The 54,122-nt window shown below is 64.4% G+C and carries 58 protein-coding genes, 1 tRNA gene and 1 other RNA gene (1 of these 60 running past the window's edge); 40 read left to right on the top strand and 20 right to left on the bottom strand.

The genetic code is table 11. The features are described from left to right. The first annotated feature begins 223 nt into the window (after positions 1-223). The 4 genes from BCCGELA001_RS03995 to BCCGELA001_RS03975 all read left to right on the top strand — a co-directional run bounded on the left by BCCGELA001_RS03995 (position 224) and on the right by BCCGELA001_RS03975 (position 6,270). A complete protein-coding gene (locus BCCGELA001_RS03995; RefSeq protein WP_008542812.1) occupies positions 224-2,452 on the top strand; it encodes a fused MFS/spermidine synthase in 2,229 nt (742 codons plus the stop codon). Positions 2,453-3,519: 1,067 nt separating this feature from the next. Beyond that, positions 3,520-4,122, top strand: coding sequence for a hypothetical protein (locus tag BCCGELA001_RS36735; RefSeq protein ID WP_144441127.1), 603 nt, complete (start codon positions 3,520-3,522; stop codon positions 4,120-4,122). A gap of 459 nt (positions 4,123-4,581) precedes the next feature. Further along, positions 4,582-5,061 (top strand): hypothetical protein, encoded by a 480-nt coding sequence (locus BCCGELA001_RS03980; RefSeq protein WP_060734671.1) that lies wholly within the window; start codon positions 4,582-4,584, stop codon positions 5,059-5,061. A gap of 186 nt (positions 5,062-5,247) precedes the next feature. Next, the gene (locus BCCGELA001_RS03975) at positions 5,248-6,270 is read left to right on the top strand and encodes an LLM class flavin-dependent oxidoreductase (RefSeq protein ID WP_008542807.1); all 1,023 of its coding nucleotides are present in this window, start codon (positions 5,248-5,250) and stop codon (positions 6,268-6,270) included. Positions 6,271-6,339: 69 nt separating this feature from the next. Here the strand turns inward: BCCGELA001_RS03975 and BCCGELA001_RS36730 are convergent, their stop codons facing one another. Beyond that, complete coding sequence (locus tag BCCGELA001_RS36730) at positions 6,340-6,564, bottom strand: hypothetical protein (RefSeq protein WP_144441126.1); 225 nt, start codon at positions 6,562-6,564, stop codon at positions 6,340-6,342. On the opposite strand from BCCGELA001_RS36730, the gene BCCGELA001_RS03970 reads away from it, so the two are divergent. The 5 genes from BCCGELA001_RS03970 to BCCGELA001_RS03950 all read left to right on the top strand — a co-directional run bounded on the left by BCCGELA001_RS03970 (position 6,551) and on the right by BCCGELA001_RS03950 (position 9,034). Continuing rightward, positions 6,551-6,895, top strand: coding sequence for a DUF1236 domain-containing protein (locus tag BCCGELA001_RS03970; RefSeq protein WP_060737472.1), 345 nt, complete (start codon positions 6,551-6,553; stop codon positions 6,893-6,895). The genes BCCGELA001_RS36730 and BCCGELA001_RS03970 overlap by 14 nt on opposite strands. A gap of 151 nt (positions 6,896-7,046) precedes the next feature. Further along, on the top strand, positions 7,047-7,415 hold the full coding sequence (locus tag BCCGELA001_RS03965) for a hypothetical protein (RefSeq protein ID WP_210183053.1): 369 nt from the start codon (positions 7,047-7,049) through the stop codon (positions 7,413-7,415). A 224-nt stretch (positions 7,416-7,639) separates the two neighbouring features. Then, positions 7,640-8,173 carry a hypothetical protein gene (locus BCCGELA001_RS03960; RefSeq protein WP_060734670.1) on the top strand — a complete coding sequence of 178 codons (534 nt, stop codon included), beginning with the start codon at positions 7,640-7,642 and terminating at the stop codon, positions 8,171-8,173. Positions 8,174-8,231: 58 nt separating this feature from the next. Then, complete coding sequence (locus tag BCCGELA001_RS03955; RefSeq protein ID WP_060734669.1) at positions 8,232-8,585, top strand: hypothetical protein; 354 nt, start codon at positions 8,232-8,234, stop codon at positions 8,583-8,585. A gap of 20 nt (positions 8,586-8,605) precedes the next feature. Further along, positions 8,606-9,034, top strand: a complete 429-nt coding sequence (locus BCCGELA001_RS03950; protein ID WP_008542791.1) for a hypothetical protein — start codon at positions 8,606-8,608, stop codon at positions 9,032-9,034. Positions 9,035-9,103: 69 nt separating this feature from the next. On the opposite strand, the gene BCCGELA001_RS03945 is transcribed toward BCCGELA001_RS03950, so the two are convergent. From BCCGELA001_RS03945 to BCCGELA001_RS38225, 3 genes are all read right to left on the bottom strand, one after another. Then, positions 9,104-9,562 (bottom strand): hypothetical protein, encoded by a 459-nt coding sequence (locus tag BCCGELA001_RS03945; RefSeq protein ID WP_008542789.1) that lies wholly within the window; start codon positions 9,560-9,562, stop codon positions 9,104-9,106. 10 nt (positions 9,563-9,572) lie between these two features. Beyond that, positions 9,573-9,791, bottom strand: a complete 219-nt coding sequence (locus BCCGELA001_RS03940; RefSeq protein WP_008542786.1) for a hypothetical protein — start codon at positions 9,789-9,791, stop codon at positions 9,573-9,575. Positions 9,792-9,888: 97 nt separating this feature from the next. Next, a complete protein-coding gene (locus BCCGELA001_RS38225; RefSeq protein WP_193409760.1) occupies positions 9,889-10,047 on the bottom strand; it encodes a hypothetical protein in 159 nt (52 codons plus the stop codon). Positions 10,048-10,258: 211 nt separating this feature from the next. Between BCCGELA001_RS38225 and BCCGELA001_RS03930 the strand changes: the two genes are divergently transcribed. The 6 genes from BCCGELA001_RS03930 to BCCGELA001_RS03900 all read left to right on the top strand — a co-directional run bounded on the left by BCCGELA001_RS03930 (position 10,259) and on the right by BCCGELA001_RS03900 (position 13,712). Then, positions 10,259-10,585, top strand: a complete 327-nt coding sequence (locus tag BCCGELA001_RS03930) for a hypothetical protein (protein WP_008542782.1) — start codon at positions 10,259-10,261, stop codon at positions 10,583-10,585. 232 nt (positions 10,586-10,817) lie between these two features. Next, positions 10,818-11,303 (top strand): GreA/GreB family elongation factor, encoded by a 486-nt coding sequence (locus tag BCCGELA001_RS03920; RefSeq protein ID WP_008542779.1) that lies wholly within the window; start codon positions 10,818-10,820, stop codon positions 11,301-11,303. A gap of 10 nt (positions 11,304-11,313) precedes the next feature. Next, complete coding sequence (gene rnk / locus BCCGELA001_RS03915) at positions 11,314-11,727, top strand: nucleoside diphosphate kinase regulator (RefSeq protein WP_008542775.1); 414 nt, start codon at positions 11,314-11,316, stop codon at positions 11,725-11,727. Between the two features lie 148 nt (positions 11,728-11,875). Then, complete coding sequence (locus BCCGELA001_RS03910) at positions 11,876-12,139, top strand: hypothetical protein (RefSeq protein WP_008542773.1); 264 nt, start codon at positions 11,876-11,878, stop codon at positions 12,137-12,139. A gap of 172 nt (positions 12,140-12,311) precedes the next feature. Further along, positions 12,312-12,686 carry a BA14K family protein gene (locus BCCGELA001_RS03905; protein WP_193409759.1) on the top strand — a complete coding sequence of 125 codons (375 nt, stop codon included), beginning with the start codon at positions 12,312-12,314 and terminating at the stop codon, positions 12,684-12,686. Between the two features lie 237 nt (positions 12,687-12,923). Beyond that, positions 12,924-13,712, top strand: coding sequence for a phytanoyl-CoA dioxygenase family protein (locus tag BCCGELA001_RS03900; RefSeq protein ID WP_060734666.1), 789 nt, complete (start codon positions 12,924-12,926; stop codon positions 13,710-13,712). Positions 13,713-14,037: 325 nt separating this feature from the next. On the opposite strand, the gene BCCGELA001_RS03890 is transcribed toward BCCGELA001_RS03900, so the two are convergent. The 3 genes from BCCGELA001_RS03890 to BCCGELA001_RS03880 form a co-directional block, all read right to left on the bottom strand. After that, positions 14,038-14,940, bottom strand: a complete 903-nt coding sequence (locus BCCGELA001_RS03890; RefSeq protein WP_008542752.1) for a hypothetical protein — start codon at positions 14,938-14,940, stop codon at positions 14,038-14,040. A gap of 22 nt (positions 14,941-14,962) precedes the next feature. Then, positions 14,963-15,039: transfer RNA gene (locus BCCGELA001_RS03885), tRNA-Arg, on the bottom strand. A gap of 207 nt (positions 15,040-15,246) precedes the next feature. Continuing rightward, complete coding sequence (locus BCCGELA001_RS03880; RefSeq protein ID WP_060734665.1) at positions 15,247-16,749, bottom strand: sensor histidine kinase; 1,503 nt, start codon at positions 16,747-16,749, stop codon at positions 15,247-15,249. 348 nt (positions 16,750-17,097) lie between these two features. Here BCCGELA001_RS03880 and rpmH point away from each other — a divergent pair, with 348 nt between their 5' ends. The 11 genes from rpmH to dapE all read left to right on the top strand — a co-directional run bounded on the left by rpmH (position 17,098) and on the right by dapE (position 26,631). After that, positions 17,098-17,232 (top strand): 50S ribosomal protein L34, encoded by a 135-nt coding sequence (gene rpmH, locus BCCGELA001_RS03875; RefSeq protein ID WP_008542748.1) that lies wholly within the window; start codon positions 17,098-17,100, stop codon positions 17,230-17,232. 28 nt (positions 17,233-17,260) lie between these two features. Continuing rightward, on the top strand, positions 17,261-17,674 hold the full coding sequence (rnpA, locus tag BCCGELA001_RS03870) for a ribonuclease P protein component (RefSeq protein WP_008542743.1): 414 nt from the start codon (positions 17,261-17,263) through the stop codon (positions 17,672-17,674). Positions 17,675-17,690: 16 nt separating this feature from the next. Continuing rightward, entirely contained in the window at positions 17,691-19,535 is a 1,845-nt protein-coding gene (gene yidC, locus BCCGELA001_RS03865) for a membrane protein insertase YidC (RefSeq protein WP_060734664.1), read from the top strand. A 125-nt stretch (positions 19,536-19,660) separates the two neighbouring features. Further along, a complete protein-coding gene (gene yihA, locus BCCGELA001_RS03860) occupies positions 19,661-20,314 on the top strand; it encodes a ribosome biogenesis GTP-binding protein YihA/YsxC (RefSeq protein WP_008542738.1) in 654 nt (217 codons plus the stop codon). Continuing rightward, on the top strand, positions 20,311-20,679 hold the full coding sequence (locus tag BCCGELA001_RS03855; protein ID WP_060734663.1) for a DUF423 domain-containing protein: 369 nt from the start codon (positions 20,311-20,313) through the stop codon (positions 20,677-20,679). Before yihA ends, BCCGELA001_RS03855 begins: the two co-directional genes overlap by 4 nt. Positions 20,680-20,898: 219 nt before the next feature. Next, on the top strand, positions 20,899-21,786 hold the full coding sequence (gene argB / locus BCCGELA001_RS03850; protein WP_060734662.1) for an acetylglutamate kinase: 888 nt from the start codon (positions 20,899-20,901) through the stop codon (positions 21,784-21,786). A gap of 155 nt (positions 21,787-21,941) precedes the next feature. Next, positions 21,942-22,928, top strand: coding sequence for a DUF1036 domain-containing protein (locus BCCGELA001_RS03845; RefSeq protein ID WP_060737471.1), 987 nt, complete (start codon positions 21,942-21,944; stop codon positions 22,926-22,928). 13 nt (positions 22,929-22,941) lie between these two features. After that, positions 22,942-23,634 (top strand): pyrimidine 5'-nucleotidase, encoded by a 693-nt coding sequence (locus BCCGELA001_RS03840; RefSeq protein ID WP_060734661.1) that lies wholly within the window; start codon positions 22,942-22,944, stop codon positions 23,632-23,634. A gap of 231 nt (positions 23,635-23,865) precedes the next feature. Beyond that, a complete protein-coding gene (gene dapD, locus BCCGELA001_RS03835) occupies positions 23,866-24,711 on the top strand; it encodes a 2,3,4,5-tetrahydropyridine-2,6-dicarboxylate N-succinyltransferase (protein WP_008542724.1) in 846 nt (281 codons plus the stop codon). Positions 24,712-24,850: 139 nt separating this feature from the next. Beyond that, positions 24,851-25,468 carry a DUF805 domain-containing protein gene (locus BCCGELA001_RS03830; RefSeq protein ID WP_008542723.1) on the top strand — a complete coding sequence of 206 codons (618 nt, stop codon included), beginning with the start codon at positions 24,851-24,853 and terminating at the stop codon, positions 25,466-25,468. Beyond that, positions 25,465-26,631, top strand: a complete 1,167-nt coding sequence (gene dapE, locus BCCGELA001_RS03825) for a succinyl-diaminopimelate desuccinylase (protein WP_060734660.1) — start codon at positions 25,465-25,467, stop codon at positions 26,629-26,631. The genes BCCGELA001_RS03830 and dapE overlap by 4 nt, the downstream gene beginning before the upstream one ends. 170 nt (positions 26,632-26,801) lie before the next feature. Here the strand turns inward: dapE and truA are convergent, their stop codons facing one another. The 3 genes from truA to def all read right to left on the bottom strand — a co-directional run bounded on the left by truA (position 26,802) and on the right by def (position 29,247). After that, positions 26,802-27,539, bottom strand: a complete 738-nt coding sequence (truA, locus tag BCCGELA001_RS03820) for a tRNA pseudouridine(38-40) synthase TruA (RefSeq protein WP_060734659.1) — start codon at positions 27,537-27,539, stop codon at positions 26,802-26,804. Positions 27,540-27,657: 118 nt separating this feature from the next. Further along, positions 27,658-28,581, bottom strand: coding sequence for a methionyl-tRNA formyltransferase (gene fmt, locus BCCGELA001_RS03815; protein ID WP_060734658.1), 924 nt, complete (start codon positions 28,579-28,581; stop codon positions 27,658-27,660). 138 nt (positions 28,582-28,719) lie between these two features. Further along, on the bottom strand, positions 28,720-29,247 hold the full coding sequence (gene def / locus BCCGELA001_RS03810; protein ID WP_008542718.1) for a peptide deformylase: 528 nt from the start codon (positions 29,245-29,247) through the stop codon (positions 28,720-28,722). A 171-nt stretch (positions 29,248-29,418) separates the two neighbouring features. On the opposite strand from def, the gene BCCGELA001_RS03805 reads away from it, so the two are divergent. Both BCCGELA001_RS03805 and BCCGELA001_RS03800 read left to right on the top strand, forming a co-directional pair. Next, on the top strand, positions 29,419-30,615 hold the full coding sequence (locus BCCGELA001_RS03805) for a DNA recombination protein RmuC (RefSeq protein ID WP_008542716.1): 1,197 nt from the start codon (positions 29,419-29,421) through the stop codon (positions 30,613-30,615). A gap of 181 nt (positions 30,616-30,796) precedes the next feature. Then, positions 30,797-32,158, top strand: coding sequence for an AmpG family muropeptide MFS transporter (locus BCCGELA001_RS03800; RefSeq protein WP_060734657.1), 1,362 nt, complete (start codon positions 30,797-30,799; stop codon positions 32,156-32,158). A gap of 168 nt (positions 32,159-32,326) precedes the next feature. On the opposite strand, the gene BCCGELA001_RS03795 is transcribed toward BCCGELA001_RS03800, so the two are convergent. The 6 genes from BCCGELA001_RS03795 to BCCGELA001_RS03770 form a co-directional block, all read right to left on the bottom strand. Continuing rightward, positions 32,327-32,758, bottom strand: a complete 432-nt coding sequence (locus BCCGELA001_RS03795) for a hypothetical protein (protein WP_008542698.1) — start codon at positions 32,756-32,758, stop codon at positions 32,327-32,329. An 88-nt stretch (positions 32,759-32,846) separates the two neighbouring features. After that, a complete protein-coding gene (gene recR / locus BCCGELA001_RS03790; protein WP_008542696.1) occupies positions 32,847-33,449 on the bottom strand; it encodes a recombination mediator RecR in 603 nt (200 codons plus the stop codon). Between the two features lies 1 nt (position 33,450). After that, positions 33,451-33,771 carry a YbaB/EbfC family nucleoid-associated protein gene (locus BCCGELA001_RS03785; RefSeq protein WP_008542694.1) on the bottom strand — a complete coding sequence of 107 codons (321 nt, stop codon included), beginning with the start codon at positions 33,769-33,771 and terminating at the stop codon, positions 33,451-33,453. A gap of 23 nt (positions 33,772-33,794) precedes the next feature. Next, entirely contained in the window at positions 33,795-35,630 is a 1,836-nt protein-coding gene (locus BCCGELA001_RS03780; protein ID WP_060734656.1) for a DNA polymerase III subunit gamma/tau, read from the bottom strand. Between the two features lie 94 nt (positions 35,631-35,724). Beyond that, positions 35,725-35,821, bottom strand: an RNA gene (gene ffs, locus BCCGELA001_RS03775) — signal recognition particle sRNA small type. 94 nt (positions 35,822-35,915) lie between these two features. After that, the gene (locus BCCGELA001_RS03770) at positions 35,916-36,887 is read right to left on the bottom strand and encodes a GlxA family transcriptional regulator (RefSeq protein ID WP_008542683.1); all 972 of its coding nucleotides are present in this window, start codon (positions 36,885-36,887) and stop codon (positions 35,916-35,918) included. 133 nt (positions 36,888-37,020) lie between these two features. Between BCCGELA001_RS03770 and BCCGELA001_RS03765 the strand changes: the two genes are divergently transcribed. The 11 genes from BCCGELA001_RS03765 (at position 37,021) to BCCGELA001_RS03715 (ending at position 47,142) form a co-directional block, all read left to right on the top strand. Continuing rightward, positions 37,021-37,662, top strand: coding sequence for an HD domain-containing protein (locus tag BCCGELA001_RS03765; RefSeq protein ID WP_008542681.1), 642 nt, complete (start codon positions 37,021-37,023; stop codon positions 37,660-37,662). A gap of 47 nt (positions 37,663-37,709) precedes the next feature. Continuing rightward, entirely contained in the window at positions 37,710-39,179 is a 1,470-nt protein-coding gene (locus BCCGELA001_RS03760; protein WP_060734654.1) for a catalase, read from the top strand. Between the two features lie 461 nt (positions 39,180-39,640). After that, positions 39,641-40,486, top strand: a complete 846-nt coding sequence (locus BCCGELA001_RS03755) for a transporter substrate-binding domain-containing protein (RefSeq protein WP_060734653.1) — start codon at positions 39,641-39,643, stop codon at positions 40,484-40,486. 153 nt (positions 40,487-40,639) lie between these two features. Next, the gene (locus tag BCCGELA001_RS03750) at positions 40,640-41,302 is read left to right on the top strand and encodes an amino acid ABC transporter permease (protein ID WP_008542676.1); all 663 of its coding nucleotides are present in this window, start codon (positions 40,640-40,642) and stop codon (positions 41,300-41,302) included. Beyond that, positions 41,299-42,093: an amino acid ABC transporter ATP-binding protein gene (locus BCCGELA001_RS03745; RefSeq protein WP_060734652.1), complete on the top strand. Its 795-nt coding sequence runs from the start codon at positions 41,299-41,301 to the stop codon at positions 42,091-42,093. The genes BCCGELA001_RS03750 and BCCGELA001_RS03745 overlap by 4 nt, the downstream gene beginning before the upstream one ends. Then, complete coding sequence (locus tag BCCGELA001_RS03740) at positions 42,093-42,848, top strand: SDR family NAD(P)-dependent oxidoreductase (RefSeq protein ID WP_060734651.1); 756 nt, start codon at positions 42,093-42,095, stop codon at positions 42,846-42,848. Before BCCGELA001_RS03745 ends, BCCGELA001_RS03740 begins: the two co-directional genes overlap by 1 nt. After that, complete coding sequence (locus BCCGELA001_RS03735) at positions 42,845-43,972, top strand: muconate cycloisomerase family protein (RefSeq protein WP_060734650.1); 1,128 nt, start codon at positions 42,845-42,847, stop codon at positions 43,970-43,972. Before BCCGELA001_RS03740 ends, BCCGELA001_RS03735 begins: the two co-directional genes overlap by 4 nt. A 264-nt stretch (positions 43,973-44,236) precedes the next feature. Then, a complete protein-coding gene (locus tag BCCGELA001_RS03730) occupies positions 44,237-44,656 on the top strand; it encodes an HIT domain-containing protein (protein WP_008542664.1) in 420 nt (139 codons plus the stop codon). Between the two features lie 10 nt (positions 44,657-44,666). Next, positions 44,667-45,605, top strand: a complete 939-nt coding sequence (gene nudC / locus BCCGELA001_RS03725) for an NAD(+) diphosphatase (protein WP_060734649.1) — start codon at positions 44,667-44,669, stop codon at positions 45,603-45,605. 6 nt (positions 45,606-45,611) lie between these two features. Continuing rightward, positions 45,612-46,535 (top strand): sugar kinase, encoded by a 924-nt coding sequence (locus tag BCCGELA001_RS03720; protein ID WP_008542652.1) that lies wholly within the window; start codon positions 45,612-45,614, stop codon positions 46,533-46,535. A 97-nt stretch (positions 46,536-46,632) separates the two neighbouring features. Then, positions 46,633-47,142, top strand: a complete 510-nt coding sequence (locus BCCGELA001_RS03715; RefSeq protein ID WP_008542650.1) for an Lrp/AsnC family transcriptional regulator — start codon at positions 46,633-46,635, stop codon at positions 47,140-47,142. A gap of 165 nt (positions 47,143-47,307) precedes the next feature. On the opposite strand, the gene BCCGELA001_RS03710 is transcribed toward BCCGELA001_RS03715, so the two are convergent. The 4 genes from BCCGELA001_RS03710 to BCCGELA001_RS03695 all read right to left on the bottom strand — a co-directional run bounded on the left by BCCGELA001_RS03710 (position 47,308) and on the right by BCCGELA001_RS03695 (position 53,572). Next, entirely contained in the window at positions 47,308-48,807 is a 1,500-nt protein-coding gene (locus tag BCCGELA001_RS03710) for a phosphomannomutase/phosphoglucomutase (protein ID WP_060734648.1), read from the bottom strand. A gap of 193 nt (positions 48,808-49,000) precedes the next feature. Continuing rightward, positions 49,001-49,513, bottom strand: a complete 513-nt coding sequence (locus BCCGELA001_RS03705) for a TIGR02281 family clan AA aspartic protease (protein ID WP_008542637.1) — start codon at positions 49,511-49,513, stop codon at positions 49,001-49,003. Between the two features lie 126 nt (positions 49,514-49,639). After that, a complete protein-coding gene (gene hrpB / locus BCCGELA001_RS03700; RefSeq protein WP_060734647.1) occupies positions 49,640-52,114 on the bottom strand; it encodes an ATP-dependent helicase HrpB in 2,475 nt (824 codons plus the stop codon). Positions 52,115-52,255: 141 nt separating this feature from the next. Continuing rightward, positions 52,256-53,572 (bottom strand): UDP-glucose dehydrogenase family protein, encoded by a 1,317-nt coding sequence (locus BCCGELA001_RS03695; protein ID WP_008542631.1) that lies wholly within the window; start codon positions 53,570-53,572, stop codon positions 52,256-52,258. Between the two features lie 203 nt (positions 53,573-53,775). On the opposite strand from BCCGELA001_RS03695, the gene BCCGELA001_RS03690 reads away from it, so the two are divergent. Continuing rightward, positions 53,776-54,122, top strand: partial view of an acyltransferase family protein gene (locus BCCGELA001_RS03690; protein ID WP_008542629.1) — the beginning only. 718 nt of this gene lie beyond the right edge of the window; the window shows 347 of its 1,065 coding nt (coding positions 1-347); its start codon is at positions 53,776-53,778; its stop codon lies off the right edge, out of view.

Here is a 54,122-nt window from a genome sequence, read left to right as displayed (position 1 = left end):
GGAACAACTTGCAACAGGAGGTGCCAGGTTTTCCCGGGCTCAGTCCGGAAAGGCGCCAGTGCACGTGGCGAAGCGGTCATTCTTGCCCGCTGTTCGCAACGGGTTAACCTCGCGCATCGCGTTGCCGGATTGAGCCGTCAATCCCAGCGCGGTTCAGCAACAAACCGCAACATATGATTACCTTTCTCCTCTAGGTTGCAACCACCTGGAGGAGGGTTCCATCATGACCGCCGTCGAATTGCCCGCGAATGCGCCGGCACAGACATCCGCTGCGCCCCATGTCCGCATTCTTTGCATCCTCTTCTTCTTCTCCGGCTTTCCGGCGCTGATCTATCAACTGACCTGGCAACGAAGCCTGTTCCGCATCTTCGGCGTCAATTCGGAATCGGTGACGATTATCGTGACCGCGTTCATGCTCGGACTCGGACTCGGCAGCTTGTGTGGCGGCTGGATATCCCGCCGCACCAACGTCAGGCCATTGTTGCTTCTAGGAGTGATCGAGCTTGCGACTGCTGCATTCGGATTGGCCTCACTTCAAATCTTCGAAAAGGTGGGCGCTCAGGTGGCTGACCTGCCGTTGCCCGCCCTTGCCGCCATCAACCTTGTCCTGGTGCTGGTGCCAACCCTTCTGATGGGCGCAACGCTGCCGATCCTGGTCGCCTATCTGGCACGACTTTCCGGACAGATCGGCGACGCCGTCGGCACTCTCTATTTCGTCAACACGCTCGGCGCCGGTGCCGCGTGCCTCGTATGCGCCATCCTGATTTTCCCCTTCCTCGGCATGCATGCGGCGATCACGATCGCGGCTGGAATCAATATTGCGGTCGGCGCCGGGGCAATCGCGGCGCACGTCCTGCCTGGCCGCAGCACGACGAATGATTCGCCGAAGTCGGCCAACGCATCAGGCACACCGCCAATTCTCGGCACGGGCTTGGTCGTGCTGCTCGCAATGGCGGGGGGATTCATCTCGCTGTCCTACGAGATCTACCTGTTCCGCGTGATGTCGTTTGCATCGGGATCGAGTTCGCTGGCTTTTGCGATCACGCTATATGCTTTTCTGACCGGGATCGCGGTCGGCGCCCGACAGGCCGGACAGTCCTGCAGGACACTTGCGCCGCAAGCTGCGCTCCGCAAAGCCGCGAGCGATCTCATCTGGGCCAACTTGTTCGGTGCGCTGTTTCTTCCCTTGATGACGCAATTGGCATGGACCGGCGCCGGCGCAATCAGCGTTACGGTCGTCATTACCTACCTGATAGCGCGGCAATGGGGCGCACTGCTCCCCTATCTCTCGCAATTTGGCATCGCTGCGGACGAACAGATTGGTCAGCGGACGGCGCTCCTGTATTTCGCCAACATCGTAGGCTGCGCCAGCGGGGCTATCCTCACCGGCTTCGTGCTGACGGACTACTTCGGACTCCGGCAAATCTCGGCAATCTTGCTTGTTGGTGGCACGATGTCCGCATTTGCATTGATTGCGGTCGGCGAAACAACCCGGCAGGAGCGGTATCTTCTTGGCCGACTTGCCGTTGCGGTTCTCGTGTTCGGCCTCGGCGCTAACTTCTTGTTGAGCCAGCGGCTATTGGAGAATCTGCAGGCGAAGACGCTCACTGACCGCGACTTCCTCCATGTCGTCGAGAACCATAGCGGCATCATCACCGTCGACAACGAGGGTACCGTCTTCGGCAACGGCATGTATGACGGCCGCTTCAACACAGACCTGAAGTCCGATCGCAACGGCATCGTCCGCCCCTACGCGCTGAGCCTCTTCCACCCTGCACCACGACAGGTGCTGATGATCGGTCTCTCCTCCGGTTCGTGGGCCCAAGTCATAGCCAACAATCCGGACGTGGAATCGCTCACGATCGTCGAGATCAATCGCGGATATGTCGAGTTGATCGCCAAACACGACAACGTCAAATCGATCCTGAACAATCCCAAGATCAGGATTATCGAGGATGACGGACGCCGTTGGCTGCGCCATCATCCCGACGCTCAATTCGATGCGGTCGTCTCCAACACGACGTGGCATTTTCGGGCCAACGCCGCCAATTTGCTCTCGTCTGAATTCCTGGGCCTCGTGCAGCAACACCTGAAGCCCGGTGGAGTCTACTTCTACAACACCACCAATTCGCGGCGGGCGCAGCGCACGGGCTGCACTGCATTTTCCCACGGCGCCCGGTTCTTGAATCATATGGTGCTGTCGCAGACGCCGATCGCTTGGGATCATGCTCGCTGGCGGCGAACGCTGGAAACCTACAGCATTGACGGAAAACCTGAGTTTGCTTCCGATGAGGCTGACCGCGCTCGGCTGGACGCGCTGATGGCCGACTTCCGTCAGGACGGCCCCACGATTGAGCCATGCCCGCAGCTGCTGGAGGCTACTGCCGGCCAAAAGCTCATTACGGACGACAATATGGGTACGGAGTGGCGCTACTTTCTCGGTTTGGAGTGACTTAGCCTCCCGATACCAGTATCCGCCAACGCAAGCCGCAAGATCGAGCACCTCTGTGCCTCAGCACGGGGCAAAATCTGCGACAACTTCCGCAAACGAGCTCCTACAAGCCTGTGGCTCTGGATCTGCGTCCGTCAGAGGATCCGTCATTTGAGCCGCCGAGTTTGGTGCTCGTTTGCATGCCGACAAACTTGGCTGACCGATATCGACTTTGCAGTGCGACGGCGGGCCGCGCGCCGCGCGTTCACGGGGCCGTCACCCTTGAGAAGGTTCTCTGCTCCAACATTACGGATTTATGACCGCGGCACTGAGGCGACCTTTATTTCGGGCCTTCTTCCTGCACCAACTCGGTCGCGAGTGCGCAAAGCACGTTTTCAGAGACGCGACAGGTGAAATATCTTTCCTGCCGCATGTGTGCCGTTTCACATCTTTTACGTGAAACAACGCTACCATCCAATCGAACGCCCTTTTACCGATGTCAGTGTTTTTCAGCAGTTGCAGCTATTGGGGCTCCTAATGAGTAGTGGTCGGATTTGCGACCGTATGGTCATTTTGAACCAACGGGTCTGGTTTCTCAACGCTCAACTTGCAGAACTTCGGAGCCTCCGCGCGCGGGTATCGAACACCGTCGAGAGAAGCAGCCGCAAACGATCGGAAGTCCGAGGTGTTTGGGCCAAGCGCCGCAGGCGACCGCTCTAACAAAGTTCTTGTCGTGTAGTGTCCCTTTAGGGACAATGACGACCCGCCGTCCCGTCACGGATTCCTCAGCAAGCGCCGATGGAGCGTTGCCGCATTGGGCTGCCTGGCAACCCACTCCAGGTTACGTTCGCCATCGATCTTCACTCAGAACGTACCGGTCGGCGCATCGCTGCCATCGAGCGAGTTGAAGGTGCATGAAGCCCTTTCTCGCATGGTGGCGCCGACGGAGTCCTGAGCTTGGTAGCCGATGAGTGCCACATACTGAACCGGCGGGTGGCGCGCTGATTGCATCATGAATGTTCTGGTAACTCTTGCAGGTTTTGCCAGATGTGCTTTGAACGTGGACCGTAGGGTGCACACTCTCAATCATGTATTTGCTGGCGCTGGCGGAAAAAAACGAAGCCCATCACGCCGTTCACGACGAGAACACCGTAGAAAACGACGGCTGCGTATTCGGCGGAAACTTGAAAGAACATCATCACGAAGAGCAGGACGATGGCCCATGCAACGTTAATCATGCTTCTTTTGAACAGCGCTCCATGGGTCGGGACAGCTGCGAACCAGTCACTCAAGAAGAACCAACAGACTCATACAGCCTCATCCTGGCGAGCCGCAACGGATGGGCCGACCGTAACTCGAACGAGACTAAGCGTGCATTAACCGGCCCGCACAACCCGTCACCCAAAATGTGCCACTTTGTCGCTGGAGGTCGTGACAACGGTTCGGCTCTGATTTTCGCGCGGGCCGATGACCGCTATGGGTTATGTCCGGGCATTCGCCGCGACTGGTTAGGAACGAGTGCCTCCGTCCCTGCCCCGAAAGAAGTAAAGCTTGGTCAAAAAGCAGAGCGCGGCAATCAGGAGGCTCTCGGTAAACAACAGCGTGGCCGTGAACAGGACCGGCTCTTCGGACGGAACAATCATTCTGACGAGGCCCAGATTTTCCCAGCCGATCGTCAGGCGTCCGAATAGATAGGGATACAGGGCAACCGAAATTGCGGCTGTTACAAGTCCTGCAATCGCCATGCACTGTTCCCAAAGCGGTCGAGCAGCCAAGCGGTCGAGAGTCTCTGCTCTCATCTTCTGGCGTTCGGCGTCGCTCATGAGCAAGACGCGGCGATCGAGAACACCGACCTTGGCAAGCCACCGTTTCCATCGCGGCCAATTTGCAATGCGTTGAGCCTGGCTCTCTTCGTATCGTGCTTTGTTCATAGCGGGCTTGCGAATATGCGCGTCGGTCCATGGCACTGACGACGTCGAGAGCACGACGCTATCTGTACGGGCTTAAGAGATTGTTGTCCGAACGCTAACGCCACGTGCGGGAGCAGCACCGACGTTAACCTTGTCGGCAAATGATTCCGCAGCCGCCGACAGATTGCCTCATTGGCGCGGAGAATTTTCAGCAGCACGAACCTCTATCAGAGGGGCATTATGCTGAGAATGGCGTTGTTGGGCCTCCTCATCCTGTTGAGTGCAGGAGTGCTGTCGGCGATGGAGCTGAGCGCGCCACCGCGTCGCGCGGCTGCGATCGTGCAACCGCCTGCCGGGCAAGATGCGGGGATGTCTAGTTCACACGACGCCCTGGCAAAAGCTGATCGCCTCGACCTTGCCGCTGTGAGCAGCGCGATGCCGGCACAGACTGCCCCGGTCGAAAGCAGCGTCGCTCCGGCGGAAGAGACCCAGGTCGGCTCGTCCGGACCGGAGCCAGCCGTTCGTCCTCGGCATACTCCGAAGAAGATCGCGGCCGCAGAACGTCCCAAGCCCAAGCCCAAGCCGAAGCCGACGGCAACCGTCGTCAAGCAAACCGCCGATGTCCGGCGCTCAAAGACCGCAGGAGATGCCGAGCCCTGCCGGCTGAAGGCGTTTGGCGGCTTGCTCAAGGCATTGAATTTCAACGGTTGCGAAATCTGAGCACGCGTCCCGGCGCGGCAGACCGAAGCCGAACGATCTGAGTTCGTGCTCAGCGGCGGAAGCATCAGCGGTCCAGCTGCGGCTCATCTTCCTTCCCCGAGGGGCGATTACGGGTGCATGCCCGTGTGCCATCTTTCCTCCGATCGACGCCTCGCAAACGCTTCCGATCATCCATATGTTGCCCTCATGAAAAAGATCGGATTCCTTTCCTTTGGGCACTGGACCCCCTCGCCGCAATCGCAGACCCGCTCTGCCAGCGACACACTGCTGCAATCGATCGAGCTTGCGGTTGCCGCAGAACAGTTAGGGGCCGACGGCGCCTATTTCCGCGTGCATCACTTTGCGCGCCAGCTCGCCTCGCCGTTTCCGCTGCTCGCCGCCGTCGGCGCGAAGACCGACAAGATCGAGATCGGCACGGCCGTGATCGACATGCGCTACGAGAACCCGCTCTACATGGTGGAGGACGCGGCCAGCGCCGACCTCATCGCCGGCGGCCGGCTGCAGCTCGGTATCAGCCGCGGCTCGCCCGAGCAGGTGATCGACGGCTGGCGCTATTTCGGCTATCGGCCGGCCGAGGACCAGAGCGATGCCGATATGGGGCGGCGCCACGCCGAGGTCTTCCTCGACCTGCTTCGCGGCGAAGGCTTTGCCGAGCCCAATCCGCAGCCGATGTTTCCCAATCCGCCTGGGCTCTTGCGGATCGAGCCGCATTCGCAGGGCCTGCGCGAGCGGATCTGGTGGGGCGCCGGCTCGAATGCGACGGCCGTGTGGGCGGCCAAGCTCGGCATGAATCTGCAGAGCTCGACGCTGAAGAACGACGAGACCGGCGAAGCCTTTCACGTGCAGCAGGCCGCGCAGATCCGTAGCTATCGCGCGGCATGGAAAGAGGCGGGACACAGCCGCGAGCCGCGCGTCTCCGTCAGCCGCAGCATCTTCGCGCTGATGGACGATCGCGACCGCGCCTATTTCGGCAGAGATGGCGAAGGCGAAGACCAGATCGGCTTCATCGACCCGCGCACGCGGGCGATCTTCGGGCGCTCTTATGCGGCGGAGCCGGACGCGCTGATCGAGCAGTTGCGGCAGGACGAGGCGATCGCGGAAGCCGATACCCTGCTGCTGACGATCCCGAACCAGCTCGGCGTCGATTTCTGCGCGCATGCGATCGAGGCGATCCTGAAGCATGTGGCGCCGGCGCTGGGGTGGCGATAGCGCTGTTCAAGCGACGGAATAGCAGAGAGCCCCGGTTTCCGCGTCGCCGAGAAACCGAGGCCCTTCGCATCAATGCATGTGGCCGATGAGATAAATGCCACCACCGACGACCAGGATCGCCGGCACGGCCCAAAGAATCAAAACAGGCATTTTTCCTCTCCTCCAATTCTGCCCCGTCAAATAACGGGAAAAAATGGCAAACGTTCCGCCCGCATGCCGGAACGGTCGCGCCAATGGCGAGTTCATCGCTGCGCCGCATGACGCGGCCAAGGAGAATGCGATGAAGAAGTTCATGCTGATGTCAGCCGCCGCCCTGCTTGTCTCGACGAGCGCGATGGCACAGTCCACTGTCGTCACGACGACCGGCGCCGGCCATGGCGCGGCCGTGCAGATCGAGCCGGAGTATCGCACCAGGATCCGCTCCTACGTCACCGAGCAAAAGATTCGTCCGATCGAGACGCGCGAGAAGATCGTCGTCGGCTCGCCGGTGCCGCGCGATGTCGAGCTCGTGGCCGTTCCGAGCGACTGGGGCCCTTCGCTCACCAAGTATCGCTACGTCTATTCGGGCAGCCGCGTGATGCTGGTCGATCCCGAGACCCGCATGGTCGTCCAAGCGGTGGACTAGCTGCGCGCCTGGCGGGCCGTCACACGGCGGCCCGCCCAATCGCCCTTGGTTCATTTCGCGGTAGCGCCTGATGCCCATCATTCGATATTTCCTCTTTGCAGGCGCATTCGTCGTGGCGCTGTTGTTCTTGCTCGATCGCAATCTGGCGCCGATGGCGACGGCATCCGCGGTGCCTGACGTCGACCGGACGACCATTCGCATCCGTTCCGCTCGCGCCTTGCCAGAGAAGATCATACTGGATACGTCCACCAGGATTGTTGCCGCGCCCGCGTCACCTCTGATCGCCGCCGAGGCCCCAAGCCACGCTGCGAGCGATGCATTGGCGATGGCCGACTCGCCGAAGCCGGAAACGAAAATCATCCCCGCACCTCGACGCAACGCGACGCGGGCAGCCGACCTCCGCCCAAATCGCGCGGCGCGCTCGGCGTCCTCGCGTCGGCTCTACGATCGCCAAGTGGTCGATCGCCAAGTGATGGATCGCCAAGTGATGGATCGCCAAGTGATGGTCGGCGCATTCTGAACGCCGTCGGCGTCGCGTGATTGCGAAGCAACAGACGCATGGCCCGAACAATCGACTTGGATGAACGGTGGATGAATGAACGGGCGTCGCGCATCCTGGAACTGCATGACGCAGCGATCATCGCATCAATGTTCTCGAGATGAGGAACGTTTGCGCGATTGCCAATTTATCCCGAGCCTGATTTGGCGCTTTGTTTTTTTGGAAACCACTGGAGGAAAACGGACATGAGGATCCTGAAGCTTTCTGCGGCTGCGGCCGCGCTGTTGGCGGGCACTGCGCTCGCCGTTGCGCAATCGAGCTCGACGGTCGGCACCGGCGGCTCGTCGGCCGGCGGCGGCACCAGCAACTCGACCGTCGGCACCGGCGGCTCTTCGGCTGGCGGCAGCGGCTCCGGCTCGGCCTCGACGCTCGGCACCGGCGGCTCCTCGGCGGGTGGCGGCACCAGCAGCTCGACCGTCGGCACCGGCGGCTCCGCGGCGGGTAGCGGCTCCGGCAGCGGCTCGGCTTCGACGCTCGGTACCGGTGGCTCATCGGCCGGCGGCGGCAAGAGCTCGTCCAGCGTCGGCACCGGCGGCTCCGCCGCAGGCTCCGGATCGAACTCCGCGTCGACGGTCGGCACTGGCGGTTCGTCAGCCGGTGACGGCAAGAGCGGCTCGACTGTCGGCGCCGCAGGCTCCTCTGCCGGTCATGCCAGCGACAAGGGCATGGAGAAGGGCAAGGGCCACAACAAGGACGAGTGGAAGAAGGACAAGAACTAGTCCGATCCCGGGAGCGGCTTCGTGCCGCTCCCTTTGTCCATGTTGAGGAGGACACGCAATGAACAGATCAATCGTTGCGATTACAGCAATGGCTCTGATGAGCAGCGCTGCATCGGCAGCAACCATGGAAAAGACCGGCAAGACGGCATCCGGCGAGACCTGCAAGGTCACGGTCGAAAAACATGCCGACGGCAGCATCACTGCAGCCGGCTCGTCGCATTCGGGCACGACAGGATCGACCTCGTCGAGCGGCTCGCTGTCGAGCTCGAGTTCGGCCGGCGGATCATCGGTGAACGTGCAGGCCGGTGGCGGCAGCGTTTCGAGCTCGTCGTCGACGGCGGGCGGGCCTGGCTCCAGCAGCGCCAGCACCATCACCGTCAACGGCTGCACGATCTCGACCTCGTCACCCTGAAATTCATCAAGGATGGAAACATGAGAACGCTCCTGACGACTTCGGCGGTCGCAATTCTGCTCGCCGCCGCGACACCAGTTCTTGCACAGACCAGCATGACGGGCGGAACGGGCGGCTCGGCCGCAGCGGGGGGCACCTCCGCCTCCACCGTCGGCACGGGTGGCACCTCAACCTCTGCGACCGGCCGCACCGGCTCGTCGATTGCGGCGGGCGGAAGCGCCGCCGCAGTGGACGGCAAGGCCAAGACCGGCGTCAGCATGAACAAGGGCAACGGTCCGGTGATGAACTCCAACGCGCGGGCGCAGGCCCATGAGGGTGGCACGTTCAGCCGCTCGCATACCCGCACCAAGGTCAAGGCCGGCGAACAGGTCGGCTCCACCACCAAGACCATGTCGCATGTGCCGGGCTCGAAGCCGACGATGTCGCGGACGACAACGACTGCGCGCTAGACGCAATTTCGTGCACTCATTCCGCAGCTGCTGCCCGACCTGTTCGGGCAGCTTTTTGTTTGTGACCTGTCAGCCGCCGTGCAGGCTGTGGCTGATCCGGGTCACCACGGCGTCCCAGCGCCGCTTCTCCGCGGCGGGATAATTGATCAGGACGCAGTGCACATAGCCCCGGGTGAAGTTACAGCGGTTGTACCAGATCTTGTCGCGCTTGATGCTGGAGACCACGAAGAAGTTCGACGTGACCCGTTTGTAGATGATGCCGGACGGCGGATTCTTCCGTGCCAGGAATTCAGCCGGCGAAACCCCTTGCTGATTCACGATGGCCTGAACGGTGAGGTCTGCGCTGCCGTCGGAGCTGCGGAAATGCTGGCCGTATCCGTCGGGCCTTCCGGCCGGCTCCGTGAAGATCGAGGCGGGGATGTCGACCGAAGTTCCCGATTCCGGGATGCGGTAGGTCGTCCAGTCGTTCGCGCAGGCGACAGATGATGTCGCACAGAGCGCGACGATCGCAGCAGCAAGTAGCTTCATGTCGGCCTCATCAATTGCGGGGCGCCAGTTGCAGCTCCATCAAGGCGATCCGCTGGAGCGCAGCGGGATTGCGCTCACCGGAGCCGGCGGTGCGCAGGATGGATTCGGCGAGCGCATTGACATGCGAGGACTGCACGGGCTCCGGCAGGGTGGCGACCGCAGCTTCCAGCGCGGCGGTCATCAGCTCGATCACCTCTGGGGAAAATTCGGCGTTGGAAAAGTTCTTCATCGTCCGGACCGGCCGCTCGTGGGGCCGATGTTCAACGCCGGGAAAAAATGGAAGTTCCTGGCACTGTGAAGCTCGGCGCGATGCGAGATCTACCCTCTCACAGCAAGGCTGCCTTCAAGGCCTGTCGGTAGATCATCGCGGCCGCGAAGGAGAGCAGCGCCGCCGCTCCCGCGAAGACCATGAGAATCTTCAGGGTTTCGGCGTCGATGTCGGTTCTCATCGCGCGGGATATTGCCCTTGCCAATGCGGCCATCATCGCCAGCTCCGAGCCAGGCCGCGCGGAGCGCGGTCCGGTTCGTGTAGCGCCATTGTGCACGCTTGCGTGTGAAGCAAATTACAGCTGAACTCGCGTGCTGCGCCTGGAATGGGCGAACGAGATCCTGGCGCGTGAAACGGCAAAGCGAAGCACCGGGTTATTGAGGCCAGCGAGTCTGGCCCGTGTTCCAGACGCCGCAAGGGAGTCCATCATGCCGACCAAACCGACCATCGCCCGCATCTGGCGCGGCCGCACCCGCCGCGATCGCGCCGACGCCTACCAGGCCTATCTGCAGGCGGAAGGCATTCCGCCGCTGCGAAAGACCGCGCTCGGCGTGCAGCAATTGCGCGAGGACCGCGACGATGAGACGTGGTTCACGACCATCTCCTATTGGGCGGACATCGCGGCCATGACGGCTTTCACCAAGGGCGAGCCGACCAAGGTCCATCATCTCGCGCGCGATGCGGAATTCCTGATCGAGCTGCCCGAGCGCATCGAAATCCATCGCATTCTAATCGATGAACAGGGCCTGCGGTGACGAGGAAGCGCGCATGCATGACACTCTGCTCGCGGCTGTGCGGTTTCGCCGCAATGTTTCCAGCGGGCTAAATCACTATAGTCAGTGCGTCATGGCATATGTCGTCGACATAGACGCGCGCACCGCGCGTTTCGCTCTGCACGCCGGCCGCCTCCAAGCAGGCGGTTAGCCGGACGGCTGCGCGCCGTCCGGGCTCTTTTCCAGCTTTCGTGACCTCCACCGAGATGTCGTATTGAAGCAGAAGGAGTGCGCCGTGGTGCCTCTTCCAAAAATCATGCTTAGCGCAGCGGACTATCCGCGGCTCGAACAGCTTGCCCGTCTTGCCGCACAGAAAGGCGATCTGAACGGGATCTTCCTCACAGGTGAAATCAACCGCGCCGAGATCGTGCCGGATGCGTGCGACGACGATCTAAGCTCAGTGGTAACCATGGGATCATGGGTCACGTATTGCACGAATTGGGGCGTCCCGCGTCGCACCGTGCAATTGGTCTGGCCCGAGGCGTGCTGGAATGCGGACAGCATTTCGGTCCTGACACCTTTGGGGGCGGCATTGATCGGACTGCGGGTCGGCGACCAGATGCCATATTTCGTGGCGGGCTGTCTGAACGTCGTCAGGGTTCAAAGCATCACCCAATCTCGCTCGAACGTCGTGCCGTTCTTCCGGCGGCCGCATCAAAGCAAGCCGTTCGATGACGATCCCGGACCAACTGCCGCATAGGAGACATCACATGCGCAAGCTCGAAGCAGAGAGTCAGCAAGGGCAGACGACCTTGCCTCCGATCAAGATCACAGAGGATGAATCGCGGCGCCTCAGCTCACTGGCGAATTCGACCATGGACCTGTTTCCTCGCGTCGCCCAGTTTCTGGCCCGGGAAGTGGAACGCGCAACCCTCGCGCAAGAGGACGATTTGCGCGGCGTGGTCAGGATGGGTTCCAAAGTGACCTACCGCGATGACGGATCCGGCGCGAGCCGGGAGATCGTGCTCGTCTATCCGCACGAAGCAAACATCGAGCTCAACCGGATCTCGATCCTGACGCCCGTCGGAGCGGCCCTGATCGGCCTTTCGGAGGGACAGCGCATCGAATTCGAGACGCCCGACAAGCGGACAAGAGGGCTCACCGTTCTCGCCGTCTCCGAGTGAGGCTGTACGGCAATCATTGCAGACAGGGGCGCGCCCGTCAGGCGCGTCCGCCTGCAGCCCAGACGGACCACGAAGCTCAGCCTCATAACAGGAACGCCTTCGCGCTCTCCACAATTGAGTCTCGTCAGGCACAACAACGGGAACCGCCATGAAGAACATCAGTGCCGGTCAGATTGCCCTGTTGGTCGCTCTCGGAGCCATGTTGATCCTCACGGCCGTTTGGGGTTTCTCGGTCTGGGGAGCCAGCAGCGGGGTTGAGATGGGCAAGCATGGCTGGATCGCGCTTGGCCTTGGAGCTTTCTTCTCCCTGCTCATCGGCTGCGGGCTGATGGCCCTGATGTTCTTCAGCAGCCGCAGCGGTCACGACGATGTCGCCGACCCCTTCCGCCAGCGGGATGGCGAAGATACTTAGCCGCGGGTCGCGCTTGCGGGCGACGCCTTCCGGTCCCGCGTGAAGTGCCCTGCTCGGCCACCATGTTACAAACAGTTCATTTTCTGCGGCGGTGTGACGCTCGCCTGCCGTTGGAGGAACGGAGCGGGCAACCCGACGTTGCTCCGGCATCCTCACCAACATGGAGCCAGACATGACAATGCGTAGAACTTTCGTCGTCCTCGCGGCCGCTGGAGCGATGCTTTCGACGGCCACTTCGCCGGTGCTCGCGGCGCCTCTGCCGATCGGCAATCCCGGTCCGGACTCAGGCGTGCAGCAGGTGCAGTACCGACACTGGCACGGACATGGGCATCGGCATGGCTATTACGGCCACAGGCACCACCACGGCTACGGCACCGGCGCAGCCGTCCTCGGCGGCCTCGCGGCAGGCGCGATCATCGGCGGCGCCATCGCCAACAGCCAGGCTCAAAGCAACGCCGCCTCCTACTGCGCGCAGCGTTTCCGCTCCTACGATCCCGGCTCCGGCACTTATCTCGGCCGCGACGGTCTCCGTCATCCTTGCCCGTGACGTAGCTGTGAAGCTGCGGCAGCCTTCTCGTTCCGCGAGAGGCTGCCGCTATGCGGCCTGCGCGCCAGGCGGCAAGCCTGTCTTGATTCCGCGCTCCGCAGCGCTATACGTTCACGCCATGATGTTCATCTCCACATTCTTTCCGCTGATCTGAACGGCAGAACGTCGTTCGGCGCGCCTGCGCCAATCAGATCAAACGGCGGCGCGCGATGCGCTGGCCGAGCGGAGAAATGTGCAATGCCCAAGACCAAACAAGCTGGCCTGACGCCTCGTCAGGTCCAGAGCTTCATCGACGACGGTTTCGTCAAACTCGAGAACGCCTTCAGCGCCGACATTGCCAATCAATGCAGGAACGAGCTGTGGGCAGATATCGGCCAGTCGCCGGACCAGCCCCAAGATTGGACCCAGCCCGTGATCCGGGTAGGCGCCAAAGCTTCGCCTCCCTTCGTTGACGCGGCGAACACACCGCTTCTGCACAGGGCCTACGATCAACTCGTCGGCGAAGGGCGCTGGCTTGCACCCACGGGCCTCGGAACCTTTCCGATCCGCTTTCCATCATCGCAATCGCCAGGCGACGATGGCTGGCATGTCGACATGAGCTTTGGCACCACCAATGCTGACTTCATGGAATGGCGCGCCAATGTGACGAGCAGCGGGCGTGCGCTGCTGATGCTGTTCCTGCTCTCGGATGTCTGCGACGACGATGCGCCCACGCGGATCCGCAAAGGCTCGCATGCGACCACCGCGCGCGAGCTGCTGCCCTATGGCGAGGCAGGCGCGACGCTGCGGCAGCTCGCGGCCGCGGACTGGACGTCGACGCAGGATTGCGAGGTTGAATTTGCGACCGGCACGGCAGGCAGCGTCTATCTGTGCCATCCGTTCCTGGTTCATGCCGCGCAACCCCATCGAGGGACACGGCCGCGCTTCATGGCACAGCCGCCACTGCGGCCGAAGGGCGAGCTCGATCCGGCGCTGCCGCCTTCGCCGGTCCAGATCGCGATCCGGCGGGCTTGTGGGTTGGTGTAGTCGGACATCCGGGGCGGCTGGCCGGTCCGGAATCGATGGACTTGCCGCCGCCGAACGCGACAGCCACCAGAACGTTTGCTTTGGATACGAAGCAAACGTTCGGGTTGAGGCGATGAGATGCATATGGCGTATTATGCCATATGGCATGGCAGGCCTTCGCACGCTTCACGTGGCGCGGCACGGCCGGCGTGGAAGCCACTTCCTGATGTACCGGGCCGCACTGGACAACACGATCGAAATCGTGCGTATCCTTCACGACAGAATGGACCTTCGGCGCCACGTCCCGCCCGACAGGGACGAAGGCACAGAGTAGCCAAACCCGCCGTTACAGTTTCCCATAGACGCGCCCGGCGACCGCCTTCAGACGCTCGACCGAGCCGGACTCCGGATGCGGCTTCACCGGGGCGAACACGATCGAAGCCTGCTTGCCGTTCTTCCAGACATAGATGGTGACGGCGTTGCCGTTGCCCTTGGTGCAGGAATGCTCGCCGAACGCTTCGCTGCCGAGCTCGGGGATCGACACATGCGTGCACGGGCCTGCGCGCTTCATCATCTGGACGGCGGTGTCGCGCGAGGTCGCGATCACCGCGGTGATCATCGTGTTGGCCTCGCGATCGAACATCATGCAGCTGCCCGCGCCGGTGCGTTGGACCGTCAGCGTGCTCGTGTCGAGAAAACCGTCGGCATCCGCAGCCGTGAGCCACTCGCAATTGCCGAACCGCTCGCTGCTCCTGCTCACGTTGGCGACGGCAACGCGTGCGGCTTCGGTGAGCGGTCCGAGCAGCGCATCGTCGGCACGCCGGCCGGTCGGATAGACGGTGATCTGCAAAATGTAATCGCCGGACAGAGCGACGACCGAGGCTTCCTGGCGCTCCGCGCCGGCGGCGCTCGTTCCGCGTTGGCCCTCCTCGCCGATCCCCGCCACCGCGCTCAGCGGCATGCGCTCGGCGAGCGTCTTGACGAAGGTCGCGTACAATTCCCTGGCGCGGTCCTTGTCGGGATTGCGGAACACGGTCAGCATCATCGTATCGCCGCGCCCGGCCTGATAGATGCAGCCGCGGCCGTCCTGATTTGAGATCAGCGACCATTTCAGCGCCGGCATCGCGCGGGCGAGCTCCTGGGCGCTGATGAACGGGCAGGTTTCGGCCGCACGCGCGGGAAGCGCCAGCGCGGCTGCGATTGCGAAGAAAAGAGCGAGGACGAAGAGCAGACGATCGATGGTACGCATGGGGACGTACTTACTACCGAAATGGCGCGCCCGGAACGATTCGAACGTCCGACCCTCAGATTCGTAGTCTGATGCTCTATCCAGCTGAGCTACGGGCGCGTTTTTCGCAAACAGCGCGGGCTTGAGCCCGCACGCAGCCCCCGGCGGGGCCGGAGGGGGTGCGAAGGAGCGCTCTGACTAACCGCTCTTGCCCCGATTGGCAAGCGTCGGGATGGGGAGATTTTCGCGTATTTGCACCGTCTCGCCGTCATTCCGGGGCGCGACGAAGGCGCGGGCCCGGACTGACGGCAGAGGGCCTTTGGCCGACTACGCCCGCTGCCGCTCATTGCGGATGGAGAGCAGTTCCACGGGGCGGTCGGGGATGACGATGCGGAAGGTGGCGCCGATGGTGCCTTCGACGAGGTGGATGTCGCCGCCATGGGCGCGGACCAGCTCGGCGGCGATGGCAAGGCCAAGGCCGCTGCCGCCGGGGCGACCGGAGGTCTGGAACGCCTCGAACAGGTGCTCCCGGGTCTTCTGGGGGACGCCGGGGCCGGTGTCGGAGACCTCGAGGATCGCGACCGCGCCCTCACGCTTTCCGGTGATCCGGATCTGCTGCACGCCGCCATCGCCGGACGAGGCATGGGTTTCCAGGGCCTGGGCGGCGTTGCGGACGAGGTTGAGCAGCACGCGGAACAGCTGGTCGGGGTCGGCATCGACGGCGAGCCCGCGCTCGATCGCGGCAACCCAGGCGATCGAGACGTCCGAGGCGAGGCCCGCGGTCTCGCGCACCTCCAGGACGACCGGCTCGATCAGGATCATGCGGCGGTCGGGCGCGGCCTCCTGGGCACGGCCGTAGGACAGCGTCGACTGGCAGAAGGCAATGGCACGCTCGAGCGAGCGCACCAGCTTTGGCGCGAAGCGTTGCACCCGCGGATCCGGCACGCTGGCGAGCTGGTCCGACAGAAGCTGGGCCGAGGCGAGCAGATTGCGCAGATCGTGGTTGATCTTGGAGACGGCAAGACCGAGGGCGGCGAGGCGGCTCTTCTGATTCAGCATCGACATCAGGTCGCGCTGCATGTCCGACAATTCGCGTTCGGCAACCCCGATCTCGTCGCTGCGCTGGCTCGGCACGATGATGCCGGCCGAGCTTTCGGGGTTCTCGTGGAAGCCGACCAGGCTCGCGGTCAGCCGCCGCATCGGGCGCACGAAGAGATAATGGAGCGCGAGATAGACGAGGCCCGCGGTCAGCACCGCGATGATCAGCGCGACCACGACGAGATTGCGGGAGAAGCGGTACATCTGCTTCCGCAGCGGCAATTCGTCGGTGACGATCTCGATGAACTGGGCATTGCCGACGCCGGGGCCGACGATGCGGATGGCCTGGTTGCCGGTCTCCAGCATCATCCGGAACGAGCCGGTGATCGCCTCCCAGGCCGTCATATCGCGCAGGTCGATGTCGTGCTCGATGGCGGCCGGAATGTTGTCGCTGGCAAGCAGCCGGCGCTGCTGGCCCATCTTGATGGCGACGGCGCGGGCATTGATGCTCTTCAGTATCTGCCGCGACAGCGAATCGGGGACCATGCCGAGCGGCGCCGCATCCAGCACCAGCGCCGCGGTGTTGGCCGCCGCTACGCGATCATTCAGCCGGTTGACCCAGAAATTCGCGATGGCCGGCACGTAGAGCAGCACCGCGGCGATCATCACCAAGGGAATGGTGAGCAGCAGCAGCTTGCCGGACAACCCAAGCCCGCGCGATCCACGCGGCCGTATCGCCGGCTGGTCCGGCTGATCCGTATCCTGGATCGGCTGGCGATCGGTGGCTGCCACGAGATTCGCCCCTGTTGGCTTGGCGGATGCAAGATGCGACCCGCCTGGGATACGGTCAAATTACGGATCGCTAATCTGCCGAGGTGGGATGTAGGCGCTAATAGCGCGAGTCGCCACCTCAAGGGTTAAAAACCCCGCGCAAACAGCGATATTCACGAAAATCGCGCGCTTGTGCGGCGTTGACGAAAACAAGGCGCTCCCTTATAAGCCGCGCGAATTGTCCGCGATGACCCGGTGTGACGCCGGGAGCGGCTCTCTTGGGGCCGAAAAGGGCCCGTTTTGGGCAGCATCTTCGGGACTTTACCATCAATTCTACAGGCAAATTGCCCGGTCAGCGGAGAAAAACCCGTGAAGCGGACTTATCAACCCAGCAAACTGGTGCGCAAGCGCCGTCACGGCTTCCGTGCCCGTCTCGCCACTGCCGGCGGCCGCAAGGTTCTCGCCGCCCGCCGCGCCCGCGGCCGCAAGCGTCTGAGCGCCTGAGCCGGACCCCCTTTTCCGGGATTTCATCATGGATCGGCTGAGGCAGCGGGCGGATTTCCTCGCCGTTGCCAATGGCGCGCGGGCGAATAGTCCCGCGTTCGTCCTGCAAAGCCTTGACCGAAAAAGCCTTGGCCGGGACGATTCCGGCCCGATCCGGATCGGCTTCACCGTCACCAAGAAGAACGGCAACGCCCCCGAGCGCAATCGTATCCGGCGCCGGCTTCGCGAACTGGTGAAGCGGCTCGATCCGGTGTCGATGCAACCCCATCATGATTACGTGCTGGTCGGCCGAAGGGACGCGCTCTCGCGCGACTTCGCGACCATGCTCGACGATCTGCGCATAGCATTCACGAAGCCCGCGCGGCATACGGCCAAAGCACCCGTCAAGGCGCGCGGCCAGAGGCCAGGTCACGCCACGGCGACCAGCCGCAAACCGGATTGATGACGAGACAATATCGATGACCGACAACCGCAATACGATCCTCGCCATCATTCTGTCCGGCCTCGTGCTGATCGCCTGGCAGTATTTCTACAATGTGCCGCAGATGGAGAAGCAGCGCGCCCAGCAGCAGGCGGCCGAGCTCCAGAAATCCAGCACGCCACAGCCGACCGCGTCCGCGACCCCGGGCACCGCGCCGCAACCCGGCGCGGCTCAGCCGTCGACGCCGGCCGCGAATCAAGCCCAGCCGACCGTTTCCCGCGAGGCCGCCCTTGCCGCGAGCCCGCGCGTGAAGATCGACACGCCGCGGATCGCCGGCAGCATCGCGCTGAAGGGCGGCCGCATCGACGACATCGCGCTGGTGCAATTCCGCGAAACCGTCGATCCGAAATCGCCGCCGATCATTCTCTATTCTCCCTCCGGCACCGTGGAGCCCTATTACGCCGAATTCGGCTGGGTGGCGGCAACCGGCGTGACCGCGAAGATGCCCGATGCCCAGACCGTCTGGCAGCAGGAAGGCAGCGGCAGCCTGACGCCGAAGTCGCCGGTGGTGCTGAAATGGGACAATGGCGACGGCCTCACCTTCCGCCGCACCATCGCGGTCGACGACCATTATCTCTTCACCATCAAGGACGAGGTGAGCAACGTCGGCAATGCGCCTGTCACGCTCTATCCGTTCGCGCTGATCTCGCGCCACGGCGCGCCGCAGGTCTCGGGCTACTACATCCTGCATGAAGGCCTGATCGGCTATCTCGGCGACCAGAAGCTGCAGGAATATTCCTACAAGCAGATCGACGAAGCCAAGCAGGTGAATTTCAAGGCCACGAACGGCTGGCTCGGCATCACCGACAAATACTGGGCCTCCGCGCTGCTGCCGGACACCGATGCGCAGCTGCAGGCGCGCTTCTCGTCCAATCCCGTCGGCAAGGTCCATACCTACCAAACCGACTATCTGCTCGACCCCGTCACCGTCGCGATCGGCGGCACCGCGACCGCGAACGCGCGGCTGTTCGCGGGCGCCAAGGAAGCCGGCGTCGTCGGCGTGTTCCCGTTCGCCGGTCTCGGCGGCTACAACAAGGAGCTCGGCCTCAATCATTTCGATCTGTTGATCGACTGGGGCTGGTTCTATTTCCTCACCAAGCCGATGTTCCTCGGCCTCGACTTCTTCTTCCGCTTCTTCGGCAATTTCGGCATCTCGATCCTGCTCGTGACGGTGATCGTGAAGCTGCTGTTCTTCCCGCTGGCGAACAAATCCTACGCCTCTATGGCGAAGATGAAGTCGATCCAGCCGCAGCTGATGGCGCTGAAGGAGCGCTATCCCGACGACAAGGTGAAGCAGCAGCAGGAGATGATGGAGATCTACCGCAAGGAGAAGATCAATCCGGTCGCCGGCTGTCTGCCCGTGCTGATCCAGATCCCGGTGTTCTTCTCGCTCTACAAGGTGCTGTTCGTCACCATCGAGATGCGGCACGCGCCGTTCTACGGCTGGATCAAGGACCTCTCGGCGCCTGACCCGACCAATCTGTTCAACCTGTTCGGGCTGCTCCCGTTCGATCCGACCACGATTCCGGTGTTCGGCCATTACCTCGCACTCGGCATCTGGCCGATCATCATGGGCATCACGATGTGGTTCCAGATGAAGCTGAACCCGACGCCGCCGGATCCGACGCAGCAGCTCATCTTCAACTGGATGCCGCTGATCTTCACCTTCATGCTGGCCGGCTTCCCGGCGGGCCTCGTGATCTACTGGGCCTGGAACAATTTGCTGTCGGTGATCCAGCAGAGCTACATCATGCGCCGCAACGGCGTGAAGGTGGAGCTGTTCGACAATCTCAAGGCGACCTTCGCAAGGAAGGCGACGTAAGCGCCGTCACTACGGGCCGTCATTGCGAGGAGCGAAGCGACCAAGCAATCCAGAATCCCTCCGCGGATGCATTTCTGGATTGCTTCGCTTCGCTCGCAATGACGTGGGGAAACAGCGAGCTTCGCATGACCGACGACAAAGATGCGAGGCTGATCGAAGCCGGGCGAAAGCTGTTCGCCCGCGACTGGCAGTTCATCTGGGCCTCGCCCTCGATCGCGACGCTGCCGCCGATGGCGGGGCTGGAGATCGCCTTTGCCGGCCGCTCCAATGTCGGCAAGTCGAGCCTCATCAACGCGCTCACGGGACGCAATGCGCTGGCGCGCACCTCGCACACGCCGGGGCGCACCCAGGAACTGATCTTCTTCGAGGTCCCCGGCAAAGGTGACCTGCGGCTCGTCGACATGCCGGGCTACGGCTATGCCAAGGCGCCCAAGAGCCAGGTGGCGTCCTGGACCGAGCTGATCCACAAATTCCTGCTGGGACGCGCCTCGCTCGCGCGCGTCTATGTGCTGATCGACGCGCGGCATGGGATCAAGGAAGTCGATCTCGAAGTGCTGAAGACGCTCGACCGTTCCGCCGTCAGCTATCAGATCGTGCTGACCAAGGCCGACCAGGTCAAGGCCGCCGAGTTGCAGGCGCGCATCGCCGAGACCGAGGCTGCGCTTGCCAAGCATCCCGCCGCGTTCCCGAACGTGCTCGCGACCTCCTCGCGCAGCTCCACCGGCATGGAGAGCTTGCGCGCCGCGATGGCGAAGCTGCTGGAAGAGCGGACCTCATGATGGCGGCGCAACGCGTGCTGATCGGGCTTGCCGGCCTGATGGGCGCTGCCGGCGTCGCGCTGGCGGCGGCCTCCGCACATGGCGGCGATGCGAGCCGGCTGGCATCGGCCAGCGCCATGCTGCTGTTTCATGCAACTGCCATACTCACGACCGTGGCATTGCTTGCGCGCGGCCTTCTGCACGGCGGAATTAGCCTTGCGGCCGCGTGCGGCTTTGCAGCTGGCGCCGCGCTGTTCGCGGGCGACCTCACCTTGCGGCAATATGCCGGGCACGCGCTGTTTCCGATGGCGGCGCCGACGGGCGGAATGGTGATGATCGCGAGCTGGCTGGCGGTGACGTTGGCGGCGGTGGTGGCGAGGAAGTGACGCTCTTTTCCTTCTCCCCTTGTGGGAGAAGGTGGCGCGAAGCGCCGGATGAGGGGGTCTCTCCACAGACGCGCTCGCGGACAGAACCCCTCACCCGTCTCGCCGCTACGCGGCGAGCCACCCTCTCCCACAAGGGGAGAGAGGAAGAACGCACACTTTGCGCCACGCCCGCCAATCGGATAGAACGCGCACCGACCGACCCGCCAGCGAGACCGTGACATGACCGACATCTCCCCGCTCGACCAGGCCCGCATCCTGTCGGAAGCGCTGCCGCACATGCAGCAGTATGACGAGGAAACCATCGTCATCAAATATGGCGGCCATGCCATGGGCGACGAGGAGACCGCGAAGAACTTCGCCCGCGACATCGTGCTGCTTGAGCAAACCGCGATCAATCCTGTCGTGGTGCATGGCGGCGGGCCGCAGATCGCGACCATGCTCAAGCGGCTCGGCATCGTCTCAGAATTCGCAGCCGGCTTGCGCATCACCGACGCCGCGACGATCGAGATCGTCGAGATGGTGCTCGCCGGCTCCGTCAACAAGCAGATCGTCGGCTACATCAACGAGGCCGGCGGCAAGGCCGTGGGCCTGTCCGGCAAGGACGGCAACATGGTGAAGGCGTCGAAGACGACGCGCACCATCATCGATCCGGACTCGCATATCGAGAAGGCGGTCGATCTCGGCTTCGTCGGCGACCCCGAGAAGGTCGACCTCACGCTGCTCAACCAGTTGATCGGCTACGAGCTGATCCCGGTGCTGGCGCCGCTCGCAACGTCCAAGGACGGCCAGACGCTGAATATCAACGCTGACACCTTTGCCGGTGCGGTGGCCGGCGCGCTCAAGGCCAAGCGCCTCTTGCTGCTCACCGACGTGCCCGGCGTGCTCGACAAGTCGAAGAAGCTGATCCCGCAACTCTCGGTGAAGGACGCGCGAAAGCTGATCGCCGACGGCACCATCTCCGGCGGCATGATCCCGAAGGTCGAGACCTGCATCTACGCGCTCGAGCAGGGCGTCGAGGGCGTCGTCATCATCGACGGCAAGATGCAGCACGCGGTGCTGCTCGAGCTCTTCACCAACCAGGGCACGGGCACGCTGATCCACAAGTGAGAGACGAGAAGACACGCGACGCCGTCATGGCCGGGCTTGACCCGGCCATCCACGGCTCTCCGCGCGCGCTGTCGCACGTGGATGGCCGGGTCAAGCCCGGGCATGACGAGCGGAAAGTTCAGCGCTCCCGCCGCTCTCCCCTCACCCGCTTCCTGATGACGCTGCCCGCCGCAGCCGTCTCATTCTTCTTCTCCTCTGCGCCTGCGCACGCCGACCTCAAGATCTGCAACCGCATGTCCTATGTCGTCGAGGCCGCGATCGGCATCGACGACAAGGCGGCGACCGCGACGCGCGGCTGGTTCAGGATCGATCCTGCGACCTGCCGCGTGGTGGTGCAGGGCACGCTGACGGCCGACCGCATCCTGCTCAATGCCCGCGCGCTCGGCGTCTATGGCGCCTCCCCGATTCCGCAGAACGGCCGCGACATGCTGTGCGTGGCGCAGGACAATTTCGTCATCGCGGCGGCACGGCAGTGCCGCAGCGGTCAGACGCAAGTCGCCTTCACGCAGGTGACGCCGACGCAAGCCGCGGACGGCAACCTCATTGCCTATCTCGCCGAGGATTCCGAATATGACGACGAGCAGGCGCGCCTCGCCGGCATCCAGCGGCTGCTGGTGATCGCGGGCTACGACGTCGGCGCGATCGACGGTGTCGACGGGCCGAAGACGCAAGCCGCGCTCACCGGCTTTCTCAAGAGCCGTGGACTCGCGTCCGACACCGTGTCGTCGCAAACCTTCTTCAAGACCATGGTCGATGCGGTGCAGACGCCGTCCACGAGCGGCCTCACCTGGTGCAACGACACGCCGCACAAGGTGATGGCGGCGGTCGCGACCGACGACGGCAAGTCGGTGACGAGCCGCGGCTGGTATCGCATCGATCCGAAGATGTGCCTGCATCCCGATGTGGCCGGCCAGCCCAAACAGATATTCAGCTTCGCCGAAGCGGTCGATGCCGACAACCGGGTCGTCAGGCTGAAGGACCGGCCGCTGAACTGGGGCGGCGACAAGCAGCTCTGCACGCGCGAGACCAAGTTCGAGACCAGCGAGCAGACCGATTGCGGCGCCCGCGGCTTCGCCGCCACGGGTTTTGGTGCGGTGGATATGTCGAGCGGCGGCAAGACGCTGCGGTTTGCGCTGCCGTGATCGAGAGGAGTCGATGAACTTGCCCCGCACTTTCGACCATGTGGACACCTGGGTGTTCGATCTCGACAACACGCTCTATCCGCATCACGTCAATCTGTGGCAGCAGGTCGATGCGCGGATCGGGGAGTTCGTCTGCAACTGGCTGAATGTCGGCCCGGAGGAAGCGCGCAAGATCCAGAAGGATTATTATCTGCGCTTCGGCACCACCATGCGCGGCATGATGACCCTCCACGGCGTCTCCGCCGACGACTACCTCGCCTATGTCCACGAGATCGACCATTCGCCGCTGGAGCCGAACCCGCAGCTCGGCGAGGCCATCGCAAAGCTGCCGGGACGAAAGCTGATCCTCACCAACGGCTCGGTCGACCATGTCGATGCCGTGCTGGCGCGGCTCGGCTTCGCCGGCCATTTCGACGGCGTGTTCGACATCATCGCCGCCGGCTTCGAGCCCAAGCCGGCGGAGCAGACCTACCGGAAATTTCTCGCGGACCATTCGGTCGATCCGACCCGCGCCGCCATGTTCGAGGATCTTGCGCGCAACCTCACCGTGCCCCACGCACTCGGCATGACCACGGTGCTGGTGGGGCCCGACGGCACCAAGGAGGTGGTGCGCGAGGACTGGGAACTGGAGGGCCGGGATGCCGCCCATGTCGACCACGTCACGGATGATCTGACGGGGTTTTTGGGCAAGCTGTTGCCACGATAACAGCTGTCGTCCCGGGGCGCGAAGCGAGCCCGGGACCCATAACCACAGGAAGCGCTTGTGGCGCGAGATCGATAACTCCGAGTCCTCGCCAAACACCTGCCTGTGGCTATGGGTCCCGGCTCGCGCTTCGCGCGCCCCGGGACGACGACCGAGTATGCCTTGACTCCGCCCGCTCAAATCCCGAAAAAGCGCCCAATCCTTCGAAATTCCCGCTTCCTAGAGGAAATCCCGATGTCCCTGTCCGCCCTCGAATCCACCATCAACAGCGCCTTCGACGCGCGTGACGGCATCTCGATTTCGACCAAGGGCGAGGTGCGCGAGGCCGTGGAGCAGGTGCTGGAGACCTTGGACAAGGGCGAGGCGCGCGTGGCCGAGCGCGACACTGATGGCAAGTGGAAGGTCAATCAATGGCTGAAGAAGGCGGTGCTGCTGTCGTTCCGCCTCAACGACATGGACGTCATTCCCGGCGGCCCCGGCAAGGCGAGCTGGTGGGACAAGGTGCCCTCGAAGTTCGAAGGCTGGGGCGAGAACCGCTTTCGCGACGCCGGCTTTCGCGCGGTGCCGGGCGCCGTCGTCCGCCGCTCGGCCTTCATCGCCAAGAACGTCGTGCTGATGCCGTCGTTCGTCAATCTCGGCGCCTATGTCGATGAGAGCACCATGGTCGATACCTGGGCCACCGTCGGCTCCTGCGCCCAGATCGGCAAGCGCGTGCACATCTCCGGCGGCGCCGGCATCGGCGGCGTGCTCGAGCCGCTCCAGGCCGAGCCCGTGATCATCGAGGACGATTGCTTCATCGGCGCGCGCAGCGAGGTCGCCGAGGGCGTGATCGTGCGCAAGGGCGCGGTGCTGGCGATGGGCGTGTTCCTGGGCGCCTCGACCAAGATCGTCGACCGCGAGACCGGCGAGGTCTTCATGGGCGAAGTCCCCGAGTATTCGGTGGTGGTTCCGGGCGCGCTGCCCGGCAAGCCGATGAAGAACGGCCAGATCGGCCCGAGCACCGCCTGCGCCGTCATCGTCAAGCGCGTCGACGAGCGCACGCGCTCCAAGACCAGCATCAACGAGCTGCTGCGGGATTGATGTCAGGCGAATAGCGAATGGCCAGAATGGGGCCTGGGCCCTACCCGCCATTCGCTATTCACCATTCGCCTCATCGAACCCGCTCTCCCTCCATCGCGACCAATTCTCCGGGCGCCGCCTCCCGCCCGGAGCCTCTCGCATGGACTGGACCTGGTACCTCTTCCGCTTCGACGGCCGGATTGGCCGCGCCGGGTTCTGGTGCAGCCTGATCCTTGTCTTTTGCGGCATGATCCTGCTGCTCTGCCTTTGCCTGGGCATCATGAACGCGTTGGGCAGCGAGGTCAGATCCTTCAATCTGAATGCCGACGACGTCTTTAGGATCGTCGATCCCACGTCCTATCGATGGGCGCTGCTGGACAATCTGCCGCTGCTGCTGCTCAAGCTGGCTGCGACCGCGCTGACGCTCTGGATCTCCCTCGCGATCACAGTGAAGCGCCTGCATGATCGCGACAAGTCCGCCTGGTGGCTGCTTGCGTATTTCATGCTGCCGGGCCTCACCAAGCAGTTCGAGGACCGCCTTCCGGACACCTATTTGATGCTGCCGATTGCGCTAGCGAGCTTCATCCTTTCCCTCGCCGCTTTTGTCGAGACCGGCTTCCTGCGCGGCACCGCAGGGCCCAATCGGTTCGGTCCCGCCCCGGAAGCCCGGGACGATTCCGCGCCCTCCGCAAAAGTATGGGACCAGAGCCGCGAGATCGAATTTGTTCCGCCCCGTGCTAGCCCACCCGGCGGCATGCATGTTAAGCGGGGCGCATGACCGATGCTCTCTCCATTGCCCGCGACCTGATCCGCTGCCCCTCGGTAACCCCGGCCGATGCCGGTGCGCTCGGGGTGCTCGAAAACATCCTCACCGCCGCCGGCTTCGTTTGCCACCGCGTGACGTTCAGCGAGGAAGGCACCGCCGACGTCGACAATCTCTATGCGCGGATCGGCAGCGAGGGCCCGCACATCACCTTTGCCGGACACACCGACGTTGTGCCGCCGGGTGACGAGAGCGCCTGGAGCGTCGGCGCGTTCTCCGGTGAGGTGAAGGACGGCGTGCTGCATGGCCGCGGCGCGGTCGACATGAAGGGCGGCATCGCCTGCTCGGTCGCCGCGGTGCTGCAGCATCTCGCTGCCAATGACGGCAAGCCGCGCACCGACGGAAAGGGCTCGATCTCGTTCCTGATCACCGGCGACGAGGAAGACGTCTCCATCAACGGCACCATCAAGCTGTTGAAATGGGCGGCCGAGCGCGGCGAAAAGTTCGACCATTGCGTGCTGGGCGAGCCCTCCAATGTCGAGACGCTGGGCGACACCATCAAGGTCGGCCGCCGCGGCTCGCAATCGGGCACGCTCTATGTCGACGGCGTGCAAGGCCATGTCGCCTATCCGCATCGCGCCTCCAATCCGGTGCCCGACATCTCCAGGCTGATCGTAGCGATCTCCGACGAGCCGCTCGATCATGGCAGCGCGCAATTCCAGGCTTCCAACCTCGAATTCACCTCGGTCGACGTCGGCAACAAGGCGAGCAACGTCATTCCCGGCGAGGCCCGCGCGAAATTCAACATCCGCTACAACGACAACCACACGCAAGCGAGCTTGCGCGAGCTGGTCGAGACGCGCCTCGCAAAAGCCTGCGGTAACCGCATCAAGGCCCGCATCGTCTGGGAGCCCTCGAACTCCAACGTGTTCGTGACCAAGCCCGGCCCGTTCACCGATCTCGCAGTGGCCGCAATCGAGGAGGTGACCGGCCGCAAGCCGGAGCTGTCGACTTCGGGCGGCACCTCGGACGCGCGCTTCATCTCCAGCTACTGCCCGGTGATCGAGTTCGGCCTGGTCGGCCAGACCATGCACCAGATCGACGAGCGCGTGCCGGTGGCTGATCTGGAGAAGCTAACCAAGGTGTATCGGGGGATTTTGGCGCGGTATTTTGCCTAAGCGCTCAGCGCCACCACGGGTTGCGCTGTCATCGCCCGCGAAGGCGGGCGATCCAGTATTCCAGAGGCAGCAGTGATTGAGCCGAGGGGCCGCGGCGTACTGGATGCCCCGCCTTCGCGGGGCATGACAGCGAGGGTGTGGTGAGATCGCACGCGATCTCTGCGCCCTCGCTAATAATCCACCTTCACCAGATACAGGCCCTCCGGCGGGGCGACGATGCCGCAGGCGGCGCGATTGCGGGCGGCGAGAGCGGCGGAGAGATCGTCGGCGCTCCAGCGTCCTTCGCCGACCCACACCAGCGAGCCCACCATCGAGCGCACCTGGCTGTGCAGGAACGAGCGCGCCGAGGTGATGATCGTGATCTCGCGGCCGTCGCGCAGCACGTCGAGCTGGTCGAGCGTCTTCTCCGGCGATTTGGCCTGGCACTCGGTGTCGCGGAACGTGGTGAAATCGTGCTTGCCGAGCAGGCGCTGCGCGGCCGCATGCATCGCGTCGCTGTCGAGCCGTCGCGGCACGCGCCAGGCGTGACCGATGTCGAGGGCGAGATTGGCGCGGGTGTTGACGATGCGATAGCGGTAGTGGCGCTTGATGGCCGAGAAGCGCGCCTCGAAGGTGGCGGGGACGATCTCGGCCTCGAGCACCGCGACCGGATGCGGCCGCAGATGCGCGTTCAGCCCGTCGCGAAACCGGCCCGGCGGAAATGGCTTCTCGACGTCGACATGCGCGACCTGGCCGCGCGCATGCACACCGGCGTCGGTGCGGCCGGCGCCGTGCACGCGCAGATCGGCGCCGGTCATCGCCTTGACGGCGGCTTCCAAGGCGCCCTGCACCGAGGGCAGCGACTCCTGCACCTGCCAGCCGCAGAAGGGCGCGCCGTCATATTCAATCGTGAGCTTGTAGCGGGGCATTGTATCCAGTTTCGCTGTCATTGCCCGCGAAGGCGGGCAATCCAGTAGTCCGCAGCCCATCCGGTTGCCGAGAAGCCTCGGCGTACTGGATACCCCGCCTTCGCGGGGTATGACAGCGTCAGTGGAATTTAGCTCCCGCCTTCAGCGGCACGCCACGCAAAAAATCCGCGGCCTGCATGCGGGCCTTGCCTTCGCGCTGCAGCTCGATGATGCGGATGGCGCCCTCGCCGCAGGCGATGGTGAGGTGGTCGTCGAGCACTTCGCCCGGCGCGCCCGCGCCTTTCGCGGGCTCGCAGCGCAGGATTTTGACGCGCGCATTGTCAAGCTCCGCCCAGGCACCGGGGAACGGCGACAAGCCGTGGATGTGGCGCAGCACGGCGCGCGCGGGCTTGCTCCAGTCGATCCGCGCCTCGGCCTTGTCGATCTTGGCGGCATAGGTGACGCCCTCCTCGCTCTGCTTTTTGAGCTGGAGCCCGCCGCGGTCGAGCGCGGCCATCGCGCGCACCATGAGATCGGCACCCAACCGGGAGAGACGGTCGTGCAGGTCAGCTGCGGTCATGGTGTCCGTGATCGCAAGACGCTCGGCCATGGCGACGTCGCCGGTATCGAGGCCGACATCCATCTTCATCACCATCACGCCGCTCTCGGCATCACCGGCCATGATGGCGCGGTTGATGGGCGCGGCGCCGCGCCAGCGCGGCAAGAGCGAGGCGTGCAGATTGTAGCAGCCGAGCCTGGGCGCATCGAGGATCGCCTGCGGCAGGATCATGCCGTAGGCGACGACGACGGCCGCATCGGCATCGAAGGCACGAAACTCATCGAGCGCTTCCGGCGTCTTCAACGTCTTCGGCGTCAGCACGGGAACACCGAGCTTTCGCGCGGCGTCCTCGACCGGCGTCGGCTGCAATTGCAGGCCGCGGCGGCCACCGGGCTTCGGCGCGCGGGTGTAGACGGCTACGATCTCGTGGCCATGCGCGACCAGCTCGAGCAGCGTCGGCACGGAGAAATCGGGCGTGCCCATGAAGATCAGGCGGAGGGGCATCGGGGCTGCATTCGGTGAGAGTTCTGATTCTCCGTCATGCCCGGGCTTGTCCCGGGCATCCACGGACTTGGCGACAAAGCAAGCAAGGCGTGGATGGCCGGGTCAAGCCCGGCCATGACGAGTTGAGAGAGCCGGGCCCTACTCGCCCGCGCGCTTAGCGGCCTTCTCAAACTTCTTCATCACGCGGTCGCGCTTAAGCTTCGACAGATAGTCGACGAACAGGACGCCGTTGAGATGGTCGATCTCGTGCTGGATGCAGGTGGCGTAGAGGCCTTCGGCGTCCTCCTCGTGCACCTTGCCGTCGAGGTCGAGGAAACGCACGCGCACCTTCGCGGGACGCTCGACCTCCTCGTAATATTCGGGAATCGACAGGCAGCCTTCCTCGTAAGTGGACAGCTCCTCGGAGGAGGCGATGATCTCCGGATTGATGAAGACGCGGGGCTGGTGCCTGGTCTCGCCGTCCTCGTCGCGCTTGGCGAGGTCCATGGTGATCAGCCGCAGCGGCTGCGCGACCTGGATCGCAGCAAGGCCGATGCCGGGCGCGTCGTACATGGTCTCGAACATGTCGTCGGCAAGCTTGCGGATCTCCGGCGTGACCTTCTCGATCGGCTTGGAGACCAGGCGCAGCTGCTTGTCGGGCAGGATGATGATTTCTCTGAGGGCCATGGCCGCGATTTAAGCTGCGCGCCGGATGCGGTCAATCCAGCGAGGAACTCCGTTAACCCTCCGCTAACCATAAATCTTCGGGCTCCATTAACCATGAAAATTAGTGCCTCGTTAACCGTCATCGTTCCCTCTTCGTTCGCGTTCGCGTGCGAATCGGCTAGAAGGGCAGGCATGAACGAGATCATTTTCACGGCTGGCGACTGGCCCGTGCGCACGATCGATGCGCTGATCGGCTTCGGCGCCCTGGTCCTCATCCTGCTGGTAGTCATTGCCGTGGTGATCGCGCGCTCCGGGCGGCGCGGCGCGGAACTCGCCATGGCGCACGCGATCCGAGCCGACGAGCTCGAGGAACGGCTCAGCGAAGTGCTGCGAGCCCAGAGCGAATCCTCAGGCCGGGTCGATGCCATGACACAAGCGCTGGCGGGACGTCAGGCCGAGATGGCGCGGGGGCTCAACGAGCGGCTGGACTCGGTGACGCACCGCGTCGGCCAATCCATGGAACACTCCACCCGCAACACCATGGAGAGCCTGCGCGCGCTGCACGAGCGGCTCGGCATCATCGACAGCGCGCACAAGAACCTCACCGACCTCACCACGCAGGTGACGACCTTGCGCGACGTGCTCGCCAACAAGCAGTCGCGCGGCGCCTTCGGCCAGGCGCGGATGGAGGCGATCGTCCAGGACGGACTGCCGAAAGGCTCCTACGAGTTCCAGTTCACGCTCTCGACCGGAAAGCGGCCGGACTGCGTCGTGTTCCTGCCGGACCAGCGCCCGCTCTGCATCGACGCGAAATTTCCGCTGGAGGCGATGACGGCGCTGCACGACGCCCGCACCGACGAGGAGAAGCGCATCGCCACCCAGCGGCTGCGCGGCGACGTGATGAAGCACGTCAGCGACATTGCCGAGAAATATCTCGTCGCCGGCGAGACCCAGGAGATGGCGCTGATGTTCGTGCCGTCGGAATCGGTCTACGCCGAGATCCATGACGGTTTCGACGACGTGATCCAGAAGGCCTATCGCGCCCGCGTCGTGCTGGTATCGCCCTCTCTGCTGATGCTCGCGATCCAGGTGATGCAGCAGATCATGAAGGACGCGCGCATGCGCGATGCCGCCGACCAGATCCGCACCGAGGTGATCAAGCTCGGCGACGACCTCGGCCGCCTGCGCGACCGCGTGCTGAAGCTGCAGAAGCATTTTTCCGACGTCAACGAGGACGTCCGCCAGGTGCTGATCTCCGCCGACAAGATCGAGAAGCGCGCCGGACGCATCGAGGAACTCGATTTCAGCAAGAGCGATGCGGAAGGCCCGCGTCTGGTGGCGACGGGGGCGGCGGAGCTGTTTCCAAGGAAGCTCCAGGCCGGGGAGTGAAATTAGGGCACACCGTCATGCCCCGCGAAGGCAGTACGTTGCGGCAGTCGTGATTGAACCGAGACGCTGGTGATTGCTGGATTGTCCGCCTTCGCGGACGATGACACTGAGGATATCGAAGGCGTTCCCGCCTCACTGGCTACCGCGAGTCTTTTCCGCCAGAATCTGCTAACACCCCCTCATGACCGCACCCGACGCGACCTCCTCCGCCGCGGCTTCCGCGCCTGCGCCCTCCTGGCGCGACAGCCTTGCCGTTTACCTGCAGCCGCGGGTGCTGATCGTGCTGTTCCTCGGCTTCTCCTCGGGGCTGCCGCTGGCGCTGTCGGGATCGACGCTGCTGGTGTGGATGGCCGAGGCCGGGGTCGATCTCGGAACGATCGGGCTGTTCGCGCTGGTTGGAACGCCGTACACGCTCAAGTTCCTGTGGGCGCCGCTGGTCGACGCGCTGCATGTCCCGCTCTTCACGCGTGCCTTCGGACGCCGCCGCGGCTGGCTGGTGTTTTCGCAGCTGCTGCTGATCGGCGCTATTCTGCTGTTGGCCCTGACCGATCCGGCGCGCTCGCCGCTGTTCGTCGCGCTTGGCGCACTCCTGGTCGCGACGATGTCTTCGACCCAGGACATCGTCGTCGACGCCTTCCGCGTCGAGAGCCTGCCCGAAAGCGAGCAGGCCGCCGGCATGGCCGCCTATGTCGCGGCTTACCGCATCGGCATGTTGGTATCGACTGCGGGCGCCTTGTTCATCGTCACCGGTTTCGAGGCGGTCGTCCCGCGTGGCGCCGCCTGGATGTGGGGCTATGTGGTGATGGCGGCCATGGTGCTGATCGGCACGGTGACTGCACTGGCCGCCACCGAGCCGGCACAATCGCAGCGCGCCGAGGCCGTCACGCGGGACGATGGCGCCCTCACGCGGGTGTTCCATGCCGCGCTGGGCGCGTTCTCAGAGTTCTTGCAGCGAAAGGAAGCATGGACCGCGCTTGCCTTCGTCGTGCTGTTCAAATTCACCGACGCGTTTTCTGGCAACATGACGGTGCCGTTCGTGATCGACATCGGCTTCACGCGCAACGACTACGCCGTGATCGTCAAGGGAGTCGGTATCATCGCGACATTGGCGGGCGGTTTTGCCGGCGGCTTCGTGGCCCGGCGCTATTCGCTCGCAACCAGCCTGTGGATCGGCGGCATCGTGCAGGCGATGTCCAATTTGTCGTTCTCGTGGCTGGCGCTGGTCGGCGTCAACGAATGGGCACTGACCCTCGCCATCACCTCCGACAATTTCTGCAACGCCATCGGTACCGTGATCTTCGTCGCCTATCTCTCGGCGCTGTGCCAGAACCCGCTGCATACCGCGACCCAATATGCGCTGCTGACCGCGCTCGCCGCGGTGGGACGCACCTATTTGTCGTCAGGCGCGGGGTACCTCGCGACAGAGACGGGCTGGCCGATGTTCTTCGCGATCTCCGTCCTCGTCGCCATCCCGAGCCTGATGCTGCTGGCGTATTTGCAGAAGCGCGGGCATTTCGAAGCGCTCGGGCCGGTGCGGGTGTAGCCCACACTTGCTGTCATGCCCCGCCACCGGGTCTCGCCTACGGTGAGCCCGATGACAGGCTCCGGCGGGGCATCCAGTACTCCGAGACAGTTGTGATTGACCGTGAAGCTGCGGCGCACTGGATCGCCCGCCTTCGCGGGCGATGACACCGGAGTCGGAGAGAGCGCCCTACTGCTTCTTGATCAGGCTCCACTTCGTGATCACGGCCTCGCTCATCTGGCCGGCGTCGCTGGCGCAGGCGATCTCGTCGACCTTGACCGAGATCTCCTTGCCGACGAAGGATTTCAGCTGCGTGGCCTGCGCGTCGCTGGAGGTGACTAGCTGGAAGGTCTCGGGGCCGGTCTCGAGATTGCACAGCCCGTTCGGCGGCGGCAGCCGGCGCGGCTCGGACGTGATCTGATAGGTGGCGACGCGCTTGCCGTTCTTGACGTCGCGCACCTTCATCGCGTTCAGCTCGCCCGACAGGACGTCGCCGGTGTTGATCGGCTTGCCGGGCTTGGACGGCGGCGTCTCATCGCCCTGCTGCGCGGAAATGGCCGGGGTCACCAGAATCATCATCGTCGCGACCAAAGCCGAGCGTGTGGCGAAAAGTTTCGTCATGTCGTCCGTTCCGTAAAGTCTGGATGGGAATTCTTGCTTTGACGCGTTTTCTTCACACGAACCGGTATCCACTTCGCTCGAAAACGCTCTAGAACAGGGTGCGCTGCCGCATCGCAGCCGATAGCGTACCTTCATCGAGATAATCAAGCTCGCCGCCGACGGGAACCCCGTGGGCGAGCCGCGTCACCTTCACATTGGCGTCCTGGAGCAGGTCGGTGATGTAGTGCGCCGTGGTCTGGCCGTCCACCGTCGCGTTGAGCGCCAGGATGATCTCGTGCACCTGCTGGTCGTGTGCGCGCGCCACCAGCGCATCGATGGTGAGGTCCTGCGGGCCGACGCCGTCGAGCGGCGACAATGTCGCGCCCAGCACATGATAGCGCCCCTGGGTGGCATTGGCGCGCTCCAGCGCCCAGAGGTCGGCGACGTCGGCAACGACGACGATGATGGATGAATCGCGCTTCGGATCGGTGCAGACGGTGCAGGGGTTTTGCGTGTCGATGTTGCCGCAGGTCTTGCAGACCTCGACCTTGTCGAGCGCAACCTGGAGCGCCGACGACAGCGGCATCATCAGCGCTTCGCGCTTCTTGATCAGGTGCAGCGCCGCGCGCCGCGCCGAACGGGGACCAAGGCCCGGCAGCCGCGCGAGCAGCTGGACCAGCCGCTCGATTTCAGGACCTGCAACCGCGCCCATCTTACTGGCCGAACAACCCCGGCGGCAGGCCGAGCCCGCCCGTGAGCGACTGCATCTTCTCCTGCACCGCCGTTTCCGCCTTGCGGCGGGCATCCGCAAGCGCGGTAACGAGCAGGTCTTCCAGCACCTCGCGCTCTTCAGCCTTCATCAGCGAGGGATCGATATTGATGCTCTTGACGTCCATCTTGGCGGTCATGCGCACGGCGACGAGGCCGCCGCCGGAAATGCCCTCGACCTCGACGCTCGAGAGCTGGTCCTGCATCTCCTGCATCTTGGATTGCAGCTGCGCCGCCTGCTTCATCATGCCGAGAAAATCAGCCATAGCTCGATGTCCTTGAAAGAGGCTCAGAGATCGTCGTCGCCGTCGAAACCAGCCGGTGGATCGTCACTGCCATAGTCGGCGTTAATATTGGTTTCCGGCGTCTCGGGGGCAAGCCTGCGGACCTCGACGACTTTCGCGCCGGGGAAACGCGACAGCACCTCCTGCACGCGCGGATCGGCCTCGGCGGTGCGGGCATGCTCCTGCTTCGCCGCCTGGTTCACCGAGCGCAGCGTCGGCTGGCCTTGTTCGTTGGAGACGATCACGGTCCAGCGGCGGCCGGTCCACAGCTCGAATTTCCTCGCAAGCTCCGAGATCATGGTCTTGGAGGCGTTGGGCTCGAGCGCGACTTCCAGCCGGCCCTCCTCGAAACGGACCAGGCGCATGTCGCCTTCGAGCGCGCTCTTGGTCATGATGTCGCGCTTCTGGCCTGCGAGCGCGACGAGCTGGGTGAAACTCGTGATGCGCAGCTGCGGCGTCGCGCCTTGCGGGGCCGGCGCGGGGGCAGCCATCTGCGGCCGTGCGCCACCACCGAAGGAAGACGGCGATGACGTCGGCATACGAACGGGCGCAGACGTGACCGGCGGCGCAGAAGCCATCGGCGCACCCGGCGCGCTGCGCGCAGCTCCCCCGCCGTTCACGACCTGCGAGCCGCCGCCGTTCTGTTCCAGCATCCTGATGGCTTCGTCCGGCGTCGGCAGGTCGGCCACATAGGCGATACGCACCAAAACCATCTCGGCCGCGGCGGCGGGGCGCGTTGCGGCCTGTACCTCGGTGATGCCCTTGAGCAGCATCTGCCACATCCGCGACAGCACCCGCATGGAGATCTTCGAGGCGAAGTCCCGCGCGCGAACCCGCTCGGTCTCGCCATAGGCGACGTTGTCGGCAACCGCCGGAATGACCTTCACCCGGGTGACGAAATTGACGAATTCGGCGAGGTCCGAGAGCACCACGACCGGATCGGCGCCCACATCGTACTGGTCGCGGAACTCCTTGAAGGCGGCCGCGATGTCGCCGCGCGCCAGCGACTCGAAGAGGTCGATGACGCGGGTGCGATCGGCAAGGCCCAGCATCTGCCTGACCGCGTCGGCCTTCACCTGGCCCGCCGCATGCGCGATCGCCTGGTCGAGCAGCGACAGCGAATCGCGCACCGAGCCTTCGGCGGCACGCGCGATGATGCCGAGCGCCTCCGGTTCGATCTCGACGCTTTCCTTGGTCGCGACGTTCGCGAGGTGCTTCATCAGCACATCGGCCTCGACGCGGCGCAGGTCGAAGCGCTGGCAGCGCGACAGCACGGTGACCGGAACCTTGCGGATCTCGGTGGTGGCGAACACGAATTTGGCGTGCTCGGGCGGCTCCTCCAGCGTCTTCAGGAAGGCGTTGAACGCCGCCGTCGACAGCATGTGGACTTCGTCGATGATGTAGACCTTGTAGCGGGCGCTGGCGGGGGCATAGCGCACGCTGTCATTGATCTGGCGGACGTCGTCGACGCCGGTGTGTGACGCCGCGTCCATCTCCAGCACGTCCATGTGCCGGCTTTCCATGATCGCCTGGCAGTGCACGCCGAGCGAGGGCATGTGGATGGTCGGCCCCTTCACCGAGCCATCAGGCATCTCATAGTTGAGTGCACGAGCCAGAATGCGCGCGGTGGTGGTCTTGCCGACGCCGCGGACGCCGGTGAGGATCCAGGCCTGCGGGATACGCCCGGTCTCGAACGCGTTGGAGACGGTTCGGACCACGGCCTCCTGGCCGATCAGGTCGTCGAATGAGGAAGGACGGTATTTGCGCGCCAGCACCCGGTAGGGCGTGTTGCCGGCTTGGCCGGCGCTGTCAGGATTGGGAGGGGCGCCAGCGTCGGTCATCGGTCGATCCGCAATGAAATCTCTCTCGGCCGGCTTTTGCGGAAAGGAGCGCGCTGGCGGGAGACCCGCCGGCGCAATTCGCTCGAAAAAACAGGTAGGAGACTGACGAGCGACCCGATCCGGACCTCGTTAGGGCTGCTTCCTTCCGGACCTGACCCGGTTGGCGAGTGGCTCGTCCACCGCCAATCTCCCGGTCCCTATTTGGGGCCAAAGGGAGCGGAAAGCAAGCGGGTATCCTGAGGTCCCCCGCACACCCGGCGGATGGCCCGTCAGCCCGCTCTGACCTCAACGTCGGCGATCTGGAACCTCCGTGATTCGTGCAAACCGCTTGCGGTATTCGGCCGGCGTCACGCCGACGTGACGATGGAAGGCGCGGCGCAGCGTATCGGCATCGGCGAACCCACAATGCAGCGCCACCTGCTTCGGTGGTTCGTTGCCGAACTCGAGCAGCCTTCTTGCCGCATTGACCCGGGCTTCTTCGACCCAGGTCGCAGGCGTGACCCCGACTTCGGCGCGGAACAGCCGGGCAAAGTGCCTTGGGCTGAGCTCCATGCGCTCCGCGAGGTTTGCAACGCTGTGATCGAGCGAGGGGTTGGCGGCGACCCAGCGCTGCAACTCCTGCAGCGCGGCGCGGCCGGCGGGAACGGCCTCGCCCTTGCGGGTGAACTGCATCTGCCCACCCGGACGCTTGAAGAACATCACGAGCTGGCTTGCGACCTTCATGGCCGTATCGCGCCCGAGATCTTCCTCAACCAGCGCCAGTGCCAGATCCAGCCCGGCGGTGACGCCCGCGGCCGTACGGAGCTTGCCGTCGGTGACGTAGATGGCATCCTTGTCCACCGTGACCGACGGGAATTTCCTGGCCAGCATGTCCGCGACCGCCCAATGCGTCGTGACCCGCCTGCCATCGAGCAGACCGGCGGCGGCAAGGAAGAACGCCCCGCTGCACACCGAGCCGAACCTGCGGGTTCGCGAAGCCCGCCGCCGCAGCCAGTCGGCGACACCTCCATCCGCCGGGACTTCCGCTGCGTTCGGGCATCCCGCGACCAGCAGGGTGTCGACCGGTTCCTGGAAGTCACGGTCGACGATCCGGTCGGGCATCAGCCGGACACCCGAGGAGCTGCGGATCGGCCCCGGCTCCGCACCCGCCACGAACAAGGCATAGGCGTCATAGCCGGCCTGCACGTTGGCCTCGGCAAACACGTCGAGCGGTCCGGCAACGTCGAGCAGCTGCACGCCCGGCAGCGCCACGATCACAACTGTCCTCGTTTTCGGCTTCGCGCCCGTGGCCGCCTCGATCCGGATTTGTCCGTTCTAGACGTATTACGTCGATTCAAGACAATCCAGCCCGGAACTAACATGCAGGCGACCCACATTCAAGGAGCTGATCATGTCAGACATCACCAAGGCCGCTGTCATTCCCGACAGCAAGCTCGCTCGCGCCATCACCGAATATATTCGCGATACCGAAACCGACCTGCTCTTCAATCATTCCAGCCGCGTCTACCAGTTCGGCGCGATGGCCGGAGTTCGCCGCGGGCTGACATTCGACCGCGAACTGCTCTACGCCGGCGCCATGTTTCACGACATCGGCCTGATGCCGGGCCACGGCAGCAAGCACGAGCGGTTCGAGGTCGACGGCGCGCATGCCGCGCGCGACTTCCTGCGCAGCCACGGAATATCCGAGGCGGACGCCTACACGGTCTGGACCGCGATCGCCCTGCACACGACGCCGGGCATCCCTCAGCACATGCACCCGGTCGTCGCGCTGGTGACCGCGGGCGTCGAGATGGATGTCCTCGGACTGACCTACGATGAATATTCCGACACGGAGCGCGAAGCGGTCGTGAAGGCGTTTCCGCGCACGCCGCATTTCAAGGAAGACATCATCCAGGCCTTCTACGACGGCATCAAGTATCGGCCGGACACGACGTTCGGCAACGTCAAGGCCGATGTCATCGCCGACAAGGAACCGCATTTCCATCGCGGCAATTTCTGCAGCGTCATCCGCAATTCCCATTGGCACGGCTGACCGCGCGGCGCCGATACCCACCTCCATCATCGACCAGGACTTACGCCATGAGCGACAAACGCCCCCATCTCACGCACGCCACGGGAGCCCCCGTCAGCGACAATCTCAACATCATGACCGCCGGCCGCCGCGGCCCCGCATTGCTGCAGGACGTCTGGCTGATCGAGAAGCTCGCCCATTTCGATCGCGAGGTGATTCCCGAGCGGCGCATGCACGCCAAGGGATCCGGCGCCTTCGGAACCTTCACGGTCACCCATGACATCTCAGGCTACACCAAGGCGAACATCTTCTCGGAGATCGGCAAGGTGACCCCGATGTTCGCGCGCTTCTCGACCGTGGCCGGCGAGCGCGGCGCGGCCGACGCCGAACGCGACATTCGCGGCTTTGCACTGAAGTTCTACACCGAGGAAGGCAATTGGGACATGGTGGGCAACAATACGCCCGTGTTCTTCTTCCGCGATCCCTTGCGCTTTCCCGACCTCAATCATGCGATCAAGCGCGATCCGCGCACCGGAATGCGCAGCGCCGACAACAATTGGGACTTCTGGACGCTGCTGCCGGAGGCCCTGCACCAGGTCACCATCGTGATGAGCGAACGTGGCATTCCCAAGAGCTTCCGGCACATGCACGGGTTCGGCAGCCACACCTACAGCTTCATCAACGCCGCCAATGAGCGCACCTGGGTGAAGTTTCACTTCCGGACCCAGCAGGGGATCGAAAACCTGACGGACGCCGAGGCTGAAGCCCTCATCGGCAAGGACCGCGAGACTCACCAGCGCGACCTGTTCGAGAGCATCGAACGCGGCGATTTCCCGCGCTGGACGATGTTCGTGCAGGTCATGACCGACGATCAAGCCAAAGCGTTCGCCTTCAACCCGTTCGACCTGACCAAGATCTGGCCGAAGGCGGACTTCCCGCTGATCGAGGTCGGCTATTTCGAGTTGAACCGCAACCCGGAAAACGTCTTCGCCGAAGTCGAGCAGGCCTCCTTCTCTCCGGCCCATATCGTCCCCGGCATCGGCTTCTCACCCGACAAGATGCTGCAGGCACGGCTGTTCTCCTATGGTGACGCGGCGCGCTATCGCCTCGGCGTCAACCATCATCTGATCCCGGTCAACGCGCCGAAATGCCCGTATCACAGTTACCATCGCGATGGCGCGATGCGAATCGACGGCAATCTCGGGCGCACGCCGACCTATTTCCCGAACAGCCGCGGCGAGTGGGCGGACCAGCCCGACCTCAACGAGCCGCCGCTCGAGATCGACGGCGCGGCGGCGCATTGGGATCACCGCATCGACGACGATCATTACCGGCAACCCGGCGACCTCTTCCGCAAGATGAACGCTGCGCAGCGGCAAGCCTTGTTCGACAACACGGCTCGTTCTGTCGGGGTGGCGGCCGTGCCGATCCAGGAGCGGCACATCGCCAACTGCACCAAGGCCGATCCCGCCTACGGTGCAGGCGTCCGCGACGCACTGGCGCGGCTCGTGACTCTTCGCATCGAAGCCGCCGAATAGGATCAGCCGATCCATACCAACCTTCGGCGAACGGCACCGACAGGGTGCTGTTCGCCTGACGCGCCGGCGGCGGCCGCCTTCCCTCGGACAAACGCCCGCTTTCTTAATGCGAGCCACAGGATATTCTCAATTTAGTCGCCGAATACCGCGCACTGCCCCGCTCTCCCAGCCTCATCCGGCGGCGCGCCTGCCGCAACACGCGGACGCGCTTACGCGCCTCCGAAAGCATCACGGCCGATAGGCACCATGCCTATCTTCGAGGCCGCGCACATCCTTGATGCAATCCAGTCTTGACAGGGCCCGCCCGCCAGCGCCTTTCTATGAAATCCTGCCTGAACCAAAACAAAGGGTGCGCGAGAATTGGATCCGGAGCATTTTTCAGCCGGCTGACGCCGATTGAAGGCTGAATTTTTCGCGCGGGAGCCATCACACCTTCATCCAGCCAGAAAAGCGATTCTCAAATGGTTACACGTCGTGATGTCGCATCGATTGTCGGACTTGGCGCAATGGCTGCGGCCACGCTGGCTGCCCCGGCGGTGGCGCAGACGGCCGATCCGAACGAATCGACCTTCGCCCGCATCCGCCGGACCAAGAAGATGCGGATCGGCGCCGTCGGCGGCGGCGCGCCCTATTACATGAAGGACCTCACCTCCGGGCAGTGGAAGGGCTTCTACATCGACATCGCCAAGGGGCTCGCCGACGACATGGAGGCCGAGCTCGAGATCACCGAGACCACCTGGGGCAATTCGGTGCTCGACCTCCAGGCCAACAAAATCGACATCTTCTTCGGCCTCAACCCGACCCCGAAGCGTGCGCTGGTGGTCGACTTCTCGGTGCCGGTCTTCAACAACGCCTTCGCCATCCTCTGCAAGAAGGACTTCAAGCCGAAGACCTGGGCCGAGCTGAACTCGCCCGACATCAAGATCGCCGTCGACCAGGGCTCCTCGCACGACCAGGTCGTCAGCCGCCTGACACCGAAGGCGCAGATCACGCGGCTGAAGACCGCCGACGAGGCCACCGCCGCGCTGCAGACCGGCCGCGTCGATGCGCAATGCCTGATCACCATGCTGTCGCTGACCGTGCTGAAGAAGAACCCGTCGCTCGGCCAGCTCGTGCTGCCGACGCCGATCTTCGCCACCACGTCGAATGCCGGCTTCCGCCGCGAGGCCGACAAGACCTGGCGCGACTACGTCAACACCTGGATCGACTTCAACAAGGGCCTCGGCTTCATCCGCAACGCGATCATCACCAACATGGAGCTGGTGGGCGTGACGGAAGCGGACATTCCGCCGGGCGTGTCGTTGTAAGATGTATTGAGCGCCTGAAGCATCCGCACCGTCATGGCCGGGCTTGTCCCGGCCATCCACGTCTTCCCCGCGGCACAGAGAACGTGGATGCCCGGGACAAGCCCGGGCATGACGGCGAGTTTCTGAGCTGACATCGGGTACGAGTTAATACGCATGTATCAGTGGGACTTCGGCATCCTCTGGAGCTATCGCTGGCTCTTTCTCAACGGGCTCGGCGTCACCGTCGGCTTCACCGTGGTCATCGTGGTGTGCGGGCTGCTGTTCGGCCTGCTGGGTGCGTTCGGCAGTCTGTCGCGCTTTCGGGCGCTGCGCATCGCCGCGCTCGCCTTCATCGAGGCGTTCCGCTGCACGCCGATCCTGGTGCAGCTGATCTGGTTCTATTACGCGCTGCCGATCCTCGCCGGCGTCGAGATGACGCCGATCACGGCTTCCGCGCTGGCGCTTTCGCTCTATGGCGGCTCGTTCTATTCCGAGATCATCCGCGGCGGCATCATCTCGATCGACCGCGGCCAGTCCGAAGCCGGCGCCGCGCTCGGCATGACGCCGATCCAGACCATGCGCCGCATCGTGCTGCCGCAGGCGATCAAGCGCATGATCCCGGCGCTGATGAACCAGTCGATCATCCAGTTCAAGAACACCTCGCTGGTCTCGGTGCTGGCGGTGCCCGACCTCGTCTATCAGAGCCAGGTCGCCGCCCATGACAGCTACCGGCCGCTGGAGACCTACACCGCGGTCGCGGTCGCCTATGCGGCGATCCTGATCCCGCTCACCATCCTCGTCCGGCGCGGCGAGAAGCGACTGGCGGTGAGCGAATGAGCGATACGTCGAAGATCGAGATCCGCAGCCTTCGCAAGAGCTTTGGCAGCAACGAGGTCCTGAAGAACATCAATCTCGACGTCGCCAAGGCCGGCGTCGTCGCGCTGATCGGCCCGTCAGGCTCGGGCAAGTCCACCCTGCTCCGCTGCATCAACCTGCTGGTCGTCCCCGACGGCGGCAGCGTCCGCGTCGGCGACACGCGCTTTGCCTTCGGTGAAGGTACCAAGCTCCCCGATGTGAAGACTCTCGCAAAATTCCGCGCCACCACCGGCATGGTGTTCCAGCACTTCAACCTGTTCCCGCACATGACGACGCTGCAGAACGTCATGGAAGGACCGGTCACGGTGCGGCGCATGGCGAAGGCGGATGCCGAGAAGCTCGCGCGCGCGCAGCTTGCCAAGGTCGGCCTTGCGGAAAAAGCGGACCAATATCCGGCAACGCTCTCCGGCGGCCAGAAGCAGCGCGTCGCGATCGCGCGGGCGCTCGCGATGGAGCCCGATGTCATGCTGTTCGACGAGGCGACCTCCGCGCTCGACCCTGAATTGGTCGGCGAGGTCCTGAGCGTGATCCAGCAACTGGCCTCCGAAGGCATGACCATGGTGATCGTGACCCACGAGATCGCCTTCGCCCGCGAGGTCGCCGACTGCCTCATCTTCATGCGCGACGGCGTCGTCGTCGAGGAAGGCCCGGCGCGGCAGGTCATCGATAACCCGCAGCAAGCCGCCACACGAGCCTTCCTCAGCCACTTCCACCGCACCGGCGCGTTGCCGCCGGCCAATGCGACATCGTGATGCCTGATCTCGAACGCGTCTTTCTCGTCACCGGCGCCGCCAGCGGCATCGGCCGGGCCACTGCAAAACTGCTCGCCGCCCCCGGCACTGGGCTGCTGCTCCACACACGCGCGAGCGCAGAAGGCCTCGCCGCCACGGCCTCGGATGCCGAAGCGAAAGGCGCCGTGGTGGCAAAATGCCTTGGCGACCTCGCCGAGGGGACTGCGACGACCGAGGCCATCGCCGCCGCAAAAGCCGCCTTCGGCCGGCTCGACGGATTGATCCTGGTCGGCGGCCATGCCCGCCGCGGCAGCGCGATCGGCACGCCGGCGGATCAGTTCCGCCAAGCCATGGATGAATCCGCGCTGGCCTTCACGCGAATGGTCGAAGCGGCGCTGCCTCTGCTGCGCGCGGGGCAAGACGCGCGCATCGTGGCGGTGTCATCCTTCGTGGCGCACGCCATCCGGCCCGAATTCGCGCCGTTCGCGGCAACCGCGGCAAGCCGCTCCGCGCTGGAAGCGCTGGTGCGCCTCACCGCCGTCGAACTTGCGAAAGACGGCATCACCGTCAATGCGGTGTCGCCGGGCCTCATCGTCAAGGACAAGCCGAGCGAGAGCCGGCTATCGCCCGAGCAGATTGCGGCGACCGAAGCGCTGATCCCGATGCGCCGCCGCGGCCGACCCGAGGAAGTCGCCGAGATCATCGCCTTCCTGGCATCCCCAAAAGCATCCTACGTCACCGGCCAGGTCTGGCACGTCAATGGAGGCCTGACATGAGCGAAGCGACCATCGAACGTCTCAGGCTGTTCCTGATCGAGAGCCCAATCAAGATGGCGCGCCTGCAGGGCGTCGGCAACGTCAAGGGCACGGTCAAGCGCGTGCTGATCGAGCTCACGTCCAGTGACGGTGTGATCGGCTGGGGCGAGGCCGCGCCGTGGGAAGTGTTCACGGGAACGCCGGAGGCGGCGTTCTCGGCACTGGACATCTACTTGCGTCCCATCGTGCTCGGCAAGCCGGTGCGCCGCATCCGCGCGCTGATGGCCGAGCTCGACCGCGCGCTGGTCGGCCATGCCGAAGCGAAAGTCGCGATCGAGATGGCGCTGCTCGACATCGTCGGCAAGTCATCGGGGCTCTCGGTCGCCGATCTCCTCGGCGGCCGCGTGCGCGACACCATCCCCCTCTCCTTCTCGATCGCCGATCCCGACTTCGCCGCCGATCTCGAGCGCATGCGGCAGATGGTTCCAGACGGCAACGTGATCTACAAGGTCAAGACGGGCGTGAAGGCGCATCGCGAGGACCTCGCGCATCTCGAAGCGATCCGGGAGGAATTCGGCGACAAGGTGGACCTGCGCGTCGACTACAACCAGGCGCTGGCGCCGTTCGGCGCTATCAAAATCCTGCGCGACGTCGAAGAGTTTTCACCGACCTTCATCGAGCAGCCGGTGCCGCGCAAATATCTTGACGTGATGGCGCAGCTCACCGCGGCGATGGAGACACCCGTGCTCGCCGACGAAAGCTGCTTCGACCGCCGCGACATGATGGAGGTGGTGCGCCGCGAGGCGGCCGATGCCGTCTCGATCAAATTGATGAAGGCCGGCGGCCTGTTCGAGGCGCAGGCGATCATGGCGATCGCCGACATCGCCGGCCTGCCCGGCTACGGCGGCACGCTGTGGGAAGGCGGCATTGGGCTAGCCGCCGGCACGCAGCTGATCGCGGCGACACAAGGCATCTCGCTCGGCTGCGAATTCTACATGCCGCATCATGTTCTGACCGAGGACGTGCTGGAAGAGCGCGTCGCCAATCGCGGAGGTCATGTCGTGGTGCCCGACGGGCCAGGCCTCGGCATTCGTGTGAGCGAAGCCTCGATCCGCGCCAATGCAAGGGTGATTGCGCAGGGGTAGTTTCCGTCATTCCGGGGCGCGCGCAGCGCGAGCCCGGAATCCATAGCCACAGACAGAGGTTGTTGCGCGAGCTGGCAACCAAGAGTCTTGGCCACACTTCTCCCTGTGGTTATGGGTCCCGGATCGGCGCTCCGCTTCGCTACGCTTGTCCGGGACGACGACCGTATATGCGGTGACAGCGGGGCCCAATCCTTCCCCTATCGGAATCGCTGTCGTATGGTCGGGCCCAACACGCCCGTCCCATCGGGCCATCCGGAAACGCCTATGCCCGAACCCGCCTGGTCGCTGCATTCCCGCCTGAAGGAGGACACAATCGACATCGGCGATCTGCCGCTGTCGAAGGTGCTGGTCATCAAGGACGCACATTATCCCTGGCTGCTGCTGGTGCCGCGGCGGCCTGAGGCGGTCGAGATCATCGATCTCGACGAGGTGCAGCAAGCGCAGCTGATGACCGAGATCTCCCGCGTCTCGCGCGCGCTGAAGGAGATCACCAAATGCGACAAGCTCAATGTCGCAGCCCTCGGCAATCTGGTGCCGCAGCTTCATGTTCACATCATCGCACGCCGCACCAGCGACGCGGCTTGGCCGCGGCCGGTGTGGGGCGTGATGCCGCCGCTGGCGCATGACGCCAACGAAGTGCAGAATTTCATCAGCGCGCTCCGCCGCAAGATCTGGTTGGGTTGAAAGAACAAAGATGACAGCATTCGACGCGTTTCCGCTGGGGCAGCCGGCCTTCGTCACCAATGTCCTCGACCGCGCCGCGCATCTGCGCCGCGACGACGAGAAGCTATTTGCGATGGAGCAGAAACCCTCCTCGCGCGCCTATGTGGTCTATCGCGACTCGCTGCTGGTGAAGCACGAGGGCGAGAAGGTGCGCGCGCTGCTCTCGATCGACGAAGCGCTGAAATGCGGCGCCAATCCCGGCACGGTGTTCCTCGGGCTTCGCGACGGCGCGGCCGTGTTCGGCATGGGCCTGTCGCAGGCCGCCGCCGAGAAGCTGGTCGGCGGCGCCGACTACACCGTGACCGAGCTGCGCGGCATGGCGATGCAGGGCGCGATCCCGCCCGAAGAGCTCTCGGCCGTGGCAATGGCGAAGTCGATGGTGAGCTGGCATCAGCGCCACGGCTATTGCGCCAATTGCGGCACGCGCACCGCGATGAAGGAAGGCGGCTGGAAGCGCGACTGCCCGAGCTGCAAGGCCGAGCATTTTCCGCGCACCGACCCGGTCGTGATCATGCTGGTCGCCTCCGGTGACAAATGCCTGCTCGGTCGCCAGAAGCACTTTCCGCCGGGCATGTATTCCTGCCTCGCCGGCTTCGTCGAGGCGGCCGAGACCATCGAGGACGCGGTCCGCCGCGAGATCTTTGAGGAGTCCGGCATCCGCTGTACCGATGTGCAATATTACATGACCCAGCCCTGGCCCTATCCGTCGTCGCTAATGATCGGCTGCAGCGCGCGGGCCGTGAGCGAGGACGTCGTGGTCGACCATTCCGAGCTGGAGGATGCGCGCTGGTTCACGCGCGAGGAGGCCGCAAAGATGCTGACGCGGACGCATCCGGACGGACTCGCCGGCCCGCATCCCTTCGCCATCGCCCATCATCTGCTCGGCCGCTGGGTGCACGACAAGAGCTGACCGCAGATGGTGCCATCCGGGATTCCGCCGCGCATCCTCTGCATCGGCATTCCCGTGCGCGACCTGACCTTTCGGGTCGAGGCCGTGCCCGCGCGCGGCAGCAAGTCGAACGCCAGCCATCTCGCCGAGATCTGCGGCGGCAACGCGCTCAATGCGGCGATCGCCATCGCGCGGCTCGGCGGCCGCGTCGCGTTCGTGGGGCCGATGGGCGATGCGGGGGAGACCTCGAGCGGCTTCATCCTCGACCGGATGGCGGCTGAAGGCATCGACACGACACACATCGTGCGCATGCCTGATGCGACCACGCCGGTTTCGGCGATCTTGATCGAGCCCTCCGGCGAGCGGACGCTGACGATCTATCGCGATCCCGCGTTGTGGACGGTGACGCTGCCCGACCCCGCCGAACTGCTCGCCGATTGCCGGGCGGTGCTCGTCGAAAGCCGCTGCAGCGCGTTCGCGACGTCGCTCTGCACTGAGGCGCGCCGGCGCGGCATTCCCGTCATCGTTGGCGTCGATCGCGCCATGGCGTTGCAGGACGGCCTGCTCACGACCGCCTCACATCTGCTGTTCGCCAGCGAACAGCTGCAAGAGACCGCCGGCATTGCCGACGATGGCGCGGCCTTGCAGCACCTGGCTGCGCTGACGCCGGCCTTCCTCGCCGCCACGCGCGGCCCGCGCGGCACGATCTGGCTGAACGACGTAGGCGAGCTGGAAGAGACGGCGGCTTTCCCGGTTCGGGCGGTCGACACGCTCGGCGCCGGCGACGTTTTCCACGGCGCCTTCGCCCTTGGCCTCGCCGAGGGTAAGGGGCTGCGGGAGGCGCTGCGATTCGCCGCGGCCGCGGCAGCGCTGAAATGCACACGCCATGGCGGCGGTCTGGCCGCCCCGCAACGCATTGAAGTTGAAGAGTTTTTGCAAGGCAAGCTCTAGAGCGATTCCACTGTTGCGCCAAGATTATGGGCTTGCTGGGGAATGATTTTCTCTATATCAGGGAAATAGACCCTTGAAATGGAACAAAGTTCTTCAAATGACCGACCTTGCCGTCCAGATCCCCGAGACCAGCCGCCGCCTCGATGCCATCGACCGCAAGATCCTGATGGTACTCCAGGAAGATGCCTCCCTTTCCGTCGCCGAGATCGGCGACCGCGTCGGCCTGTCCTCGACCCCCTGCTGGAAGCGCATTCAGCGGCTGGAGGCCGACGGCGTGATCATCAAGCGCGTCGCGCTCGTCGACCAGAACAAGATCGGGCTCGGCATCTCCGTGTTCGTGTCGGTCGAGAGCTCCGACCATTCCGACGCCTGGCTGAAGCGGTTCGCCGAAGCCGTCAGCGCCATGCCGGAGGTGATGGAGTTCTACCGCATGGCCGGCGACGTCGACTACATGCTGCGCGTCGTGGTCGCGGACATGCAGGCCTATGACGTGTTCTACAAGAAGCTGATCAGCGCCGTGCCGCTGAAGAACGTCACCTCGCGCTTCGCCATGGAGAAGATCAAGTCGGTCACCGCGCTGCCGATCCCGGCGGTGGTGGCGGCTTAGGTCGCGCCACATGGAAGCTGTCATCGCCCGGCTTGGACCGGGCGATCCAGTACACCGTGACGCCTGCGATCGAATCGAGAAGCTGCGGCGTACTGGATGCCCCGCCTTCGCGGGGCATGACGGCGGTGTGCGTGGCGACTTCAGTGGTCCCGTAAGGGCGCTATCTCAAATCTTCTGATTGTACTCGCCGACTTCGGGATGCGTGCGCAGCACGCTGTTCACCATCTCGAACATGTCGTGCATGCGCTGCTCGGAAACCGGGCTCTCGACCACGACGACGAGCTCGGGCTTGTTGGAGGAGGCGCGCACCAGGCCCCAGCTGCCGTCTTCCACCGTGACGCGCACACCGTTGACAGTGACGAGATCGCGGATCGCCTGATCGCCGATCTTGACACCCTTCGCCTGCAAACCTTCGAAGTGCTTCACCACCTTGTCGATGACGCCGTATTTGGTCTCGTCGGCGCAGTGCGGCGACATGGTCGGCGACGACCAGGTCTTCGGCAGCGCATTCTTCAGATCGGCCATCGACTTGCCCGGCGCGCGGTCGAGCATGTCGCAGATCGCGATCGCCGAAACCAGGCCGTCGTCATAGCCACGGCCATACGGCTTGTTGAAGAAAAAATGGCCGGACTTCTCGAAGCCCGCGAGCGCGCCCGTCTCGTTGGTGCGGCGCTTCATGTAGGAGTGGCCGGTCTTCCAATAGGCGGTCTTGGCGCCCTGCTTCTGCAGCACCGGATCGGTGACGAACAGGCCGGTCGACTTCACGTCGACGATGAACTGCGCGTCCTTGTGGATCGCCGACATGTCGCGCGCCAGCATCACGCCGACCTTGTCGGCAAAGATCTCCTCGCCGGTGTTGTCGACGACCCCGCAGCGGTCGCCGTCGCCGTCGAAGCCGAGGCCGACATCGGCCTTGTGATGCAGCACCGCATCGCGGATCGCGTGCAGCATCTCCATGTCCTCGGGGTTGGGATTGTATTTCGGGAAGGTGTGGTCGAGGTCGGTGTCGAGCGGGATCACCTCGCAGCCGATCGCCTCCAGCACCTGCGGCGCGAACGCGCCGGCGGTGCCGTTGCCGCAGGCCGCGACCACTTTGAGCTTGCGCGTCAGCTTGGGACGATTGGTGAGATCGGCGATGTAGCGCGCCGGATAATTCTCGTGGAACTGGTAAGAGCCGCCCGCCTTGTTGTTGAACTCCGCGTTCAGAACGATCTGCTTCAGCCGCGTCATCTCGTCGGGACCGAAGGTCAGCGGGCGGTTGGCGCCCATCTTCACGCCGGTCCAGCCATTGTCGTTGTGCGAGGCCGTGACCATGGCGACGCAGGGCACGTCGAGGTCGAACTGCGCGAAATAGGCCATCGGCGTCACCGCAAGGCCGATGTCGTGCACTTTGCATCCCGCCGCCATCAGGCCGGAGATCAGCGCATATTTGATCGAGGCCGAATAGCCGCGGAAATCATGGCCGGTAACGATCTCCTGCTTGACGCCAAGCTCGGCGATCAGCGCGCCCAGCCCCATGCCGAGCGCCTGCACACCCATCAGGTTGATTTCCTTCTGGAACAACCAGCGCGCGTCATACTCGCGAAAGCCCGTCGGCTTCACCATCGGCTCGGATTCGAAGGCGTAGGTGTTGGGCAACAATGCGGATTTCGGCTTCGGGAACATTGAGGCGGTCTCGTGAAAAGGGGGCAGGATTTGTTGCAGCCTTAGCGAAAGCCAGGCCGCAACGAAAGGCGGGAATGAAGGCTTATGGCCGATAATTGCGGCAGTTTGGTAACGAAGAAACGTTGCCGCGGAGGCGGTCAGGGCGAAGAGATTATCTTTGAAAATGACAGTCGGACGAACGTGCGGGCCGCGCCTACTGCTCCAGCACCATCTGGCCGTTGGCGTATTCGAAGCGCTTCAGGCGAGACAGGAAGGAGAGGCCGAGCAGGTTCTCCGAGAGCGCTGTGTCCGGCAGCACCATGGCGTCGACGTCGCGCACGATGAGGCCGCCGACCTCGAGCATGGCGATGCGGGTGCGCGCGGCCTTGATGGTGCCGTTGGCGGTGGAGACGGTGGCGGTGTAGTCGCTGCGCGAGGGGCGCAGGCCGAAGCGTGCGGCCGAGGTCTCGTTCAGCGCAACGACGGACGCGCCGGTATCGACCATGAAGCCGATGCGCTGGCCCTCGATGCGGCCCTCGGCCTGGAAATGCCCGCGGACGTCGCGAGAGAGGACCAGGTTGCGGCCGCCCGCCGGCGCGGTGGAGGCGACGGCCACCGTCGTGCGCGGCACCGAGGTGGCGGAGGCGGAGCTCATCTTGTCCGCCATCTGGGCCATGAAAGTGCCGAGGCCGATCATGACGGCTGCGAAGATCACTATGTTACGCATCACACCACTTCCGAGCCGAAAGCCCGATTTCACCACGCGGCACGCCCCTCCGCGAGCGAAGGCGCGCCGCCGTATGTGCCATTTTGACGAAAAGGATGAGCGGACGGTTAATGCGGCCGGGAGTTCTCACGTCCCGCGCGGCTTCGCCCGCCTTGTCGGCAGCGCGTTGGCGGGATCGTCCGGCCAGGGATGGCGCGGATAGCGGCCGCGCAGGTCGGAGCGCACGGCGGCGTAACTGCCGCGCCAGAAGCCGGGGAGATCGCGCGTCACCTGCACCGGACGCTGCGCCGGCGACAGCAATTCCAGCACCAGCGGCACCTTGCCCGCGGCAATTGAGGGGTGGGTGTTGAGGCCGAACAGTTCCTGCAGCCGCACCGCGATGGTCGGCCCCTGCTCGGCCTCATAGTCGATCGCGAGCACGCTTCCGGTCGGCGCCTCGAAATGCGTCGGTGCTTCGCGGTCGAGCCGCGCGCGCATCTCCCAGGGCAACAGAGCCATCAGGGCGTCGGAGAGATCACCGGCGGAGACGTCCTTGAGCGCGACCTTGTCGTAGAGAGCCGGCACCAGCCATTCGTCGCGGCGTGCGATCAATCCGTCGTCTGACAGGTCGGGCCAGCTGTCGCCTTCGGCCTTGCGCAGGAACATCACGCGATCGCGCCATTGCTTGGCGGCTTTCGACCAGGGCAGCCGGTCGAGACCGGCAGCAATCAGCCCGTCGGCGAAGATGCGCGCGGTGTCCTCCGAAGGCGACACGGCGAGTGTCGCCTCGGACAGCGTGATGGCGTGCAGCACGCGCTTGCGCCGCGCCCGCAGCGCCATCGCGCCGCGATCGAACGAGACGTCTTCCGTGCTCTCGATATGCTCGGCGAAATGGCTCTCGATCTCGTCCTGGGTGATCTGCGCGGCGAGCAGGATGCGTCCGCTTGCTGCCGTCCCCGTCATCTCGCCGATCGCGATATAGGGCGCACGGGCGAGCGAGGAGCTCTGCTCGACGGACGCGCCGCGGCCATTGGCCAGCACGAAGCTGCCATTGCCGCGATTGCGCGCGACGCGGTCTGGAAAGGCATAAGCGAGCATCAGGCCGGTGGTGAGATCCTCCTGCGGCCCAGCCTTCTCCGACGCCGCGACCTGCGCGGCCCAGCGCCGCGCCAGATCGCGCGCACTCGAAGCGCGCGGCGAGCGGTCGCGGCGGAACTGGTCGCGCCGGTGTTCGAGATCGACGCTGTCGCCGCCAAGCCCGCGCTCGGTGATGATCGCGGCGATCTCCGCCGCGGCTTCGCCGCAGCCGGCACGATGCGAATCCACGACCATGCGCGCCAGCCGCGGCGGCAGCGCCAGTGCGCGCAGGCTCTTGCCTTCGGCCGTGATACGGCCGTCGCCATCGAGCGCGTTGAGCTCGGCGAGCAGGCTTTTCGCTTCCTTCCAGGCCGGCTGCGGCGGCGGATCGAGGAACGACAGCGCGGCAGGATCGGCGACGCCCCATTGCGCGAGATCGAGCACCAGGGAGGACAGATCGGCGCTGAGGATTTCCGGCTGGGTGTAGGGCGCGAGCGAAGCCGTCTGCGGCTCGTCCCAGAGCCGGTAGCAGACCCCGGGCTCGGTGCGGCCGGCGCGGCCGCGGCGCTGATCCACCGCCGCGCGCGAGGCGCGCACGGTCTCGAGCCGGGTCAGGCCGATGTCGGGTTCATAGCGCGGCACGCGCGCGAGACCGGAATCGACGACGATGCGAACGCCTTCGATGGTGAGCGAGGTCTCCGCAATCGACGTCGCCAGCACCACCTTGCGCGTGCCCTTTGGCGCCGGTGCGATGGCGCGGTCCTGCACCGCGGCATCGAGCGCCCCGAACAGCGGCACGATCTCGATGCTGGCGTCCTGCACGCGTTCGCCGAGGAAATTCTGGGTGCGGCGGATTTCGGCGGCGCCCGGCAGGAATGCCAACACCGAGCCGCTGTCGGCGCGCAGCGCGGACGCGATCGCATCCGCCATCTGCCGCTCGATCGGAGCGTCCGCCTTGCGGCCGAGATAGCGCGTCTCGACCGGAAAGGCGCGGCCTTCGCTCTCGACGACGGGGGCATCGCCGAGCAGCTTTGCCACGCGCGCGCCGTCGAGCGTCGCCGACATCACGAGGATGCGCAGGTCCTCACGCAAGCCGGTTTGCGCATCGCGCGCCAGTGCGAGGCCCATGTCGGCGTCGAGCGATCGCTCGTGGAATTCGTCGAACAGGATGGCAGCGATGCCTGACAACTCGGGATCATCGAGGATCTGGCGAGTGAAGATGCCTTCGGTCACGACTTCAATGCGCGTCGCGCGCGATATTTTCGAACCGAAGCGGACGCGGTAGCCGACGGTCTCGCCGGCGCGCTCGCCGAGCGATTTGGCCATACGGTCGGCGCTGGCGCGCGCGGCGATGCGGCGCGGCTCCAGCACGATGATCTTCTTGCCCGTGGCCCAGGGCGCATCCAGCAGCGCCAGCGGCACCCGCGTGGTCTTGCCGGCGCCGGGAGGGGCCACCAGCACAGCGGCGTTGCTGGCCTCCAGCGTGCGCGACAGATCGTCGAGCACGGCATCGATCGGGAGAGGCGTGTCGAAGCTGCGGGGCAAAATCTCGCATCCGTCATCATCCGCTTAGTGCGCAATTGCGCACTGCGACGGTTGATCCAGTAAACTCAGATCCCAATCATCACGAAGATCGGGGTTACTGGATACCCCGCCTTCGCGGGGTATGACAATCATGTGTCGTTGTCAGCCCTGCACCGCCGGACGGCCGACGCTCTCATAGACGAAGCCCGCGGCTTCCATCTCCTCGGGACGGTAGATGTTGCGGAGGTCGACGACGACGGGCTGCGCCATGGTCGCCTTCAGCCGGTCGAGATCGAGCGCGCGGAACTGGACCCATTCGGTGACGATGACGAGAGCATCGGCACCTTGGGCGCAGGAATAGGCATCCTCGCAATAGGTGATGCTGGGCAGCTCACTTTTGGCCTGCTCCATGCCGACGGGATCGAATGCCTTCACGGCTGCACCCATGTCGATCAGACCCGTCACCAGCGGGATGGACGGCGCATCACGCATATCGTCCGTGTCGGGCTTGAAGGTGAGGCCGAGCACCGCGATGGTCTTGCCGCGCAGCGAACCGCCGAGCGCCTGGCTCACCTTGCGCGCCATCGCGCGCTTGCGGTTCTCATTGACGGCGAGCACGGATTCGACGATGCGCAAGTTCACGTCGTAATCCTGCGCGATCTTGATCAGCGCCTTGGTATCCTTTGGGAAGCACGAGCCGCCGAAGCCGGGGCCGGCATGCAGGAACTTGGTGCCGATGCGGTTGTCGAGGCCGATGCCGCGCGCGACCTCCTGGACGTTGGCGCCAGCTTTTTCCGAGAGGTCGGCGATCTCGTTGATGAAGGTGATCTTGGTCGCGAGGAACGCGTTCGCCGCGTATTTGATCATCTCGGCGGTGCGGCGCGCCGTGAACATCAGCGGCGCCTGGTTCAGCGACAGCGGGCGGTAGATGTCGCCCATCACCTTGCGGCCGCGCTCGTCCGAGGTGCCGACCACGACACGATCGGGGAACTTGAAGTCGCGGATCGCCGCGCCCTCGCGCAGGAATTCGGGGTTGGAGGCCACGACGACATCGGCCTTGGGATTGGCTTCGCGGATGATGCGCTCGACCTCGTCGCCGGTGCCGACCGGCACGGTCGACTTCGTCACGACGACGGTGAAGCCTTGAAGCGACTGCGCGATCTCCTTCGCCGCAGCGTAGACATAGGACAGGTCGGCATGGCCATCGCCGCGGCGCGAGGGCGTGCCGACCGCAATGAACACGGCATCGGCATCCGCGACCGGCTTGGACAGGTCGGTGGTGAATTCGAGCCGCTTGGCTCTCACATTGTTCGCGACCAGCTCTTCCAGCCCGGGCTCGTAGATCGGGATCTCGCCGCGATGGAGCGCCGCGATCTTCTTCTCGTCCTTGTCGACGCAGGTGACGTCGTGGCCGAAATCCGCGAAGCAGGCCCCGGACACCAGTCCCACATAGCCTGTGCCGATCATCGCAATGCGCATGAAAAATCCCGTTCCAGCATGGTTAACGAAAGCCCAATTCAGCTCAATTCGGTGCGGTGTAGCATTTTCCGGCGGTCATGGAACAGTCCGCATGCAAAAACCGGCCCGCGATTTGTACCGGTAAAGAAGTCGGAAACTCCTAAGGCCCAAACTGCCCCGCGGCCACACAGGGAGGGGCGGAAGGCGCCTCGAAAAGGAACACCATGGCACGATCGGGCACAATCGCCGGCGGCGGGCTCAAGGCCCCTACTGCCGCGCGTATCGACTGGGTCGATTACGCCAAAGGCATCTGTATCGTCATGGTCGTGATGATGCATTCGGTGCTGGGGGTCGAGCTTGCCGCCGGTCAGACCGGCTTCATGCATGTCGCCGTGGCCTTTGCAAAGCCGTTCCGGATGCCGGACTTCTTCCTGATCTCGGGCCTGTTCCTGTCGCTGGTGATCGATCGGGACTGGCGCACCTATCTCGACCGCAAGGTGGTCCATTTCGCCTATTTCTATGTCGTCTGGGTGACAATCCAATTCGGCTTCAAGGCGCCGGCCTTCGCGGC

The organism is Bradyrhizobium sp. CCGE-LA001, assembly GCF_000296215.2.
In the GTDB taxonomy this organism is placed as follows: Bacteria; Pseudomonadota; Alphaproteobacteria; order Rhizobiales; family Xanthobacteraceae; genus Bradyrhizobium.
This window is presented reverse-complemented; position numbering and strand designations above follow the sequence as displayed.

What these genes read in the sequence shown, in the direction of transcription:
- BCCGELA001_RS03995 (WP_008542812.1), top strand. Translation starts at nt 224, where the DNA reads ATGACCGCCGTCGAATTGCCCGCGAATGCGCCGGCACAGACATCCGCT.
- BCCGELA001_RS36735 (WP_144441127.1), top strand. Translation starts at nt 3,520, where the DNA reads ATGTATTTGCTGGCGCTGGCGGAAAAAAACGAAGCCCATCACGCCGTT.
- BCCGELA001_RS03980 (WP_060734671.1), top strand. Translation starts at nt 4,582, where the DNA reads ATGCTGAGAATGGCGTTGTTGGGCCTCCTCATCCTGTTGAGTGCAGGA.
- BCCGELA001_RS03975 (WP_008542807.1), top strand. Translation starts at nt 5,248, where the DNA reads ATGAAAAAGATCGGATTCCTTTCCTTTGGGCACTGGACCCCCTCGCCG.
- BCCGELA001_RS03970 (WP_060737472.1), top strand. Translation starts at nt 6,551, where the DNA reads ATGAAGAAGTTCATGCTGATGTCAGCCGCCGCCCTGCTTGTCTCGACG.
- BCCGELA001_RS36730 (WP_144441126.1), bottom strand. Translation starts at nt 6,564, where the DNA reads ATGAACTTCTTCATCGCATTCTCCTTGGCCGCGTCATGCGGCGCAGCG.
- BCCGELA001_RS03965 (WP_210183053.1), top strand. Translation starts at nt 7,047, where the DNA reads ATGGCGACGGCATCCGCGGTGCCTGACGTCGACCGGACGACCATTCGC.
- BCCGELA001_RS03960 (WP_060734670.1), top strand. Translation starts at nt 7,640, where the DNA reads ATGAGGATCCTGAAGCTTTCTGCGGCTGCGGCCGCGCTGTTGGCGGGC.
- BCCGELA001_RS03955 (WP_060734669.1), top strand. Translation starts at nt 8,232, where the DNA reads ATGAACAGATCAATCGTTGCGATTACAGCAATGGCTCTGATGAGCAGC.
- BCCGELA001_RS03950 (WP_008542791.1), top strand. Translation starts at nt 8,606, where the DNA reads ATGAGAACGCTCCTGACGACTTCGGCGGTCGCAATTCTGCTCGCCGCC.
- BCCGELA001_RS03945 (WP_008542789.1), bottom strand. Translation starts at nt 9,562, where the DNA reads ATGAAGCTACTTGCTGCTGCGATCGTCGCGCTCTGTGCGACATCATCT.
- BCCGELA001_RS03940 (WP_008542786.1), bottom strand. Translation starts at nt 9,791, where the DNA reads ATGAAGAACTTTTCCAACGCCGAATTTTCCCCAGAGGTGATCGAGCTG.
- BCCGELA001_RS38225 (WP_193409760.1), bottom strand. Translation starts at nt 10,047, where the DNA reads ATGATGGCCGCATTGGCAAGGGCAATATCCCGCGCGATGAGAACCGAC.
- BCCGELA001_RS03930 (WP_008542782.1), top strand. Translation starts at nt 10,259, where the DNA reads ATGCCGACCAAACCGACCATCGCCCGCATCTGGCGCGGCCGCACCCGC.
- rnk (WP_008542775.1), top strand. Translation starts at nt 11,314, where the DNA reads ATGCGCAAGCTCGAAGCAGAGAGTCAGCAAGGGCAGACGACCTTGCCT.
- BCCGELA001_RS03910 (WP_008542773.1), top strand. Translation starts at nt 11,876, where the DNA reads ATGAAGAACATCAGTGCCGGTCAGATTGCCCTGTTGGTCGCTCTCGGA.
- BCCGELA001_RS03905 (WP_193409759.1), top strand. Translation starts at nt 12,312, where the DNA reads ATGACAATGCGTAGAACTTTCGTCGTCCTCGCGGCCGCTGGAGCGATG.
- BCCGELA001_RS03900 (WP_060734666.1), top strand. Translation starts at nt 12,924, where the DNA reads ATGCCCAAGACCAAACAAGCTGGCCTGACGCCTCGTCAGGTCCAGAGC.
- BCCGELA001_RS03890 (WP_008542752.1), bottom strand. Translation starts at nt 14,940, where the DNA reads ATGCGTACCATCGATCGTCTGCTCTTCGTCCTCGCTCTTTTCTTCGCA.
- rnpA (WP_008542743.1), top strand. Translation starts at nt 17,261, where the DNA reads ATGGATCGGCTGAGGCAGCGGGCGGATTTCCTCGCCGTTGCCAATGGC.
- yidC (WP_060734664.1), top strand. Translation starts at nt 17,691, where the DNA reads ATGACCGACAACCGCAATACGATCCTCGCCATCATTCTGTCCGGCCTC.
- yihA (WP_008542738.1), top strand. Translation starts at nt 19,661, where the DNA reads ATGACCGACGACAAAGATGCGAGGCTGATCGAAGCCGGGCGAAAGCTG.
- BCCGELA001_RS03855 (WP_060734663.1), top strand. Translation starts at nt 20,311, where the DNA reads ATGATGGCGGCGCAACGCGTGCTGATCGGGCTTGCCGGCCTGATGGGC.
- argB (WP_060734662.1), top strand. Translation starts at nt 20,899, where the DNA reads ATGACCGACATCTCCCCGCTCGACCAGGCCCGCATCCTGTCGGAAGCG.
- BCCGELA001_RS03845 (WP_060737471.1), top strand. Translation starts at nt 21,942, where the DNA reads ATGACGCTGCCCGCCGCAGCCGTCTCATTCTTCTTCTCCTCTGCGCCT.
- BCCGELA001_RS03840 (WP_060734661.1), top strand. Translation starts at nt 22,942, where the DNA reads ATGAACTTGCCCCGCACTTTCGACCATGTGGACACCTGGGTGTTCGAT.
- dapD (WP_008542724.1), top strand. Translation starts at nt 23,866, where the DNA reads ATGTCCCTGTCCGCCCTCGAATCCACCATCAACAGCGCCTTCGACGCG.
- BCCGELA001_RS03830 (WP_008542723.1), top strand. Translation starts at nt 24,851, where the DNA reads ATGGACTGGACCTGGTACCTCTTCCGCTTCGACGGCCGGATTGGCCGC.
- dapE (WP_060734660.1), top strand. Translation starts at nt 25,465, where the DNA reads ATGACCGATGCTCTCTCCATTGCCCGCGACCTGATCCGCTGCCCCTCG.
- truA (WP_060734659.1), bottom strand. Translation starts at nt 27,539, where the DNA reads ATGCCCCGCTACAAGCTCACGATTGAATATGACGGCGCGCCCTTCTGC.
- fmt (WP_060734658.1), bottom strand. Translation starts at nt 28,581, where the DNA reads ATGCCCCTCCGCCTGATCTTCATGGGCACGCCCGATTTCTCCGTGCCG.
- def (WP_008542718.1), bottom strand. Translation starts at nt 29,247, where the DNA reads ATGGCCCTCAGAGAAATCATCATCCTGCCCGACAAGCAGCTGCGCCTG.
- BCCGELA001_RS03805 (WP_008542716.1), top strand. Translation starts at nt 29,419, where the DNA reads ATGAACGAGATCATTTTCACGGCTGGCGACTGGCCCGTGCGCACGATC.
- BCCGELA001_RS03800 (WP_060734657.1), top strand. Translation starts at nt 30,797, where the DNA reads ATGACCGCACCCGACGCGACCTCCTCCGCCGCGGCTTCCGCGCCTGCG.
- BCCGELA001_RS03795 (WP_008542698.1), bottom strand. Translation starts at nt 32,758, where the DNA reads ATGACGAAACTTTTCGCCACACGCTCGGCTTTGGTCGCGACGATGATG.
- recR (WP_008542696.1), bottom strand. Translation starts at nt 33,449, where the DNA reads ATGGGCGCGGTTGCAGGTCCTGAAATCGAGCGGCTGGTCCAGCTGCTC.
- BCCGELA001_RS03785 (WP_008542694.1), bottom strand. Translation starts at nt 33,771, where the DNA reads ATGGCTGATTTTCTCGGCATGATGAAGCAGGCGGCGCAGCTGCAATCC.
- BCCGELA001_RS03780 (WP_060734656.1), bottom strand. Translation starts at nt 35,630, where the DNA reads ATGACCGACGCTGGCGCCCCTCCCAATCCTGACAGCGCCGGCCAAGCC.
- BCCGELA001_RS03765 (WP_008542681.1), top strand. Translation starts at nt 37,021, where the DNA reads ATGTCAGACATCACCAAGGCCGCTGTCATTCCCGACAGCAAGCTCGCT.
- BCCGELA001_RS03760 (WP_060734654.1), top strand. Translation starts at nt 37,710, where the DNA reads ATGAGCGACAAACGCCCCCATCTCACGCACGCCACGGGAGCCCCCGTC.
- BCCGELA001_RS03755 (WP_060734653.1), top strand. Translation starts at nt 39,641, where the DNA reads ATGGTTACACGTCGTGATGTCGCATCGATTGTCGGACTTGGCGCAATG.
- BCCGELA001_RS03750 (WP_008542676.1), top strand. Translation starts at nt 40,640, where the DNA reads ATGTATCAGTGGGACTTCGGCATCCTCTGGAGCTATCGCTGGCTCTTT.
- BCCGELA001_RS03745 (WP_060734652.1), top strand. Translation starts at nt 41,299, where the DNA reads ATGAGCGATACGTCGAAGATCGAGATCCGCAGCCTTCGCAAGAGCTTT.
- BCCGELA001_RS03740 (WP_060734651.1), top strand. Translation starts at nt 42,093, where the DNA reads ATGCCTGATCTCGAACGCGTCTTTCTCGTCACCGGCGCCGCCAGCGGC.
- BCCGELA001_RS03735 (WP_060734650.1), top strand. Translation starts at nt 42,845, where the DNA reads ATGAGCGAAGCGACCATCGAACGTCTCAGGCTGTTCCTGATCGAGAGC.
- BCCGELA001_RS03730 (WP_008542664.1), top strand. Translation starts at nt 44,237, where the DNA reads ATGCCCGAACCCGCCTGGTCGCTGCATTCCCGCCTGAAGGAGGACACA.
- nudC (WP_060734649.1), top strand. Translation starts at nt 44,667, where the DNA reads ATGACAGCATTCGACGCGTTTCCGCTGGGGCAGCCGGCCTTCGTCACC.
- BCCGELA001_RS03720 (WP_008542652.1), top strand. Translation starts at nt 45,612, where the DNA reads ATGGTGCCATCCGGGATTCCGCCGCGCATCCTCTGCATCGGCATTCCC.
- BCCGELA001_RS03715 (WP_008542650.1), top strand. Translation starts at nt 46,633, where the DNA reads ATGACCGACCTTGCCGTCCAGATCCCCGAGACCAGCCGCCGCCTCGAT.
- BCCGELA001_RS03710 (WP_060734648.1), bottom strand. Translation starts at nt 48,807, where the DNA reads ATGTTCCCGAAGCCGAAATCCGCATTGTTGCCCAACACCTACGCCTTC.
- BCCGELA001_RS03705 (WP_008542637.1), bottom strand. Translation starts at nt 49,513, where the DNA reads ATGCGTAACATAGTGATCTTCGCAGCCGTCATGATCGGCCTCGGCACT.
- BCCGELA001_RS03695 (WP_008542631.1), bottom strand. Translation starts at nt 53,572, where the DNA reads ATGCGCATTGCGATGATCGGCACAGGCTATGTGGGACTGGTGTCCGGG.